The sequence below is a fragment of the Candidatus Terasakiella magnetica genome, from assembly GCF_900093605.1.
Lineage (GTDB): Bacteria > Pseudomonadota > Alphaproteobacteria > Rhodospirillales > Terasakiellaceae > Terasakiella > Terasakiella magnetica.
In genome coordinates this window covers 1-55,895 of sequence record NZ_FLYE01000048.1, presented here as the reverse complement: position 1 = coordinate 55,895, position 55,895 = coordinate 1, and the positions used below count along the sequence as shown (strand labels likewise).

General features: G+C 48.2%; 57 protein-coding genes (1 of these 57 running past the window's edge). 25 read left to right on the top strand and 32 right to left on the bottom strand.

Annotated elements, in window-relative coordinates; translation table 11 throughout:
* The 5 genes from MTBPR1_RS16855 to cobA all read right to left on the bottom strand — a co-directional run.
* A protein-coding gene (locus MTBPR1_RS16855; RefSeq protein ID WP_069190213.1) for a nitrate- and nitrite sensing domain-containing protein crosses the window boundary here: on the bottom strand, positions 1-627 show its 5' portion. The gene continues 1,872 nt to the left of window position 1, outside the view; the window shows 627 of its 2,499 coding nt (coding positions 1-627); the start codon lies at positions 625-627; its stop codon lies off the left edge, out of view.
* A gap of 122 nt (positions 628-749) precedes the next feature.
* Complete coding sequence (locus tag MTBPR1_RS16850) at positions 750-2,090, bottom strand: cobyrinic acid a,c-diamide synthase CobB (RefSeq protein WP_126465330.1); 1,341 nt, start codon at positions 2,088-2,090, stop codon at positions 750-752.
* On the bottom strand, positions 2,087-2,698 hold the full coding sequence (locus MTBPR1_RS16845; protein ID WP_069190211.1) for an SCO family protein: 612 nt from the start codon (positions 2,696-2,698) through the stop codon (positions 2,087-2,089). The genes MTBPR1_RS16850 and MTBPR1_RS16845 overlap by 4 nt, the downstream gene beginning before the upstream one ends.
* Positions 2,699-2,716: 18 nt before the next feature.
* Complete coding sequence (locus tag MTBPR1_RS16840) at positions 2,717-3,502, bottom strand: sulfite exporter TauE/SafE family protein (RefSeq protein WP_069190210.1); 786 nt, start codon at positions 3,500-3,502, stop codon at positions 2,717-2,719.
* 2 nt (positions 3,503-3,504) lie between these two features.
* On the bottom strand, positions 3,505-4,284 hold the full coding sequence (cobA, locus tag MTBPR1_RS16835; RefSeq protein ID WP_165602697.1) for a uroporphyrinogen-III C-methyltransferase: 780 nt from the start codon (positions 4,282-4,284) through the stop codon (positions 3,505-3,507).
* 35 nt (positions 4,285-4,319) lie between these two features.
* Between cobA and MTBPR1_RS16830 the strand changes: the two genes are divergently transcribed.
* The 3 genes from MTBPR1_RS16830 (at position 4,320) to MTBPR1_RS16820 (ending at position 6,508) form a co-directional block, all read left to right on the top strand.
* Complete coding sequence (locus MTBPR1_RS16830) at positions 4,320-5,408, top strand: cobalt-precorrin-5B (C(1))-methyltransferase (protein ID WP_240492945.1); 1,089 nt, start codon at positions 4,320-4,322, stop codon at positions 5,406-5,408.
* Positions 5,398-6,153 (top strand): cobalt-precorrin-6A reductase, encoded by a 756-nt coding sequence (locus MTBPR1_RS16825; protein ID WP_069190208.1) that lies wholly within the window; start codon positions 5,398-5,400, stop codon positions 6,151-6,153. Before MTBPR1_RS16830 ends, MTBPR1_RS16825 begins: the two co-directional genes overlap by 11 nt.
* 112 nt (positions 6,154-6,265) lie before the next feature.
* Positions 6,266-6,508: a YjiS-like domain-containing protein gene (locus MTBPR1_RS16820; RefSeq protein WP_069190207.1), complete on the top strand. Its 243-nt coding sequence runs from the start codon at positions 6,266-6,268 to the stop codon at positions 6,506-6,508.
* Positions 6,509-6,510: 2 nt separating this feature from the next.
* Here MTBPR1_RS16820 and MTBPR1_RS16815 read toward each other — a convergent pair whose 3' ends face one another.
* Genes MTBPR1_RS16815 through MTBPR1_RS16805 form a run of 3 tightly spaced genes read right to left on the bottom strand, consistent with a single transcriptional unit; the run spans position 6,511 to position 9,062 of the window.
* Positions 6,511-7,833, bottom strand: a complete 1,323-nt coding sequence (locus tag MTBPR1_RS16815) for an ATP-binding protein (protein WP_126465328.1) — start codon at positions 7,831-7,833, stop codon at positions 6,511-6,513.
* Complete coding sequence (locus MTBPR1_RS16810; protein ID WP_069190205.1) at positions 7,833-8,522, bottom strand: response regulator; 690 nt, start codon at positions 8,520-8,522, stop codon at positions 7,833-7,835. Before MTBPR1_RS16810 ends, MTBPR1_RS16815 begins: the two co-directional genes overlap by 1 nt.
* Before the next feature lie 45 nt (positions 8,523-8,567).
* A complete protein-coding gene (locus MTBPR1_RS16805; protein ID WP_069190204.1) occupies positions 8,568-9,062 on the bottom strand; it encodes a MarR family winged helix-turn-helix transcriptional regulator in 495 nt (164 codons plus the stop codon).
* 125 nt (positions 9,063-9,187) lie between these two features.
* Here MTBPR1_RS16805 and MTBPR1_RS16800 point away from each other — a divergent pair, with 125 nt between their 5' ends.
* Positions 9,188-10,090: a branched-chain amino acid aminotransferase gene (locus MTBPR1_RS16800; protein WP_069190203.1), complete on the top strand. Its 903-nt coding sequence runs from the start codon at positions 9,188-9,190 to the stop codon at positions 10,088-10,090.
* Between the two features lie 66 nt (positions 10,091-10,156).
* On the opposite strand, the gene gcvA is transcribed toward MTBPR1_RS16800, so the two are convergent.
* A complete protein-coding gene (gcvA, locus tag MTBPR1_RS16795) occupies positions 10,157-11,044 on the bottom strand; it encodes a transcriptional regulator GcvA (RefSeq protein WP_069190202.1) in 888 nt (295 codons plus the stop codon).
* 119 nt (positions 11,045-11,163) lie between these two features.
* Between gcvA and MTBPR1_RS16790 the strand changes: the two genes are divergently transcribed.
* The 3 genes from MTBPR1_RS16790 to MTBPR1_RS16780 are packed head-to-tail and all read left to right on the top strand — an operon-like array spanning position 11,164 to position 14,025.
* A complete protein-coding gene (locus tag MTBPR1_RS16790; RefSeq protein WP_069190201.1) occupies positions 11,164-12,342 on the top strand; it encodes an acyl-CoA dehydrogenase in 1,179 nt (392 codons plus the stop codon).
* Positions 12,342-13,526: a CaiB/BaiF CoA transferase family protein gene (locus tag MTBPR1_RS16785; RefSeq protein ID WP_069190200.1), complete on the top strand. Its 1,185-nt coding sequence runs from the start codon at positions 12,342-12,344 to the stop codon at positions 13,524-13,526. Before MTBPR1_RS16790 ends, MTBPR1_RS16785 begins: the two co-directional genes overlap by 1 nt.
* A gap of 4 nt (positions 13,527-13,530) precedes the next feature.
* A complete protein-coding gene (locus tag MTBPR1_RS16780) occupies positions 13,531-14,025 on the top strand; it encodes a GNAT family N-acetyltransferase (protein ID WP_069190199.1) in 495 nt (164 codons plus the stop codon).
* Here MTBPR1_RS16780 and fdhF read toward each other — a convergent pair.
* Genes fdhF through MTBPR1_RS16765 form a run of 3 tightly spaced genes read right to left on the bottom strand, consistent with a single transcriptional unit; the run spans position 14,022 to position 18,698 of the window.
* Positions 14,022-16,727, bottom strand: coding sequence for a formate dehydrogenase subunit alpha (gene fdhF, locus MTBPR1_RS16775; RefSeq protein WP_069190198.1), 2,706 nt, complete (start codon positions 16,725-16,727; stop codon positions 14,022-14,024). The genes MTBPR1_RS16780 and fdhF overlap by 4 nt on opposite strands.
* Entirely contained in the window at positions 16,724-18,193 is a 1,470-nt protein-coding gene (locus tag MTBPR1_RS16770; protein WP_205631267.1) for an NADH-ubiquinone oxidoreductase-F iron-sulfur binding region domain-containing protein, read from the bottom strand. The genes fdhF and MTBPR1_RS16770 overlap by 4 nt, the downstream gene beginning before the upstream one ends.
* Before the next feature lie 37 nt (positions 18,194-18,230).
* The gene (locus tag MTBPR1_RS16765) at positions 18,231-18,698 is read right to left on the bottom strand and encodes an Lrp/AsnC family transcriptional regulator (protein WP_069190196.1); all 468 of its coding nucleotides are present in this window, start codon (positions 18,696-18,698) and stop codon (positions 18,231-18,233) included.
* Between the two features lie 159 nt (positions 18,699-18,857).
* Here MTBPR1_RS16765 and ald point away from each other — a divergent pair, with 159 nt between their 5' ends.
* A complete protein-coding gene (gene ald, locus MTBPR1_RS16760) occupies positions 18,858-19,970 on the top strand; it encodes an alanine dehydrogenase (RefSeq protein ID WP_069190195.1) in 1,113 nt (370 codons plus the stop codon).
* On the opposite strand, the gene MTBPR1_RS16755 is transcribed toward ald, so the two are convergent.
* A complete protein-coding gene (locus tag MTBPR1_RS16755) occupies positions 19,967-21,151 on the bottom strand; it encodes a BaiN/RdsA family NAD(P)/FAD-dependent oxidoreductase (RefSeq protein WP_069190194.1) in 1,185 nt (394 codons plus the stop codon). The genes ald and MTBPR1_RS16755 overlap by 4 nt on opposite strands.
* 136 nt (positions 21,152-21,287) lie before the next feature.
* Between MTBPR1_RS16755 and MTBPR1_RS16750 the strand changes: the two genes are divergently transcribed.
* Positions 21,288-22,385, top strand: a complete 1,098-nt coding sequence (locus tag MTBPR1_RS16750) for an iron-containing alcohol dehydrogenase (RefSeq protein WP_069190193.1) — start codon at positions 21,288-21,290, stop codon at positions 22,383-22,385.
* Here MTBPR1_RS16750 and MTBPR1_RS16745 read toward each other — a convergent pair.
* The 6 genes from MTBPR1_RS16745 to MTBPR1_RS16720 all read right to left on the bottom strand — a co-directional run bounded on the left by MTBPR1_RS16745 (position 22,362) and on the right by MTBPR1_RS16720 (position 30,598).
* Positions 22,362-23,945 carry a pentapeptide repeat-containing protein gene (locus MTBPR1_RS16745; protein ID WP_069190192.1) on the bottom strand — a complete coding sequence of 528 codons (1,584 nt, stop codon included), beginning with the start codon at positions 23,943-23,945 and terminating at the stop codon, positions 22,362-22,364. The two genes, MTBPR1_RS16750 and MTBPR1_RS16745, sit on opposite strands and share 24 nt — an antisense overlap.
* A 91-nt stretch (positions 23,946-24,036) precedes the next feature.
* Positions 24,037-24,915, bottom strand: coding sequence for a flagellar motor protein MotB (locus MTBPR1_RS16740; protein ID WP_069190191.1), 879 nt, complete (start codon positions 24,913-24,915; stop codon positions 24,037-24,039).
* Positions 24,916-24,925: 10 nt separating this feature from the next.
* Positions 24,926-25,687: a MotA/TolQ/ExbB proton channel family protein gene (locus tag MTBPR1_RS16735; RefSeq protein ID WP_069190190.1), complete on the bottom strand. Its 762-nt coding sequence runs from the start codon at positions 25,685-25,687 to the stop codon at positions 24,926-24,928.
* 217 nt (positions 25,688-25,904) lie between these two features.
* Positions 25,905-28,415, bottom strand: coding sequence for an ATP-dependent helicase HrpB (gene hrpB, locus MTBPR1_RS16730; RefSeq protein WP_069190189.1), 2,511 nt, complete (start codon positions 28,413-28,415; stop codon positions 25,905-25,907).
* Positions 28,412-29,179: a hypothetical protein gene (locus MTBPR1_RS16725; protein ID WP_069190188.1), complete on the bottom strand. Its 768-nt coding sequence runs from the start codon at positions 29,177-29,179 to the stop codon at positions 28,412-28,414. The genes hrpB and MTBPR1_RS16725 overlap by 4 nt, the downstream gene beginning before the upstream one ends.
* 72 nt (positions 29,180-29,251) lie before the next feature.
* On the bottom strand, positions 29,252-30,598 hold the full coding sequence (locus MTBPR1_RS16720; RefSeq protein WP_083223181.1) for an RsmB/NOP family class I SAM-dependent RNA methyltransferase: 1,347 nt from the start codon (positions 30,596-30,598) through the stop codon (positions 29,252-29,254).
* Between the two features lie 177 nt (positions 30,599-30,775).
* On the opposite strand from MTBPR1_RS16720, the gene MTBPR1_RS16715 reads away from it, so the two are divergent.
* Positions 30,776-32,062, top strand: a complete 1,287-nt coding sequence (locus tag MTBPR1_RS16715) for a DUF3422 family protein (RefSeq protein WP_069190187.1) — start codon at positions 30,776-30,778, stop codon at positions 32,060-32,062.
* A 120-nt stretch (positions 32,063-32,182) separates the two neighbouring features.
* Entirely contained in the window at positions 32,183-33,325 is a 1,143-nt protein-coding gene (locus MTBPR1_RS16710) for a glycosyltransferase family protein (RefSeq protein WP_165602696.1), read from the top strand.
* Positions 33,326-33,366: 41 nt separating this feature from the next.
* On the opposite strand, the gene meaB is transcribed toward MTBPR1_RS16710, so the two are convergent.
* The 5 genes from meaB to MTBPR1_RS16685 form a co-directional block, all read right to left on the bottom strand.
* Positions 33,367-34,407: a methylmalonyl Co-A mutase-associated GTPase MeaB gene (gene meaB / locus MTBPR1_RS16705; protein ID WP_069190185.1), complete on the bottom strand. Its 1,041-nt coding sequence runs from the start codon at positions 34,405-34,407 to the stop codon at positions 33,367-33,369.
* A 131-nt stretch (positions 34,408-34,538) separates the two neighbouring features.
* Positions 34,539-36,731 carry a methylmalonyl-CoA mutase gene (gene scpA / locus MTBPR1_RS16700; RefSeq protein WP_069190184.1) on the bottom strand — a complete coding sequence of 731 codons (2,193 nt, stop codon included), beginning with the start codon at positions 36,729-36,731 and terminating at the stop codon, positions 34,539-34,541.
* A 4-nt stretch (positions 36,732-36,735) separates the two neighbouring features.
* Entirely contained in the window at positions 36,736-38,706 is a 1,971-nt protein-coding gene (locus MTBPR1_RS16695) for a methylmalonyl-CoA mutase family protein (RefSeq protein WP_069190183.1), read from the bottom strand.
* A 304-nt stretch (positions 38,707-39,010) separates the two neighbouring features.
* Positions 39,011-39,790: a PhoH family protein gene (locus tag MTBPR1_RS16690; protein ID WP_069190182.1), complete on the bottom strand. Its 780-nt coding sequence runs from the start codon at positions 39,788-39,790 to the stop codon at positions 39,011-39,013.
* Positions 39,783-39,986, bottom strand: coding sequence for a hypothetical protein (locus tag MTBPR1_RS16685; protein ID WP_069190181.1), 204 nt, complete (start codon positions 39,984-39,986; stop codon positions 39,783-39,785). The genes MTBPR1_RS16690 and MTBPR1_RS16685 overlap by 8 nt, the downstream gene beginning before the upstream one ends.
* A 200-nt stretch (positions 39,987-40,186) precedes the next feature.
* On the opposite strand from MTBPR1_RS16685, the gene MTBPR1_RS16680 reads away from it, so the two are divergent.
* The 4 genes from MTBPR1_RS16680 to folD all read left to right on the top strand — a co-directional run bounded on the left by MTBPR1_RS16680 (position 40,187) and on the right by folD (position 42,314).
* Positions 40,187-40,699, top strand: coding sequence for a hypothetical protein (locus MTBPR1_RS16680; RefSeq protein WP_069190180.1), 513 nt, complete (start codon positions 40,187-40,189; stop codon positions 40,697-40,699).
* Between the two features lie 100 nt (positions 40,700-40,799).
* Positions 40,800-41,102 (top strand): YggT family protein, encoded by a 303-nt coding sequence (locus MTBPR1_RS16675; protein ID WP_069190179.1) that lies wholly within the window; start codon positions 40,800-40,802, stop codon positions 41,100-41,102.
* Positions 41,099-41,425, top strand: coding sequence for a DUF167 domain-containing protein (locus MTBPR1_RS16670; RefSeq protein ID WP_069190178.1), 327 nt, complete (start codon positions 41,099-41,101; stop codon positions 41,423-41,425). The genes MTBPR1_RS16675 and MTBPR1_RS16670 overlap by 4 nt, the downstream gene beginning before the upstream one ends.
* Positions 41,418-42,314 carry a bifunctional methylenetetrahydrofolate dehydrogenase/methenyltetrahydrofolate cyclohydrolase FolD gene (gene folD / locus MTBPR1_RS16665; protein WP_069190177.1) on the top strand — a complete coding sequence of 299 codons (897 nt, stop codon included), beginning with the start codon at positions 41,418-41,420 and terminating at the stop codon, positions 42,312-42,314. Before MTBPR1_RS16670 ends, folD begins: the two co-directional genes overlap by 8 nt.
* Before the next feature lie 62 nt (positions 42,315-42,376).
* Here folD and MTBPR1_RS16660 read toward each other — a convergent pair whose 3' ends face one another.
* Entirely contained in the window at positions 42,377-42,538 is a 162-nt protein-coding gene (locus MTBPR1_RS16660; protein WP_069190176.1) for a YqaE/Pmp3 family membrane protein, read from the bottom strand.
* On the opposite strand from MTBPR1_RS16660, the gene MTBPR1_RS16655 reads away from it, so the two are divergent.
* The gene (locus MTBPR1_RS16655) at positions 42,537-43,088 is read left to right on the top strand and encodes an EndoU domain-containing protein (RefSeq protein ID WP_069190175.1); all 552 of its coding nucleotides are present in this window, start codon (positions 42,537-42,539) and stop codon (positions 43,086-43,088) included. The genes MTBPR1_RS16660 and MTBPR1_RS16655 overlap by 2 nt on opposite strands.
* Positions 43,088-43,381, top strand: coding sequence for a hypothetical protein (locus MTBPR1_RS16650; RefSeq protein WP_069190174.1), 294 nt, complete (start codon positions 43,088-43,090; stop codon positions 43,379-43,381). Before MTBPR1_RS16655 ends, MTBPR1_RS16650 begins: the two co-directional genes overlap by 1 nt.
* A gap of 5 nt (positions 43,382-43,386) precedes the next feature.
* On the opposite strand, the gene MTBPR1_RS16645 is transcribed toward MTBPR1_RS16650, so the two are convergent.
* Genes MTBPR1_RS16645 through pabB form a run of 3 tightly spaced genes read right to left on the bottom strand, consistent with a single transcriptional unit; the run spans position 43,387 to position 46,096 of the window.
* Positions 43,387-44,211, bottom strand: coding sequence for an aminotransferase class IV (locus MTBPR1_RS16645; RefSeq protein ID WP_069190173.1), 825 nt, complete (start codon positions 44,209-44,211; stop codon positions 43,387-43,389).
* A complete protein-coding gene (locus MTBPR1_RS16640) occupies positions 44,208-44,777 on the bottom strand; it encodes an anthranilate synthase component II (RefSeq protein WP_069190172.1) in 570 nt (189 codons plus the stop codon). The genes MTBPR1_RS16645 and MTBPR1_RS16640 overlap by 4 nt, the downstream gene beginning before the upstream one ends.
* Positions 44,774-46,096, bottom strand: coding sequence for an aminodeoxychorismate synthase component I (gene pabB / locus MTBPR1_RS16635; protein WP_069190171.1), 1,323 nt, complete (start codon positions 46,094-46,096; stop codon positions 44,774-44,776). Before pabB ends, MTBPR1_RS16640 begins: the two co-directional genes overlap by 4 nt.
* A gap of 88 nt (positions 46,097-46,184) precedes the next feature.
* On the opposite strand from pabB, the gene MTBPR1_RS16630 reads away from it, so the two are divergent.
* On the top strand, positions 46,185-46,499 hold the full coding sequence (locus MTBPR1_RS16630; protein ID WP_069190170.1) for a (2Fe-2S) ferredoxin domain-containing protein: 315 nt from the start codon (positions 46,185-46,187) through the stop codon (positions 46,497-46,499).
* Between the two features lie 87 nt (positions 46,500-46,586).
* Here MTBPR1_RS16630 and MTBPR1_RS18205 read toward each other — a convergent pair whose 3' ends face one another.
* Genes MTBPR1_RS18205 through MTBPR1_RS16620 form a run of 3 tightly spaced genes read right to left on the bottom strand, consistent with a single transcriptional unit; the run spans position 46,587 to position 47,321 of the window.
* A complete protein-coding gene (locus MTBPR1_RS18205; protein WP_165602695.1) occupies positions 46,587-46,748 on the bottom strand; it encodes a hypothetical protein in 162 nt (53 codons plus the stop codon).
* A gap of 1 nt (position 46,749) precedes the next feature.
* A complete protein-coding gene (locus MTBPR1_RS16625; RefSeq protein WP_069190169.1) occupies positions 46,750-47,016 on the bottom strand; it encodes a hypothetical protein in 267 nt (88 codons plus the stop codon).
* The gene (locus MTBPR1_RS16620) at positions 47,013-47,321 is read right to left on the bottom strand and encodes a hypothetical protein (protein ID WP_069190168.1); all 309 of its coding nucleotides are present in this window, start codon (positions 47,319-47,321) and stop codon (positions 47,013-47,015) included. The genes MTBPR1_RS16625 and MTBPR1_RS16620 overlap by 4 nt, the downstream gene beginning before the upstream one ends.
* A gap of 62 nt (positions 47,322-47,383) precedes the next feature.
* Here MTBPR1_RS16620 and queA point away from each other — a divergent pair, with 62 nt between their 5' ends.
* From queA to MTBPR1_RS16600, 4 genes are all read left to right on the top strand, one after another.
* Complete coding sequence (queA, locus tag MTBPR1_RS16615; protein ID WP_069190167.1) at positions 47,384-48,418, top strand: tRNA preQ1(34) S-adenosylmethionine ribosyltransferase-isomerase QueA; 1,035 nt, start codon at positions 47,384-47,386, stop codon at positions 48,416-48,418.
* Complete coding sequence (gene tgt, locus MTBPR1_RS16610) at positions 48,415-49,545, top strand: tRNA guanosine(34) transglycosylase Tgt (protein WP_069190166.1); 1,131 nt, start codon at positions 48,415-48,417, stop codon at positions 49,543-49,545. The genes queA and tgt overlap by 4 nt, the downstream gene beginning before the upstream one ends.
* 81 nt (positions 49,546-49,626) lie before the next feature.
* The gene (queF, locus tag MTBPR1_RS16605; RefSeq protein WP_069190165.1) at positions 49,627-50,094 is read left to right on the top strand and encodes a preQ(1) synthase; all 468 of its coding nucleotides are present in this window, start codon (positions 49,627-49,629) and stop codon (positions 50,092-50,094) included.
* Positions 50,095-50,102: 8 nt separating this feature from the next.
* Positions 50,103-50,729, top strand: a complete 627-nt coding sequence (locus MTBPR1_RS16600) for a glutathione S-transferase family protein (protein WP_069190164.1) — start codon at positions 50,103-50,105, stop codon at positions 50,727-50,729.
* Here MTBPR1_RS16600 and MTBPR1_RS16595 read toward each other — a convergent pair.
* Positions 50,726-51,736, bottom strand: a complete 1,011-nt coding sequence (locus tag MTBPR1_RS16595) for a zinc-dependent alcohol dehydrogenase family protein (RefSeq protein WP_069190163.1) — start codon at positions 51,734-51,736, stop codon at positions 50,726-50,728. The two genes, MTBPR1_RS16600 and MTBPR1_RS16595, sit on opposite strands and share 4 nt — an antisense overlap.
* A 96-nt stretch (positions 51,737-51,832) precedes the next feature.
* Between MTBPR1_RS16595 and MTBPR1_RS16590 the strand changes: the two genes are divergently transcribed.
* The 3 genes from MTBPR1_RS16590 to MTBPR1_RS16580 form a co-directional block, all read left to right on the top strand.
* Positions 51,833-52,183, top strand: a complete 351-nt coding sequence (locus tag MTBPR1_RS16590; RefSeq protein WP_069190162.1) for an ArsC family reductase — start codon at positions 51,833-51,835, stop codon at positions 52,181-52,183.
* Between the two features lie 9 nt (positions 52,184-52,192).
* Complete coding sequence (locus tag MTBPR1_RS16585) at positions 52,193-53,836, top strand: thiamine pyrophosphate-binding protein (protein WP_069190161.1); 1,644 nt, start codon at positions 52,193-52,195, stop codon at positions 53,834-53,836.
* Positions 53,837-54,014: 178 nt separating this feature from the next.
* Positions 54,015-55,895: cadherin-like domain-containing protein (locus tag MTBPR1_RS16580; RefSeq protein ID WP_069190160.1), on the top strand; the 1,881-nt coding region annotated here is incomplete at its 3' end.

Here is a 55,895-nt window from a genome sequence, read left to right as displayed (position 1 = left end):
TGTTGAGAAGGTTCCCGCCATGGTGGAAAGCTGTTCAATCTTTTCCATTTCAGCAACGGTTGCACGTTTTTCCAAAACCGCATCACCGGCAAAAAATAGCAGGGCAATGAGCGGGAAAAGAGCAAGGGCTGCGATACGTGAGCGCAAACGGAAATTATCAAGAAAGCGTGCGATGGCTGATTCTTCAGCAAGGTCAGATTGGATGATGCCTTTGCGTTCCAGATCATCACGCATTTTATGATCTTGATTGATGATATGGTCAATAATCCAGCCATGGAGATAATTCAGCAGGTCTTTTGCAGAGATAGATTCAGGGTCTTCTCGAAACTGCAAAATAATTTTTGCCAAATACTCTAACGTGACGTCATGGAATTTTAAGTGGTTTTCAGCTTCTTTGCCGCTTTGAGCTTTGCGGATATATTCATTTTCATGGGTGAAATGCGTAATAAGATCGCGCTCGGTTTGTTCAAGGAGCTGCAAAATGTCTGAATGAGGCGCATTGGTTTTAACCAATTGATCAAGCTGATTAATCAGCTCGACTAAATTTTGGTGGTCTTGGTCAAGTTGTTCAACGCCTAAATCAAAGGCATGGTTCCAATGGATGAGGACTTCACTATTGTTGGACATTTTCGGCTGGCTCCCACGTATTTTTTATTTCGAATTAATATATTTTTCGAATTAATATATTTTTTCGAATTATATCGGAAGTTGAAGAAAACCTAAATGTAAAAAATAGTACTTAAGATTTATTAAATGGCTGTTTTATCAATCAAATGGATGAAAGAAGCAAAGCATGATCCACTATTGATACCTACGCGCCCGAGTTGCATATTAGATGCATTATGACTTTCAAAGAGTGAAGGCCCTTTTTCTTCGATAATTGTGGCGTAATGAAACTCATGCCCGCGCAGCTTTTGGCCTTTTTTTGCAAAAGGTGTATCCACCAGGCAGGTGACATCGCGATAGCCCAAATGGAGCTTTCTTTTGGCAAAAGATGTTTCTAAATTCAAGACGCCTGCCATCTCGTGTTTCTTACCTTCTTTATCCGTGATGGCTCTACCCAGAGTCATATAACCACCACATTCGCCGAAAATCGTGGTGTTCTTCTCATAGTGGGCTCTCAAGGCGTTTAAGAAGGTGTGATTTTGGGCAAGCTGGTCACAATGTAACTCAGGATAACCACCGGGCAGATAAATCGCATCACAACTCTCTGTTGGGGACTCGTTGCGCAACGGCGAGAAAAAGCTCAACTCTGCACCACATTCTTGCCAATGGCGCAATAAGGCGGGATAGGCAAAGGCAAAGGCTTTATCTTTGGCAATGCTAATGCGCTGGCCTATGGGTGGGAAGAAGGCATTGTTTTCAGTTGTCTGGATAAAAGGGTTGGCTTGTGCCAGTTGGACGAGTTTTTCCAGATCAATATGTTCTTCCAAGAAATCAGCTGATGTGTTGAGGAACTCTTCCAGTTCAGGGTGTTCTTCAGCCAAGACAAGGCCGAGGTGGCGCTCTGGCAAGGCAAGGTCATTTTGGCGAGGCACAAAGCCGAGAATTTCAATATGGGGGATATGGGTCTCACAGGCATTTTTCAAAAGCTGGATATGGCCCGGTCCACCCACTTTATTAAAGATCACCCCTTTAACATGGACATCTTTATCAAAGGTCGCAAACCCGTGGATAAGAGCAGCAGCAGAAGCCGCTTGGGCATTGGCATCAATCACCAAAACCACAGGCCATCCGGTTCTGCGCGCAATGTCAGCAGGCGAGCCATCCTTGGTGGAGGGCGCATTGGCAGGCAGGGTTGCACCATCAAAGAGCCCCATGACCCCTTCACAGACCACCAGCTCTGAGCTGTCAGATAAGGCATTCAGGGTATGAAAAAGCGTTTCATCGCGCATGGCCCACCCATCAAGGTTGGGACACAGTCGCTTGGTTGCAGCGCCATGAAAGGCCGGATCAATATAATCTGGTCCAACCTTGGCAGAACTAACCGAAATGCCCTTTCGTTGTAGGGCGCGCAAGCTACCAAGGGTGATGAAGGTTTTACCGCTGTTTGAATTGGGCGCAGCGATAATCAGTCCGGCAGTACTCAACGGATATAGGCTTTCAATTTTTCAGCCATGTCTTCGGGGCTGATACCATGGGGGAAATGGGTGACATATTTGCCATCGGGTCCCATCAGATATTGAAAGGCAGAATGGTCCATCAAATATTCATCGGCGGGTTTGCCCTCTTCAACAACTTTTTTGAAATAGATTTTATAGGCTTTGGCGGTTTGGGTGACTTGTTCAACCGTGCCTGTCAGCCCGACAAGGCTTTTATGGAAGTGTTTAACATATTCTCCCATGACTTCGGGTGTGTCGCGCTCAGGATCAACCGTGATGAAAAGGGAAACCACCTTGTTTGATTTGCGCATAGGCAGGAGGTCAAGCGCGCTGGCGGCTGTTTGCAAACCTGTTGGGCACACATCCGGGCAGAAGGTATAGCCAAAATACATCAGCGTATAGCTGCCAAGAAGGTCCTTATTTGTAACAGTGTTGCCTTTAGGGTCAACCAAAGTAAAATCACCCCCAATGGCGACTTCACCAGTGGATTTACTCACGGGTTCTTCTAAAAGTTGGGGCAGGCGAATAGTGATGCCGACAACCAGAAAAACAGCAGCAATCATAAAGTACAAAAGAATACGTGAGCGCGATCCCATGGGAAGGTTACCTTTGATTTATTTCACAAGTGTCCATGCCAGATAGGCAAGGACGCCAGCATTAATGATTAATAACATTGGTGCAAGGTCTGTGATGGCTTTTTGCCATTTTTGTCCCGCCATATGTCCGGCAAAACCGACGACCATTAGGCTGGGAACCGTTCCCAAGGCAAAAGCCGCCATCCCAAATGCGCCAGCAAGAAAATCCCCTGTCGCACCCGCTGCAGCCAATGCACCATATAGGAGGCCACAGGGCAAAAAGCCAAGCCCTATTCCTAAAAAATATCCGTTTAGGCCGGTTGGGCGGGCAAAAAACGGTTTGAGGATGCGCCCCAAACCTTGGGAAAGGGAACTTTCCTGTTTTTGCGATGTGCCAAAAAAGGGCATATTGGGAAAGCTCACCCCAAGGCGTTTAAGCGCATAGCCCAAGAAAAACAGGGCTGCCAAAATAAGCAGGGCTGCGGAGAGCCATTTCATGCCACTAAAGCGAATGGCGCCTTGGGCGAGAAGCCCAACGCCAAACCCTAAGAAAACATAAGTCGTCATACGCCCAAAATGATAAGGCAGCAGGGCTGCTCCCGTCAGGCGTTTAAATTCAGACATTTCTGAAAGCTTGATGGTTTCAAGGCGCGCGGTGACTTGGGATAGCACAAAAGGTGCGCACATGCTCATACAATGGGTCGCACTGCCAAGTAGCCCTGCCATAAACAGGGTTGCCAACAGGCCGCCATTATCTTCTACAACAACGGTGCAATGGGCGAGGCCCGCTTGGACCATACTCATAAGGAGAAGTTCTGATTCCATGATTAGCTAAAACACCCCGCAAGCTGTTGGCGAAACTCAACCGTTGGCCCGATGATCAACAGGGCGGGGGCTTTAATGTTGGCTTTATTTAAATCTTCAACGCAGTTTGCCAAAGTGGTTTCACACACAAGTTGATGAGGCGTTGTGGCGCGTGAAACGGCACAGACAGGTTCTGATGGTACACGCCCGGCTTTTAAGAGTTCACTTTGGATTTTAGCGATATGTTTCATGGGCATGTAAAAAACAATAACGGGCGAACTTTGTGCCAAGGCCTGCCAGTTAACAGCAGGCACATCACCTGAGGTATCATGGCCTGTCACAAAGCTAATCACTTGATTGGATTGTCCATCACTAACAGGCACGCCCGCATAGGCACTACCTGCAATGCCTGCACTAATGCCCGGCACAATGCGCACATTGATGTTTTTATCAAGGATGGGCAGGGCTTCTTCAGCACCACGACCAAAAACAAACGGATCGCCGCCTTTAAGGCGCAGGACTTTTAAGCCTTGTTGGGCCAGCTCAATTAAACGTTGGGTGATGTCACCTTGTTTGGCAGATGCTTTGCCACCACGTTTGCCCATGGGCTCTAAAGTAGCTGTTTTTGCAGCCAGAGAAAGAATGGCAGAGTCCACCAACGCATCATGCACAATCACATCTGCATGTTGAAGTGCATGATAGGCATAAAGGGTCAAAAGCTTGGGATCACCGGGGCCAGCCCCGACCATCCAGACACTTGCTTTTTCAAACTTTGGAAAGCTGATATGTGACAAAAAATCCATGGTCCCTGTGATAACATAAAAGCAATCCATGACAAATGTCTCAAAATCATTATTTTGTGATTATGGAAAAGAAAGAACTCAGAAAAGGCTGGACGACAGGCGCCTGTGCAACAGCCGCAGCCAAAGCCGCCTTCATCGCGCTCCTTACAGGTGATTTTCCCGATCCGGTTGAAATCAGGTTGCCTAAGGGCCAGACACCGTCTTTTGCGCTAAACCGCCAAGGGCTGGGCGAAGGTTTGGCTTGGGCGGCGGTAATTAAAGATGCAGGCGATGATCCTGATATCACCCATGGCGCTGAAATTGTTGTCAGTGTGCAAAAAGGTGAAAAAGGCAGCGGCATTTGTTTTAAAAACGGCGCTGGTGTTGGCGTTGTCACAAAAGCAGGCCTGCCTCTTGAGGTGGGGGAGCCTGCTATTAACCCCATGCCGCGCCAGATGATCACAGATAACCTTAATGATGTTGAAGCCAATCCAGATGTGATTGTGACGGTATCAATTACCAATGGGGAAGAACTGGCGCAAAAAACCATGAACCCGCGCCTTGGTATTATCGGTGGGCTTTCAGTGTTGGGGACAACGGGGATTGTGGTGCCTTATTCCTGTTCTGCTTGGATACATTCCATTCACCGCGGTATTGATGTGGCTAAAGCTTCCGGCCTCACCCATGTGGCGGCAACCACAGGCTCGACCTCAGAAAAAGCGGTCTGTGGGGTTTATGAGTTTGAGGAAAGTGCGTTGATTGATATGGGTGATTTTGCGGGTGGGGTGTTAAAATATATTCGCAAAAACCCAATTGAAAAGCTCACACTCTGTGGTGGGTTTGCCAAATTTTGCAAGCTGGCCCAGGGTGAAATGGATTTACATTCCTCGCGCTCACGCGTTGATTTTGACCAGCTTTCTAAATGGATGGGTGAAGCAGGCGCAGGTGAGGACTTATGTGAGAAAACCCGTGAGGCCAATACGGCGCTGGAGGTTTTAGAGCTGGCCCAAGCCCATGATATTGCGCTGGCTGATCTGGTGGTGAAACGTACAAAAGAAGTTGCACAGGCCATTGTCTCAGGCCATTGTCATATTGAAGTTATCGCGGTTAATCGCAGAGGGGAGATTGTTGGGCATGTCAGTTAAGAAGCTATTGATTTTAGGCGGTACGGGCGATGCGGCCCTTTTGGCAAAACGCGCGGTGGATTTTTGGGGACCTGATCTTGATATTATCGTTTCTTATGCAGGCGTGACAGGCCATCAGCCGGACTTGCCGTGCCAGCTGCGCGTTGGTGGTTTTGGCGGGGTTGAAGGGCTGGTTTCTTACCTTGAAGAAGAAGGTATCACCCATATGGTGGATGCCACTCACCCCTTTGCTGAAAAAATGTCTCAACATGCCTTTATTGCGGCAAATAAATTGAAACTTCCCCTTGTGGTGCTGTGGCGCGAGCCGTGGATGCCTGCGCCCAAAGATAAATGGCTGGAAGTTGGCAATATGAAAGAGGCGGTGGAACAGGTTGAGCGTTTGGGCTCAAAAACCTTCCTGACTATCGGCATTAAAGAGCTTTCAGCCTTTGCTGAATTAGACGAGGTTGATTTTGTGATCCGCCTTGTGAGCGAACCCAAAGAAGAGCTGGCCTTTAAAAAATATGAAACCGTCATTGGGCGCCCACCCTTTAGTGTGGAAGAGGAGCGCCAGTTAATCCGTGATAAAAATATTCGCCTGTTGGTGACAAAAAACAGTGGCGGCACGGCGACAAAAGCCAAGATCGAAGCCGCACGTGAAGAGAATGTTGCGGTGATTATGATTAATCGCCCCCCACAAGAACCCTTGGAATATCTCTCCTCTCCTGCTCAGGTTTTGGAGTGGTTGAGAACCCATGGTTTGTAGAGCTATGCATCCCTAGCAATGCTGCGTTGCACAAAATTTGGTTGCGAAATAATATTACTATGACTACATCACGCTTAAAGCTTCTTCACAAAGAATTTGAGCGAGATAAAGAATGTTACTGAGATACCCAATTACATCCTACGGCAGCCATCATGTTGAACTGACAGGCGGCCTGCTGACCCGTTTTGAAGATTTTATCATCCAGAAATTTTCTGATTTGAAAAAGAGGCGACGCATGAACTATGAGTTGGACATTATGTCTGATCGTGAGCTGGCAGACTTGGGCCTGCAACGCACAGATATTGCCCTCATCGTTGATGGCAAATATAACGCGACACAAGATAAGCGCCGTTAATTTTAAACAGGAAAGCGCAGACGTGCGCGCAGACCACCTTGGGGGGATGTTGAAAGCTGGATATCCCCACCATGGGTGCGCACCACATCGCGCACGATGGAAAGGCCAAGCCCGACACCACCTGTTTGGATATTGCGTGATTTATCCAGTCTGAAAAACGGCTTGAAGACTTCTTCATATTTTTCAGCAGGAATGCCGGGGCCATCATCATCAACGGTGACCTCGATCATCTCGTGACGTTGACCAAGGCGCACAGAAAGATGCTCGCCATAGCGCGCAGCATTTTCCACAAGGTTGGTCACACACCGTCTAAAGGCATTGGGGCGCACCTGTAAAAAGATTTTGCCTTCACAGTGATAATCAACCGCAACGCCTTTTCTCTTAAGGCCGGAGACAATGCTTTCGATCAGCTCTGAGAGGTTGGTCTCACTCGTGGCTTCACCGCCTTCCCCGCGGGCAAAAGCGAGGTAGCCTTCCAGCATATGTTCCATTTCATGGATATCTTCGCTTAAGTCTTTCACATCTTCATCATCGCCCATCATGGCAAGCTGTAGCTTCATGCGGGTAAGTGGTGTGCGCAAATCGTGTGAGACACCTGCAAGCATGTGCGTGCGTTGTTCAATCTGGCGCTCAATACGGCCTTTCATAAGCAAAAAGGCCATGGCTGCTTGGCGAACTTCACGCGCGCCTTCTGGCTTAAAACGCTCCACATCTTGGCGCTTACCAAAAGCATCTGCGGCAACAGCAAGGCGGCGAATGGGGCGCACCTGATTGCGCATAAAGACAATGGCGACACCAAATAATAAAAGCGAGCTGCCTAACATCCACAACACAAACACATAAGTTGTCGAACTAAAAAGACGTTTTCTAAGGGCTGTAACAGCTAAGATGCCATCGCTTAGCTGAACTTCGATGGTGAGGTGCTTTTCCCCTTCTGGGGCGATAATATGATAGGGCAAACCAACGCGCTCTTTAAGGGCCAAGAGCAAGAAGGGGTCTGGAATACTGCCTTGAACAATTTCTTTTGAGTTGGACAGGATTTCATCAATGCGCAGGTTAGAGTCCATATTAAAACGGTTGCGCGAAATCTCAAATGCGCGCGCGCGCCCTTGTGGGGTGGGGTTATCGCGCACAAGATCAACCATGGCCCCCACATCACCTGCAAGCCCGCGTGCAAGATATTTTGATACTTTATCCCAGTGGGCTTCATAAAAGATAAAGGCGGAGATCACCTGTAACAACACCATGGGCACAACCAAGATCAATAAGGATCGGCCCAACAGGCTGCGCGGTAAGGTGCGCTTAATGAGGGTTTCTATCTTCATCACTCAGGCCTGAGCACATAACCTTGCCCGCGCACAGTTTGTAAAAAGCGCGGAAGTTTCGGGTCATCTTCGATTTTGCGGCGCAAGCGCGTGACCTGTACATCAATAGTGCGATCATTACCTTCAATACCAGAAAGCTCCGCCAGTTTTTCCCGGCTTAAAATGGTGCCGGATTGTTCTGCCAGTATCACCAGCAGGCTGGCTTCTGAAGCGGTCAGATGGATCATTTCATCACCGCGCGTTAAGGTATGGCGCTCAGCATCAAATTTAAGTGCACCCAGTTTAATCACCTCGGTTTCTTCTTGGGGGGCTTTACGCACCACACGTTTGAGAATGTTATTGATGCGCAGCACAAGCTCGCGTGGCTCAAACGGTTTGGTGAGATAATCTTCAGCCCCGCATTCAAGGCCTGTGATACGGTCTTCACTTTCACCCATGGCAGTGAGCATAAGGATGGGGGTGTCATTGCTTTGCTTAAAGTCTTTGGCAAAATCCAGACCGCTTTCCCCGGGCATCATCAAATCAAGCACGATGAGGTCAAATTCCAGCAGGCTTAATTTTTTGCGTGCATCTTGGGCATCTTCGGCGATGGAGACGTTAAAGCCTTTTTCGCTTAAAAACTTTTTAAGCAAACGGCGCAGTCGTTCATCATCATCAACGACGAGAATATGGATTTGTTCCTCACTCATGTGCGACAGTATGCCATTGCTGAAGATCAGCGCAAATGAAAAAGCTTATTCTTGCGGTGTATCATTAATATGGGCAAAACGTTCTTTTTCATCGGTGATCCCCATCAGGACTTTGCGAAAGCCCTCAACCGCATCGGCACCAGCAAGGCGATAGGCCTCAGCAATGCGTCGGCTTTGGCTTTTGGAAAGCTCATGCTCTAACTGTTGGCCTTTGGTGGTGAGGAATAAGAGACGCTGGCGACGATCTGTTACGCCTGTGCGCTGTTCAATAAATTCTTCATCCACAAGCTGGCTGAGAACGCGCGATAAGCTTTGTTTGGTGATGGAGAGGATATGGAGGAGGTCTTTAACCGACATGCCTGGTTCGCGCCCCACAAAATAGATTACGCGGTGATGGGCGCGGCCAAAATTGTACGATTCGAGAATTTCATCGGCTTCACCGGTGAAGTCGCGATACGCGAAAAATAAAAGCTCCATTGCTTGGCGAAGTTCTTCTTCGCGTAAAAACAAAGGGTTGGCACGTCTTTTAATATCGGACATTTTTCAAATCGTTACAAACTACGTCAGCAATGTTGACATATATGACAGAAACCAGTACAAGAGGCAACATCATTTACAATAAATGCTTCGCATAAGTAATATTATTTCAAAAGAAGAGAAAAACCATGTCCAACCTTTCGTTTGATGACCGCGACGGTACGATCTGGCATGACGGGGAAATGATTCAGTGGCGTGATTCTAAAGTTCACGTTCTTTCCCATGCCCTCCATTATGGCTCCTCTGTTTTTGAAGGTATCCGCGTTTATGGCGGGAATATCTTTAAGCTAACAGAACATAGTGAACGTCTCGTTGAATCTGCAAAAATCCTCGGTTTCAAAATTCCCTATACTGTGGAAGAAATTGATGCAGCGACACAGAAAGTCGTGGACGAAAACAACATCGTGGATGGCTATATCCGCCCTGTTGCTTGGCGTGGTTCTGAAATGATGGGTGTATCTGCCCAGCAAAATACCATTCACTTGGCAATTGCTGCGTGGGAATGGCCCTCTTACTTTGACCCAGAAGCCCGCATGAAAGGCATCCGTCTGGACCGTGCTGAATATCGCCGTCCAGACCCGCGCACTGCGCCAAGCAAATCAAAAGCAGCTGGCCTTTATATGATCTGCACTTTGTCAAAACATGCTGCAGAAGCCAAAGGCTATCATGATGCCTTGATGCTGGATTGGGAAGGCCGTGTGGCAGAAGCAACGGGTGCGAACGTTTTCTTCATCAATAAAGATGGTGAAATTCACACACCACTTGCCGACTGTTTCCTTGATGGGATCACACGTCGCACGGTGATTGATTTGGCAAAAGCACGTGGCTATCAGATTATTGAGCGCCGCATCATGCCAGAAGAAATGGGTGACTTTGAAGAATGTTTCCTCACCGGTACAGCCGCTGAAGTGACACCTGTTGCAGAAATCGGTGAATTCACTTTCACACCGGGTGAGATGTCTCGCCAGCTTGTGGAAGATTATGACCGCACAGTGCGCGGCCAAGCTCTTGAAGCCACAAGCGCTGCTTAAGTAAGCTTTTAAAAAACAGTTTTGTTTTCAAAGCCTCTGTCCTTTTTATTAGGGCAGGGGCTTTTTTTATGTAGAGGGGATCGTCTTGATCCAATCCATAAAGGCCCTGACCTTTTTCATCTCTTTTTTCTGAGTTGTAGTGACCAGATAATAGCCCCTTTGGCTTTTTACAGGGGGGCCAAAGGGAGAGATGAGTTTCCCACTTTCAAGCTCCTCCTTAATATACATATCCGGAATGATGGCGATGCCGAGCCCGGAAAGGGCCGCCCTGATCATCATGGAAAAGGTTTCAAAGCTCGGCCCGTTTAGGCTGGATTTGACCTTAACACCTTGGGCTTTTAACCATTCAGGCCAAGCATATTGGCGGGTTTGTAAGGTGAGTAAGGTATGATCCAGAACAGATTGTGGCGTGAGGGGCACGATCTGTTTGATCAATGAAGGCGCACAGACAGCCACAAGGGTTTCTGCAACCAGCTTTTCACATTCTACATCCGCCCAGTTGCCATCGCCATGTTGGATCGCCACATCTATATCATGATGTTTAAAATCAAAGGGCTCTAACCCTGTGGTGAGGTTGAACTGAATTTCAGGGTTTTGTTGGGTGAACTCATGAAGGTGTGGGATGAGCCAACGTGAGCCAAAGGTGGGAAAGGTCGCAATATTAAGACGGGTATCATTCTGGTCTTTACTCAGGAGCTTCATTGTTTCTTGCTCAAGCCCGTTGAGATGCTCGCTTACAGCTTGGGCATATTTGCTACCTTCCTCGGTTAGAACAAGGCGTTTTTTGATACGCAAAAACAAATCGGTCTGGACATGGTCTTCCAGATTGCGCACCTGACGGCTCACCGCACTTTGGGTGAGGTTGAGTTCTTCAGAGGCGCGGGTGAAATTTAAATGGCGTGCTGAGGCTTCAAAACATAAGAGGGAGGTGAAGCTGGGAAGATGACGTCTCATAAAAGAAAACCTATATCATTCATAAAATGAATGGATTAATGAAAATATATCGCTTTAAAGCGAGGTTACCATCCTATAAATGAATGATTAAGCGGTAATTTTGATAAAAGGATAAAACAATGGCTGGCAAAGTAACATTTCAATGGGATGATCCGTTTCTGTTTGATCAACAATTAAGCGAAGATGAGCGCCTGATCCGTGATACGGCCCATGAGTTTTGCGAAGACAAGCTGATGCCACGTATCCTTGAAGCTAACCGTCATGAAAAATTTGATCCTGAGATCATGCGTGAGTTTGGCGCACTTGGCCTGCTTGGTTCCACCATTCCAGAAGAGTACGGCTGTGCAGGTGTGAACCATGTCTGTTACGGGCTTGTCGCGCGTGAGGTCGAACGGGTTGATTCAGGCTATCGTTCTGCCATGTCGGTGCAGTCATCCTTGGTCATGCATCCTATTTATGCCTATGGCAGTGAAGAGCAACGCCAAAAATATCTGCCTAAACTGGCAACAGGGGAAATGATTGGTTGCTTTGGCCTAACGGAACCGGACCATGGCTCAGACCCCGCCAGTATGAAAACGCGTGCAGTGAAAGTTGATGGCGGGTTTGAACTTACGGGGAATAAAATGTGGATTACCAATTCCCCCATTGCCGATATTGCCATTGTCTGGGGGAAGCTTGAGGGGGTGATCCGTGGCTTTATTGTGGAGCGCGGCGCAGAAGGGTTTTCCACGCCAAAGATTGAAGGCAAGATGTCTTTGCGTGCTTCTATTACAGGTGAGATTGTTCTGGATAAGGTGTTTGTACCTGATGAAAACCTTTTGCCTAATGCGAAAGGTTTAGCTGGCCCGTTTGGCTGTTTGAATAAAGCGCGCTTTGGTATCGCATGGGGGGCCTTGGGGGCGGCGGAATTTTGCTGGCATGCCGCACGTCAATATGGGCTGGACCGCACACAGTTTGATCGCCCGCTGGCCCAGACACAACTTTTCCAGCGAAAACTCGCAGATATGATGACTGACATAACATTGGGACTGCAAGCGGCATTGCGTGTGGGGCGTTTGATGGATGAAGGCAATTGTGCCATTGAAAATATCTCGATTATCAAACGCAATAATGTGGGTAAATCCCTTGATATTGCAAGGCTTTCCCGCGATATGCATGGGGGTAACGGTATTTCTGATGAATTTCATGTTATCCGTCATATGGTGAATTTGGAAACAGTCAATACCTATGAGGGAACCCATGATATTCACTCCTTAATCCTGGGTCGTGCACAAACTGACTTACAGGCCTTTTTCTAATGGCTGGTGTTCTTTCCCATATTAAGGTTCTTGATCTCTCGCGGGTTTTAGCAGGTCCTTGGGCCTCGCAAAATCTTGGCGATATGGGCGCAGAAGTGCTTAAAATCGAGCGCCCTGATGTGGGGGATGATACCCGTCATTGGGGGCCTCCCTTTGTGGGGGAAACAGCGGCCTATTTCATGTCATGTAATCGCAACAAGAAATCACTGGCAATTGATTTCACCCAAATTGAGGGCCAAGAAATCATTCGCGAGCTGGTTAAACACTGTGATGTGGTGATTGAGAATTTTAAGGTCGGTGGCCTTAAAAAATATGGCCTTGATTATGATAGTCTTAAGGCTGTGAAAGACGATATTATCTATTGTTCTATCACAGGATTTGGGCAAACCGGGCCTTATGCCCAGCGTGCAGGCTATGATTTTCTCATCCAAGGGATGGCGGGTTTGATGTCGGTGACAGGTTCCCCTGAAAGTGGGCCGATGAAGGCCGGTGTGGCTTTGGCAGATATCATGACAGGGCTTTACGCCACCATTGCGGTGCAAGGGGCCTTGATCCATCGTGATCAAAGTGGGCAAGGTCAGTATATTGACTTGGCCTTGATGGATGTACAGGTTGCCACCATGGCAAATCAAGCGCTTAATTACCTTGCCAGTGGCACAGCGCCGGGCCTATTGGGCAATGCCCATCCCAACATCGTGCCTTATCAGGCTTTTGCCACATATGATGGTCATCTTATTTTAAGTGTGGGCAATGACGGTCAGTTTAAAAACTTTTGCAAAACAGCGGGTTTGGAGGATATTGCCACAGATGAGCGTTTTGCCACAAATGAGGCACGGGTGAGAAATCGTGAAACGCTCATTCCTCTTATTGAGCAGGCCATGAAAGCCCATGATCTTGATTGGTGGATTGAAAAACTTGAGATTGCGGGTGTGCCTTGTGGCCCCATTAATACGCTTGATCGGGTTTTTGCCGATGAACAGGTTAAACACCGTGGACTTGAACTTTCCCTAGAGGGCGAAACACCCAGTGTGGCAAACCCGATTAACTATAGCGAAACCCCGTTGCAATATGACAAGGCTCCCCCCAATTTGGGTCAACATAGCGCTGAAACCTTGCAAGAAATGCTAAAATTAAGCCCAGATGAGTTAAAAGACTTGGCGGATAAGGGCGTTATTGGTATGTGACTTTATGCAATGGACCATAAAAACAGAAGCGGAATGCCCTTTACCTGAAGATTTGATCTTGGGGTTGGTGGCGCGTGCCTTGGGAGAGAACTGGACAACCAAGTCTTCGCATCAGCTTCGCTTGGGTCGTGAGCATTATCAAGACCTCTCCCTTGTTGCTTTTTTAGAAGATAAACTGGTTGGCACCGTGCGGCTTTGGCCCATTCAGGCGGGTGAAGCAGGTCCAGCCCTTTTACTGGGGCCTTTAGCTGTTGATCCAACGCTGCATGGTTTGGGCTTAGGCAAGGCCATGCTGCATTGTGTGATTGATTTAGCCAGAGCAGCAGGCCATGGCGGGATCATCTTGGTTGGCGATGCGCCTTATTATGAGCGTGTCGGTTTTAACGCCAAACCCACATGGCATATGCGCATGCCCGGTCGTTATGACCAAAACCGCCTTTTAGGGATTGAGCTGATCAAGGGCTACCTTGAAGGCCATGAAGGTGTGGTTACCCGCTAAGGCTTGCTTGGCGTTATCTTTGCTGCGCAGGTTTTAACTTCGGGTATTTTGCCATAGGGATCAAGCTGCGGGTTGGTCAATAAGTTTGCAGCCGCCTCTTTAAAACAAAAGGGGATAAACACCATGCCCGTCGGCACATCGCGATCAGGGCGTGCATGGATATCAACCGTGCCGCGCCGTGTGGAAACCGTGATCATATCACCTGCTTCAAGGCCCATTTTATTAAGCTCTTTCGGGTTCAGGCTGGCAACCGGATGGGCTTCGATCTGGTTGAGCACAGCGGCCCTGCGCGTCATGGCACCTGTATGCCAATGTTCCAACATGCGCCCTGTGGTCAAGACAAACGGATAGTCGGTATCTGGCACTTCATCAGGTGGGATGAGGTCGGTTGGTACAATGCGCCCTTTTGAATTTGCTGTGGGGAACCCCTCCCCAAATAAAACGGCTTGCCCGTTGGGATAGGTCAGGCAATCTTCAGCCTCTAATCGATCCCATGTAATGCCGTTGAGAGACCCCATGATCTGTTCCATCTCAAGATGGACGTCTTTGGCACTTTCATAAGACCAGTCCAGCCCCATGCGTTTGGCAATCTCGCAAATGATCCATAAATCCTGCTTGGCTTGCCCCGGTGGGTTAAGGGCTTGGCGCGCCATCTGGATTTGTCGATTTGTGTTGGTAAAGGTGCCTGTTTTTTCAGGAAAGGCACTGGCGGGTAAAATGATATCTGCATACATGGCGGTTTCTGTGAGGAAAATATCCTGCACCACCAGATGGTCTAGCATGGACAGGGACTTGCGGCTGTTATTGGCATCCGGGTCCGACATGGCAGGGTTTTCGCCCATGATATACATGGATTTTAGCTTACCTGCCTGAATTTCATGCATGATCTCAACCACGGTCAGGCCGGGCTCAGGGTCGAGTTTTACCTGCCAAAACTCTTCAAACTTGTCATGAACTTCTTTTGAGGCAACAGGCTGGTAGTTGGGATAGACCATGGGGATTAAGCCACTATCAGAAGCGCCTTGCACGTTATTTTGTCCGCGTAGCGGGTGAAGGCCCGTGCCATCGCGCCCCATATGGCCTGTGATCAGCGCAAGGGCCATGAGGCTGCGCACATTATCAGTACCATGGACATGTTGGGTCACCCCCATCCCCCAAAAGATAAGGGAGCGTTCAGCCTTGGCATAGGTGCGCGCAATGGTGCGGATTTCATCTGCTTTAATGCCGCAAATCTCTTGCATGGCGTCAGGGGAGAAGTCTTTAATCTTGTCAGCCAGCTTATCAAAATCTTCGGTATATTTTTCAATATAGTCCTGATTGACTAGCCCTTCCTCAATGATGGTGTGGATCATGGCATTCAGCAGAGCCACGTCTGAGCCGGATTTAAATTGCACCATATGATCGGCAAAGCGGGTCAGGCCTTGGCGGCGCGGGTCCATGACGATAAGTTTAGCACCCTTTTTGACTGCTTCTTTAATGTAAGTGGCGGCAACGGGGTGGTTTTGCGCCGGACGTGAACCAATCACGATGATCACATCGGCTTTAAGTGCATCCATGAACGGGGCGGTCACTGCTGCAGAACCGATGCCTTCCATGAGGGCTGAGACAGAAGAGGCATGACACAGGCGCGTGCAGTGGTCCACATTGTTGGTGCCAAATCCGGCGCGCACAATTTTTTGGAAAAGGTAGGCCTCTTCGTTTGAACCTTTGGCTGAGCCAAATCCAGCCAGCTCGCTTGGTTGATAGCGCTTAAAACCTTGGGCGGTTTTGTCTAAAGCTTCTTCCCAGCTTGCTTCCCTAAAATGACTTAAGGGGTTGGCCGGATCAATCGGTTCTTTAGCTGCACCCTCTTTGCGGATCAGTGGCTTGGTTAAGCGATGAGGGTGATGGATATAATCAAAGCCAAAGCGCCCTTTAACACAAAGCTTTTCTTCATTCGCCGGACCTTTTCGTCCCTCAACCTTAATCAGTTGATCATCCTTGATATGATAGGTGAGCTGACAGCCTACACCACAAAATGGGCAAAGCGAGTTAACCGTTCGCTCGGCTGTGTCACTAAGGACAGTCTCGCCTGTTTTGGGATCGCGCGGTAATAAAGCGCCTGTTGGGCAGGATTGCACACATTCCCCGCAGGCCACACAGGTGCTTTCATTCAAAAGATCATTCTGGTCAAAAGAAATATGGGATTTCCCCCCACGCGCTGCCATGCCCAGCACATCATTGCTTTGTAAATCTTGGCATGCACGCACACAGTTGGTGCAATGAATGCAGGCGTTGAGATCAACCGCAATGGCGGGGTGGGTGATATCGGCTTTAACAGGCTCTTTTGCCTCAAAGCGCGACGTTTCAATGCCGACCTCATCGGCCATTTTCCAAAAATGAGATTTTGGGTCAGGGCAAGTTTCACGTGTTGGCTGATCAGCCATGAGGAGTTCCATCACCATTTTGCGTGATTTTTCCACCCGTGCAGAATGGGTGTTTACCACCATGCCATCGCTGGCCTTGCGCATGCAGGAGGCGCTGAGCGTGCGTTCGCCTTCTACCTCCACCACACACAGGCGGCAGTTGCCATCGGCCTTGTTAAATTGGTGATAGCCTGAACAGAGGTGCGGCAAGGTCTTGCCTTCGCGCTTGGCAATGTCAAAGAGGGTTTCATCCTCAGTTGCTTGGACGGTTTGACCGTTAAGGGTGAAGGAAATCATGTGAAGTCCTCCGCAAAATGGTTAAGGGCGCATAAAAGCGGATTAGGGGCAGCTTGACCAAGCCCGCAGATGGAACTGTCCTGCATGACCTCGCAGAGCTCCGTTGCAAGCTCTTGATCCAGTGTGGTTTGCAACATATGGGACAGTTTTTCACAGCCCACCCGGCACGGCGTACATTGCCCACAGCTTTCATGATCAAAAAAGGCCATGAGGTTTTGCACAACATTTTTCATATTATCTTGATCAGAAAGCACGATAACAGCGGCTGAGCCAATAAAACAGCCATGGTCTTCTAAACTGCCAAAACTTAAAGGCAGGTCGGCTTTACTGGCAGGTAAAATACCACCAGAAGCCCCGCCGGGTAGATAGGCTTTAAAACGATGGCCCTTGATCATGCCACCGCCATAACTGTTGATGAGCTCATCAGCGGTAATATCAACAGGGGCTTCATAAACACCGGGTGTGTTGATACGCCCAGATAGGGAATAAAACCGTCTTGATCCGGCTTCAGGCCCGTTTTGTAAGATATCTTGCACACGCCAGAGCGTTTCCACGTTATTAACCAAGGTAGGGCGACCAAAAAGGCCGCTTTGGGCAGGGTAGGGTGGTTTGATACGCGGTAGGCCACGTTTGCCTTCAAGGCTTTCTAAAAGCGCAGTCTCTTCCCCACAGATATAAGCCCCAGCCCCACGACGCAAATGAATGGTGCACCCGTGTGTATCAATTTTTGGCAGCTCAATCTCAAGGATTTTGCGCACAGCTGCATATTCATCGCGCAGATAAATATAGATATCGCGCGCCTCAATCACATCAGCGGCAATAAGCGCGCCTTCAATCACTTTATGGGGATTGCTTTCTAAACAGTAACGGTCTTTAAAAGTGCCGGGCTCGCCTTCATCGGCATTGATGACTAACACTTTCTCACCATTGGCTTGAAGGAGAAAACGCCATTTATCCGCCACTTTAAATCCGGCCCCACCAAGGCCGCGCAAATTGGCTTTATCAAGTTCAGCCAAAATCTCATCACGCTTGCCTTGATATTGCATCAATGTGGCATAGCAGTATTTTTCATGGGGGATATAGGAGGGCAGCTTAACCGGATCATCTTTAGAAAAAGAGACAGGGGCTTCATCACAACGCCCCACGCAGGCAACAGCTTGGCCCACACCTTTGCCAAAGAGGGAACAGGTCAGGCTGGTACAGTGCTTTTCTTTGGGCTGAGTGCCGTCTAAATCAAAATGGGCATAGAAACTGGCAACCTCATAGACTTGGGCTTGGGACAGCTTCATTACATCAGCAAGCGCTGCGATATGGTCTTTGGAAAGATGCCCGAAATGGTCTTGGACGCGATGGAGGTTTTCAATCAGCAGATCGCGTTTTTTGACATCCGCACCAAGTAGTTCTTTCATACTTTGGTAAAGTGAAAGATCGACCTGACGCCCCTTAGGAAAGAAATGCTTTTTCATCTGTCCAACCCCCATGGATTTTGAAATAATTATACCACTAAATGTCTAATTTTACGCCTGTTTTTTTACAAATCGTGCGCAAAGCAAAGCTGGACCTTATGCGCGCCACACCGGGCAGACGCGAAAGATAATGGCGGTGGATATGTTCATAGCCCTCAGGGCCGGAACAAGCGATTCGAATAAGATAATCCGCATCCCCAGACATGAGATAACAGCCGCGCACATCGGGGCAGTCAATGATAGCGCGCTCAAACGCATCAACCGTTTCTTCGCTTAGGCTTGCCAGTGTGATTTCTGCAAAGACATTGCTCGGCTTACCCACGGCTGCCTGATTGACCAACATGGCATAGCCTTCGATATAACCGTCATCTTCAAGGCGCTTTACCCGGCGCAGGCAGGCAGAGGGTGACAGGTTTACAGCTTCGGCTAAATCTGCATTGCTCATGCGACCATCGCGTTGCAGGAAGGTTAGAATCTTACGATCTGTTGTATCAAGCTGCTCCATAGCAATAAAATTCTCTTAAATTGAATAATTTATAAATATTATTCGAATAATGGTCGTTTTACCAGTTGAAATAGGCAGCAAATTCTCCAAGGCTTGATATAGGCTTAACGATAACAAATATATCAATAGCGAGCCCTTTATCAGGCAAGGAGAACAGTTATGCTTATCGGTGTCCCAAAAGAAATCAAAAACCATGAATATCGTGTGGGTTTGACGCCCAGTTCGGTGCGCGAAATGGTCCATCATGGTCATGAGGTTTTGGTGGAAACAAACGCCGGTGGCGGTATTGGCTGCTCCAATGAAGATTATGAAAAGGCGGGTGCCAAGATTGTCGGCACAGCAGCTGAGATTTTTGATCGTGCTGAAATGATCATTAAGGTGAAAGAGCCGCAAAAAGTTGAATATGAACAACTAAGTAAAGACCAGTTGCTCTTTACCTATCTTCACCTCGCGCCTGATCCTGCACAAACAGAAGGTCTGGTCAAATCTGGGGCAACCTGCATTGCATATGAAACCATTACTGATGCGCAAGGTGGCTTGCCTTTACTGGCCCCTATGTCAGAAGTTGCTGGTCGTATGTCCATTCAGGTTGGTGCCGCTGCCTTGCAAAAAGCAAATGGCGGGCGCGGTGTTTTACTTGGCGGTGTGCCGGGCGTTCAACCGGGTAAAGTTGTTGTTATTGGTGGTGGTGTTGTGGGCACCAACGCTGCGCGCATGGCGATGGGCTTAGGGGCAGATGTGACAGTACTGGATCGCTCCCTTAAACGTTTGGCTTATCTGGATGATGTCTATGGTCCACGCCTTAAGACACAATATGCCAGTGTAGATGCCACTGAAGAGCTGGTTTATGAGGCTGACCTCGTGGTTGGGGCGGTTCTTGTACCCGGTGCGGCGGCGCCAAAACTGATTAGCAAAGATCAACTTTCTTCCATGAAGCGGGGCTCTGTCATTGTGGATGTAGCGATTGATCAAGGCGGGTGTTTTGAAACATCCAAAGCAACAACCCACCAAGACCCGACCTATATTGTTGATGATGTGGTGCATTATTGTGTGGCTAACATGCCCGGTGCTGTGGCGCGCACATCAACCTTTGCCCTAAACCACGCCACCTTGCCTTTTGCTTTGGCTTTGGCAAATAAAGGTTGGCAAAAAGCCTGCGCGGATGATGCGCATTTGCTCAATGGTCTTAATGTTCATAATGGTCGCGTGACTTATAAGGCCGTGGCGGATGATCTGGGCTATGATTATCTTGATCCAACAAGCCTTGTTTAAACGAATTGTCCGGCACACCAGCCAGATGACCATGCCCATTGGAAGTTAAATCCACCTAAATGCCCGGTCACATCGACGACTTCACCGATGAAATAAAGGCCGGGCACTTTTTTGGCTTCAAATGTTTTGGATGAAAGCTCATTTGTATCCACACCGCCGCTCATGACTTCAGCTGTTTTATAGCCTTCTGTCCCACTGGGCAGGAGTTGCCAGTTGTTAATGGACTCAGCCAAGGTTTGGAGCTTTTTATCAGAAAGTTCCGCCATTTTGCCATGGCATTGAGCCTGTTCAACAAGACGCACAGCCAAACGTTTGGGCAAGATTTGTGAAATGACCGTTTGGGCTTCTTGTTTGGGTTGATCGTTTTTGGCTTTTTTCAAAACAGCCATAACGTCCGTGTCTGGGGCAAGGTTAACCTGCACGGTTTCACCCGGTGTCCAATAAGACGAAATTTGCAAAATTGAGGGGCCGCTTAGTCCCTTATGGGTAAAGAGTAAGGCTTCGCGAAATTCGGCCTTTTTGTAGGTGATGACACTATCAAGGGCGATGCCTTGAAAGCCTGATAGCTTATCGCGTGTTTCTTGGTCAAAGGTAAAGGGCACAAGGGCAGGGCGGGGATGAATAACGTTAAGCCCCATCTTTTCTGCAAGCTTTAGCCCGAAATTACTCGCCCCGATTTTGGGAATGGAAAGCCCGCCTGAGGCAACAACAAGATGTTCACATTCAATCTCATCCTCATCACTCATGACTAAAAAGCCGCCGTCATTTTTACTCACACCTTCTACTTTGGTGTTGAGGCGGATTTTTGCTCCGGCTTTGCGACATTCTTTTTCCAGCATATCAATGATCTGCTGGGCGCTGTCATCACAGAAAAGTTGACCGTGGTCGCGTTCATGATAGGCGATTTCATATTCGCTCATTAGGCCGATGAAGTCCCAGTTTGTATAGCGATTTAAGGCCGACTTGCAGAAATGGGGATTTTCAGACAGGTAATTTTTAGGCGTGATGTCCATATTGGTGAAGTTACATCGCCCGCCACCGGAAATGCGGATTTTTTCCGCCAGTTTCTTGGCATGGTCAATGACTAATGTTTTGCGCCCACGTTTTGCGGCTTCTATGGCGCACATCATTCCTGCGGCACCTGCACCGATGATAAGCACATCTACATTGTGAAGAGCCATGAAACCTGTCTTTCAATTGATAAGGACGCTCAGAGTTCTGCCATAAAGGGGGCTGTGGGTAAACTGATAAATTTCTGATTTGGATTTTACCCAAAGGTGTGAGAAATTGGCTGCATCTGAAATGGAGATATAGGCGATGAGCACTCTTTTTAGCGCAAGCGGCGTACCGGAACTGGTCTTTGGGCGTGGTGTCTTTGAAAAACTGGCAAGACAGGTGCTGCCTTTTGGTACGCGGGTTCTGCTGATTGGCGATGCTTACCTTAAAGATCATCCTAGCCTGTTAAAAGAAGTCAGCGACATGTTGCAGGTGCAAGGCATAGCCGTGAGCCATATCTCCGCCTTAGGTAAAAAAACAAGCCAAGCCAGCCAAGCTATTATGGACGAAGTTGATCTTAGCCAAATTGATTGCGTTATTTCCCTTGGTGGGGGGCGCGCCATTGATACGGGCAAATTGGTTGCCAGGGATTGCCCTCATATTGCTGTGCCCACAACCGCAGGCACGGGTGCGCCCATGAATGGCGTTGTTTTTGGTGGCGACGGGGCCATTGAAGAAACGAGCCGCACAAGCCTTTTGCCTACAATCGTTTGTGCGGACCCAAGTTTTTTAGATGAGATGGACCGTGATGATTTTGCAGCACGCTCCTTGGCTGTTTTGATGTTGTTGGTTGAGGCTTATGTCTCACCAAAAGCATCTGTGCTATCTGATGCCTTGGTGTGGTCTGGTCTTGAATCGTTTGTGCGCGGTTTTGTTAAAGGGATTGAGGGCGATCAAAAGGGCAGAGATGAAGTTTTTTATGCCTCATTAATGGCAGGTGTGGGCTCAGGTCAGGCAGGCTTTGGTTTGAGCCATCGTCTGGGCGTGAGTGTTGAGCAGGAAACCGAGCTGACCTATGCGCAATCATGTGCAACGATCTGTGCAGAAATCAGTCATGCACAAATTGAAATGTTGGCTGAATTTTTACCAGATCATTCCGCCATGGATAAATATGCGCTTGTGGGGGAATTGCTGGCTGAGCGCCCTTTTGAAGACCGCGAAGAAGCCTATGCATCACTGGTGGGCACATTAAGAAGATGGGTTGCACGCCTTGAACTCCCCAAACTCCCTTTAAGTGAAAAGAAGATCGAAGAGATCACTCAGCTTATCATAGCCGATTGGGATGAAGAGGTTCTGCCTGTTCGTCTCAGTCATGATGTGATGATTGATGCGTTGTTAAGGCGCCATATTCAAGTTTGAAGGCAGGCGCGTTGTGCTATCGGTAATGGCGCGTTTGACTTGTTCAGCAATTAAGCCTTGAACGCTTGTGAGATTTACACCGCATAAATTGGTCTGATGCAGGTTTGCACCACTAAGGTTGACACGGCGTAGGCTCGCCCCGGCAAGGTCAGCTTCAGATAGGTCAGCCCCAAGCATGTCAGAGCGGTCTAATTTGGCATTGCGCATGTCAACTTTGCTCAGACGCGCAACGCGCAGATCAGAACTTGAAAGTAGAGCTTCTTTGAAGGTCGAGCCGCTTAAGTCAGCTTTTCGAAAGACCGTACTGGTACAGTTTAAACCTTCAAAACAGGATTGAGGTAAGATTGCCCCTGTAAAATCAACTTCCGCAATTTCTTGACCGCGAAAATCAGAATGGGGGCGTTTGGCTCGTTTGCCGTTTTTTCCACCGCTGTTGATCCATTCTTTATGTTGTTCCAAGCATTCTTCTAGATCAACGATCTCTTCAAAATCTTCATCTGCAGGGCCTGCTTCAGTTTCTTTTTTCTTTTTCTTGGCCTTTTTCTCAGCTTCTTCAAGAGCTACTTTGGCTTGTGCTTTCTTTTTAGAGGCTGCTTCTTCTTCGATGAGATTTTCTTGCTTACTCTTGGCCTTTTTCTTTTCTTCTTCAGCTAAGCCAAAGTCAAAATCTTCTTTGCTTTGTTTTGCTGGGGCATCATCAGTTAAAGCAAAGTCGTTTGAGGTTTTTTTACCTTGTGCTGTATCTTCTCCAGCAAAGATGGAACCACTAGATTTTTGTGAAGAGGGTGCCTGTAATGTTGCACCAGCCGCACCACGGCTGTGTGAGGAGGCTTCATGCTGAACAACACGTTCTGCTTTTCTAGCTGATGAGGGGGCTTCTTGGGTCAGGTTTGATACTTCTGCTGCCTCTACATCACTGGCTTTCGCCTGTTTGGGAGGCGTTGGTTTTGTCGCTGCAGGTGCGGGGGCATCATTCCCAAATAGCTCAATAGAACTGCCTTTAAAGCCCCCACTCATAACAGGCGAGCTGTCAAGCGAGCTTCTGCCCGGCTGGACCGGGGCCTGAATGCCATCTTTGCGCCGACATAACTCTTTAGAACGCTCTATATCTTCAAGCGTGCGTCGCTCAGGGCCAAAGTAATGGTTTACACAGACAAAGCGACGTGGCTTTAAGATGACCGAGCGGCTGAAACGAAGGATCTTTTCCGCCTCAAGGGGTTTTCTTAAGGCCCCTTCAATACCCGCTTTGCAGGCTTCACGCAGTGTGTTGGGGGCAACTTTATCTAAGAGAATAAGAATCGGTGTTTTGAAAAAGGCGCCATCCATTAGGCCACGGATTTGGCGCACAACTTCGATACCTGAAATTTCAGGGAATTTAAGCCCGATGAGCATAAGGTCGGGCTTCATCATAGGGATATGGTCAAGGGCTTCTTCTGGTGACGGTGTTGCCACGAAATCGCCAATGCCATTATCTAAATATGTGGTGCGCGCCGCATCAATGCTTGCAGGATCATTATCGCAAAGCATCACTTTATAGGCGCTGAAATCAAAGTCCGACATGCACGTAGTTCAGTTGTTTGTCTATTTTTTTACAAGACTATCATAACCTGATCTGAGATCAGTTCAACCCGAAGCTTATACAAAAGGGGTATTATTTTGGATTTCCATCCGGTCTTGGGCCAAACACGCTTTCAAGCTGGTCTTGAACAGAATTGACCTGTTCTTGCTCACCCTCACCAAGAACGAGGGTAATTTCAACGCGGCGGTTGCGTGAACGGTTTTCAGGACTGTCATTTGGGACCAGTGGGCGGCTATCACCAAAGCCTTGAACCGCCATTTTTTGAGGGGCAATATCAGAATGATTGAGGAAATGGTGCACAACTGAGGTCGCACGTGCGGCAGAAAGGTCCCAGTTGGAACGGTATTGTCCACCACCACCTAAAGGAATGTTATCTGTATGTCCGCCGACCTGTACTTGACCCTGTGATTTCTTGATCACATCGGTAAGCTTGTCCAAAAGGTCAGCAAAGTCAGCGCCGATATTGGAGGAGCCGGAACCAAAGGCAATTTCACTTGGGAAGCGAATTTTAACTTCATTGCCTTCTCTTTCCACATCAACACCTTGATCAGCGGCTTCTTCAGCAATGATTTTTGCAACTTCATTCTCAACGTCACTTGCTTGCTCTTCAGGCGATTCCTGAGGATCAATATCAAATTCTTCTTCGTCGGTGGTATCGGGGATATCCATCGAAACGGTCGGGATTTGAATGTCTGTTGGCGAAACGTTACGCGCGACTTTGCGCTGTAATTGCCCATCAACCTCAATCACACCAGCAAGGCGATCTTCTTTTGAGATACCAAAGGCATTGCGCATGGCACCCGCCATTTGCTTGTATTTAATAACGTTCATTTCCGAAAACGTCAGAAGAAGCACGAAAAGAACCAACAGCAGGGACATCAGGTCGGCGAAAGTCGCCATCCAAGCTGGGGAGCCCTGCGGGGGGCATTTCTTTTCTTCTTGTTCAGCCATGGGCTAAAGCTTACTCTTCCTCTTCTGCAGGCTTGCCACCTGGCAGATATACGCCAAGCAGTTCTTGCAGAACCATAGGGTTTTGTGAGGCATGGATTTGCATCACACTTTCGACAATCAAGGCACGTGTATTTTTTGTATTGTCGATTTTAATTTCCAGTTTATCCGCCAGTGGAATACAGATGAGGTTGGCTAAAACCGCACCATAAAATGTGGTCAACATCGCAACCGCCATCGCCGGGCCAATCGCAGCCGGGTCAGACAAGTTGGCAAGCATTTGTACCAGACCGATCAAAGTTCCGATCATACCAAAAGCCGGGGCCATATCGCCCATGCCGCGCCAGAAGCTCTCCCCCTGCATTTCAGCCTTTAGGGTCATGTCGACTTCTTTACTGATACTTTCTTTAATGACTTCAGCAGCCATGCCATCCACACACATGCGGATACCACGCGCCATCAATTCATTTTCAACCTGAACACTTTCAAGGCCGAGAAGACCTTTTTGACGAACGATACCAGCCAGCTCAATGGCAATGTCATAAACGCTGCGAGGGTCGTCAGCTGTGTTTTTAAAGGCGATCTTGCCGCCGATTTTGAGTGCGGCGATACAGTCAGAAAGCGGGAATTTTACAAGAGTTGCAGCTGTCGTACCACCAAACACAACCACGATAGATGGAATGTTGATAAAGGCACCGAGGTCTCCACCGATCATGATTGATGCCACGATGAGGTCCATGCCCAATACGATACCAATTAGCGTTGCGAGATCCATACAATTGTGCCGTTCTTGTTATTCAGCTTGCCGTAAAACTCATATTAACGCGAAAGTCCTTACCAACGTTTTAACGTTAAAAAAGATTATGCTCACGTTTCCTCAGACAGTTTTACATTACGTTTGTCGGATGGGGCAACAGTCAACTCGCTAAAAATGCACCATTTTTTGTGTGTATACATATATATAGGTAGATATACCTACGATTTATCATACTTTAGTGCATTTTTCGTTTGGTTTTACCTGTTGCAATTGCCGCAATAGGATTATCGGGCCATGGGTGTTTGGGATAACGCCCTTTCATTTCTTTTTTTACCGAATCGTATCCATTTTGCCAAAAACTCTCTAAATCTTCAGTCACTTGCAAAGGGCGTCCGGCAGGCGAGAGGAGATGGATTTGTAAATTACATTGTCCATTATTGATGGTGGGGGATTGGGGCTCACCAAACATTTCTTGTAATTTGACCGATAAAACAGGTTTTTTAGAATTACTATAATCAAGTCGGATGTTAGACCCACTGGGCACGCGGTAATGTGTAGGGGCCTGCTGATTGAGCTTTTGTTGGTCTTCCCAGCTCATCTTTGACAAGAGAGCCGCTTGGAGATCTACCTTTTTCAAATGATCAATCCGACAGCATCCGTTTAAAAAAGGTGATAACCAGTCTTCTAAACTGTCTAACAGGCCTGTCTCACTCATATCAGGCCACGATGTATCGTTATAACGTAAAAACTCAACCCGTTGGCACAGGTTTTGGCTGTCTTTATCCCAAGATAGAACATGTATGCCCAATTGGCGGATGCCTGCGCACAGGGCTTCGCTCAAACGCTCAGGAGCAATGTTTTTAATCGGGGTTGTTTTAAGTTTAAGGGCACCGATGCGCCGCACTCTTTGTGCCGTGGCAGCCTGAGTGCGTTTATCCCAACCGATTTCTTCCTCTTCAATGATCTGATGGGCAAAGTCTGTTTCAATATCCTGTAAAGTAATGGGGGCGGCTGTAAAAATGCGCCCTTGTGCCTGTGTGCCCCCCATATGGGCAACAACCAGATAGTCTTCTCCAAAAAGCGGGTCATCTTCAGAAAGGTTCGCACCGATGCCGGCACTTAAGTGATAATCCCCTTTGCCTTTTGCACGCAGTTTTGCAAGGCGATCAGGATAGGCAAGGGCCAAAATTCGTCCAGCTTCCAAGATCGAAGCAGGTTTTGCATCTTTCAGCTTTAGGCGTTTTTTTAAGATCTTTACGGTTTCTTTGGCGCGATAAAAAGCACCTTTTGCAAGGTTGCGATCTTGTTTTTTAGACTGAAACAGGCTGAGTGCGTTACGAATATCACATTCACGCCTGCCTTTAAAAAGGGGCCCGTCATGTAGCGTTGCGGCAATCTCACAGGCCAGTGCCGCCTCACCTTGGCCTTCCTCTCTTGCCTTTAACACCATATGGGCGATGCGGGGATGCAAAGAAAGTTTCTGCATCTCTTTACCATGCTCACTCAAGATCAGGTTTTTATCTAAGGCCCCAAGGGTGATGAGGAGCTCTTGAGCTTTTTCAAGCTGGCTCTGGTTGGGAAGGTCTAAGAGTTTCAGCTCATCAGGCCTTTTTACCCCCCACGAGGCTAGGTCCAAGGCAAAAGGGGTGAGGTCACATTCCAGAATTTCAGGAATATCACGTTCCTGTAAGGCTTGGGTTTCGGCCTTGGGCCAAAGCTGATAGCACACACCGGCTTCCATGCGCCCTGCACGTCCCTTTCGCTGAGTGGCTGAGGCTTTTGAAACCCGTACGGTTTCAAGTTTCGACATGGCCTTGGCAGCATCAAAACGAGAGACCCGCTTTAAACCACAATCAATGACTACCCGAATGCCTTCAATGGTCAGGCTGGTTTCCGCAATGGTGGTGGCAAGAACGATTTTGCTTTTGCCTTGCACGGTTGGTGAGATGGCCAAATCCTGTTGGGCTTGGCTTAATGCCCCATAAAGCGGGGCAATAAGGATGCTGGGGTCAGAGCCATATTGATCTTTTAAGAGCTGTTCGGTTTTGCGGATCTCACCTTCACCGGGGAGAAAGACAAGAATATTGCCGCTTTCTTCGCGCACTGCCTTATTCACAGCTTTAGCCACATCTTGGGCAAGGCTGAATTTATCAGGGCGGGGCAGGTTTTTTGTCTCGACCTCAAAGCTTTTGCCCTGACTGGTGATGCAAGGTGCGTCATCTAAAAAGCTTGAAAGAGAAGCTCCATCTAATGTAGCAGACATGACAAGCAGGCGAAGGTCATCGCGCAAGGCGGCCATGGTCTCAAGGCAGAAGGCGAGCCCAAGATCACCTTGAAGGTTGCGCTCATGAAACTCATCAAAAATCACAAGGCCAATGCCATCAAGTTCGGGGTCGTCTTGGATTTGGCGGGTTAAAATACCTTCTGTCACCACTTCGATGCGGGTCTTGGCGCTGATCTTCTTATCTTGGCGAATACGATAGCCAACGCTTTGACCAACCTCTTCACCCAACAGGCTTGCCATGCGGGTTGCCGCCATACGTGCGGCAAGGCGGCGTGGCTCAAGCATGATGATTTTTTGATTACCAAGCCATGGCTCATTGAGCAAGGCAAGGGGCACGAGCGTTGTCTTACCTGCGCCCGGTGGGGCTTCTAAAATAGCGCAGTTATTTTGGCTGAGCGCGTTTTTTAACTCAGGGAATGTTTCTTCAACCGGATAGCCAAGTTTTAAGGGAGATGTTGTCATACCTCATCATCAATAGCCGCAACATTTGCCAAAAACTTGGAAAGGTCATTGCGTTGTTTTTCGCTATAGCGTTTTTCAAAGACCTTGCGTTCATCATCAGACAGATTGGTGAATTCTTTAAAGATACACATCATCTGTTGTTTGAACTGGAAGTCAGAAAAAGGATATTGACCAACGCCTTGACCTGGTGTGTGCGGATCACTTTGCATCACGCGTATATACCAGTCTTTGCGGATGTTGAATTTTGAGAAAAAGCCCGCCAGTGCCATAAAGCTGTCCCAGCGGATATTCCAGCATTCTTTATCAACATAGAGATCGTAATAAGTAAACTTGTTGCCTTTTTCCTGAGAAATCCGTTCCATCAGGCGCAGGGAGGTTTCCATCAGCGTTTCATATTGCGCGCGCCCTAAAAGCGCTTCAATGGCATGAAAGAAATTGGTTAGCTGCGGTGTTGCCAGAACAACAGGGTCGCGATTAAGCAATGTTTCAAACGGTTGAGAGACAATGCGGCCATAAACATTAATGCGCGGTGTCTTTTGCATGGACTGACGCACCTGTTGAGAGCAGCGCTCAAACTGTTTGTCACAATATTTTTCACGCACAGCCGGATCGGTTTGAATGGCTTGGGCGACAAAATCAAGGGCATCCAGACTGACTTGTCCTTCATGGGCCTGTTGTTTAGCAAGCAATAGAAAAAGGTCTACAGCCGAATTAAACGTCTGTTGGCACGGAATGTCCGTTTGTTCTTGTTTTTTATCTGCCATGGTGAATGTCCTTACCCTAAGAGAATTACAGACTAAAGTTCTCTTGTGAAAATATCAAGTCAGAGCGCAGTGCTATTTCTTTTCCAACACACAGGCAAAGAAACCATCACAGCCATTTGTGTGCGGACTTAGGCGTAAATAGTCTTCATTGGCACAAGGATAGGGCGTCTCGAAATTTTCTTCCCAGACGGTCTTGGCCTTAACCAGCGTAAATTTGTCATTTTCTTTAAGGAAGTTCTCAATCTGCTCTTCATTTTCTTCTGGCAGCAGCGAGCAGGTGGCATAAATCATACGCCCACCGCTTTTGACCAGACGGTTTGCGCTTTTGATAATGTCAGCTTGCAGGGCAACCAGTTCACTGAGGTCTGTTTCATCTTTGGACCATTTGGAATCTGGATTGCGTCGCCATGTGCCTGTTCCACTGCACGGCGCATCAATCAGCACGCGGTCAAACTTACCACGGCTTTTCTTGACCCATTTATCATAGGTGTTTTCCAGCAAGACCCGTTGTGTATTGACAATACCGGCGCGTTTTAGGCGGACTTTGGCGCGGCTTAAGCGTTTGCTATGGACATCACAGGCGACCAGATGACCGGAGTTTTGCATTTGGGCGGCAATGGCAAGGGTTTTACCACCAGCACCAGCACAAAAATCCACAACCTGCATGCCTTTTTTAGCCCCTGCAAAAAGTGCAACAAGCTGGGAGCCTTCATCTTGGACTTCGATCCAGCCCTGACGAAAAGCGTCTGTTTCCGATAAAATGGGTCCACCCGCATCACTTTGGCGCAAGCCGATGGGGGACATGGGACAAGGCTCTGTCTTGAAGCCTTGTGAAGCTAAACTTTGCTGGGCTTCTTCAGGGGTGGTGTGAAGGGTGTTAACGCGATAATCACTTGTGGATTTTGTCGCAAGCGCTGCCAGTTCTTCTGTAAACGTCTCACCAAATGCTTTTTTAAGCCCGGCTTGTGCCCAATCAGGACATTCTGATTGAACCGCATCGCTCATATCAGGGTGGTTAATCTCTTTACCCAGCAATCTTTTAAGTGCAGCGATTTCTTCTTTGCGCAACATATCCATGCGATTGCGCGCACCGTTACAAAGTTTTTCAAGCTGGGGAATATCAGCGTTTTCACTGAGGATCATATCAGCCAATAACATGGCACGCATGGTGGGTTCCAGCTTGATTTTTTTAAGCCACCATAACAAACGACGATAATGTAAAAGCACAGAGCGCACACGGTTTTCAAGATCGCGGCGATCACGTCTTTCAAGCGCATCTTGGAGATGGCGAAAATAACTGGAAAGGACCGCGTCCATGGGGCGGCCTGTATTGGCCATCTCATTGAGCATTTCAAGCGACAGGTTCAGCCGTGCCGCACGCCCGAGGCCATAGGCCGACTTTTGTTCTTTGTCGCTCATGATTTTCAATCCTTCAATGTCATCTGATGGGGCGCTTCATATCATGAATCCATCTAAAAGCCACGCAAAAGCGGTGAAAGACAGGCAAATGAAAGAATTTTTTGTTTACATCTTGTCTTACGGTATATCTTAATGGTAATACCACTTTTTCGCTATCTAGTTAAAGGCTTAATAACCATGCATTATTTGGGGCAAGAACATCCGCTTCGCGACACTTTGGATAAGGAGATCAATGCACGACCTTATATTCCACTGAGTATGCCTGAGCGCGTGTCCCATATTGCGCTTAAGACAGGCGAAACAGGTGGTGTGGAAGAACGCGACCATCTTGGGGCTTTATGTGAGAAATACGATGTGCCACCTCCACCCGACGGGGCAACTCATTTCATTGCCGATATGGGGCCGTTTCGCCTGCGTTGGGAACGTCATACGGAATTTTCAACATATACATTTTTTCGCTCTGAAGTCTGTGAAGAGCCGTTTTTGCACCCTGTGATCGAGTTGGTATCCAAAGACTGGTTGGCAGAAATGCCCGGCGAAGTGATCAATGCGGTCCATCTTGAGCTGGAACATAAAGATACACCACGGCGCAAGCCTTCAGAGATTTCCCGTTTATTTGGCGGACAAACCTATATTGGTTGTTCCATTGGGGGTGGGGCAGCTGAAATGTGTACGGATTTGCGTATCCAAGAAGACCGTTTTGGGCGGATTCTCATGCGTGATGTGTCTATGACCGCGCGCCAAGCCGGGCGAACAATCCAGCGGGTGTTAGAGATAGAAACATATCGCTTTATGGCCTTGCTTGGCCTGCCGTTTGCGCGCGAGGCGAGTCCAGACATTCGCCGCATTGATGACAGTCTGGCAGAAATCGCCGGTAAGATGTCTGATAAAAGCGATGAGTTTAAAGATGGGGAATTGCTTGAAGACCTTTCCACACTGGCGGCAGAAATTGAAAGTATTTCTGCTCATAACAGTTATCGTTTTGGCGCAACGCGGGCTTATTACGCCATTGTGCAACAACGCTTAAACGAGCTGCGTGAAGATCGCATGAAGGGCCTGCCGACTTTATCTGAAACCATTGAGAGACGCATGGCACCTGCCATGAAGACATGTGAATATACCGCAACCCGTCAGGATTTTTTGTCGCGTCGGGTCACCCGCGTGGCAGGTTTGTTGCGCGCGCGTGTTGAGGTGGAGCTGGAAAAGCAAAACCAAGAAGTGCTTGAAACCATGAATAAACGCGCGGGCCTTCAGCTGCGTTTGCAAGAAACCGTGGAAGGCCTTTCTGTTGTCGCCATTAGCTATTATCTAATCGGTTTGTTGGGTTATGGCTTTAAAGCGGCAAAGGCTGCGGGCCTTCCTATTAACCCTGATATTGCCGTTGGGGTCGCCGTACCTGTTGTAGCCTTTTTGATTTGGTCAGGCTTGCGAAAAGCCAAGAAGATTTTACTGAGTGGTGGGTAAGGGGATAGGCTTTTGATTTTTAAAGAAGGTTTTGCAATATCTGTGTGAATATTTATGCTAGCCTTATAAGCAATGAGGGTGGAGAAAGCACAAGTGAATCCATATGTGATTACGTGGGGCGTGAGCGATAAGCATGGCTGGGGCCTAATCGGTGTTCATCTTTCTTTGCATCTGATGAAATTAGGGCGCAATCCGTTGCTGGTAACCCCTGCTGTTGATATCTCGCGTCCTGAATATGCGGAAAAAATAATGCCACTGAACAGTAGTGTGCAGATGTTTCAAGATGCTTTTGCCAGCGCGCCAAATCAAAAAGTCATGTCCGATCAAATGGATGTGTTACATGGCACGGGCAATGATTTTATGGAAACAGAAGAAGGTCGGCGCACATGGGGCAAGCGCAACATCTGCATGACTTTTTTTGAAGAACAGCTCATGGATGAAGCCAATATGGCGCGCGCTAATCGCTTTGACGGGATTGTTACAGGTTCGACCTATAATTATGAGCTTCTAAAAAATGCAGGGCTGGACCATGTGTACTTGAGCTTTCAGGGTATTGACCCTTATGAGCTGGTCCCTAAAAAAGCCAGCGGGCGATTTGGGGATAAGTTTGTGGTGTTTAGTGGCGGCAAGCTGGAATATCGCAAAGGCCAAGACTTGGTGGTTAAGGCTTTCAAGATTTTCCATGAACGCCACCCTGATAGTTTGCTGCTGACAAACTGGGTGAACTTTTGGCCTGAGGTTGCGCGCGGGGTAAATGAAAGTTGCACGCTTGAGGTTGATCTCAATCCTGATCTTGGGCCAGATTATATGACCCAATGGGCCGTGGCAAACGGCATCCCCAGCGAGGCTTTCGTTGATTTAGGTGTGATGAAACGCGCAAGTCTGAGCCAGCTTTTTGCCGATGTGGATGTGGCGCTCTTCCCCAATCGTTGTGAAGGCGGGACAAACCTTGTGTGTAATGAAACCATGTTTTGCCGTGTGCCGACAATCTTATCAGCCAACACGGGCCATCTTGATATGATGCCTGAAGATAAGGATGTGTGTATCGCGTTGAAAAAACAAACGGCGCTGGATGAGCAAGGCGGCAAACGCATGGGCTGGATGGAAAGCGATATCGAGGAGATGGTTGAGGCGTTGGAATATGCCTATCAAAACCGTGAGGAAACCCAAAAGATGGCGCGCCGCGCAGCGAGCTTCGTTGGGCGTGAGCGCACATGGCAAGGGTTTGCTAAAGATTGTGTCGCGATTTTTGATAAGATTTGAAGGCCCTGTCATGCTGGCGCAGGCCAGTAACTAGGTATGCTCTAGAGCGTATCAGTTAAGCCAAAAGCATCCAGAATGCGCTGGGCGCCAACGGTGGCGGTTAGTTTATCTTCTGTAATGGCGTCATGAATGCCATCTAGCTGGCCCATCACTTCAGGATGGGTTTTTAAGGCTTCCATCAGGCGGTCTTCAACCATGGCCCACATCCAGCGAAACTGCTGTTCTGTGCGCTTTTCTTTAAGCTCACCTGTTGTTGATAGCTTTTCACGGTGTTCAGCCACTTTTTCCCACATCTCATCCAAATTCATGTTGGAAAGACCGGAGATGCAGACAACGGGCGGGCTCCAGTTCGGGCTTTGCGGCTTCATGATGTGAAGGGCATTTTTATATTCACGCGCGGCCATTTTAGCGCGTTTTTCATTGGGGGCATCAGACTTGTTCACCGCAATCATATCGGCAAGTTCAAGCACACCTTTTTTAATGCCTTGCAACTCATCCCCGGCACCGGGCAGCATGAGCACAAGGAAGAAGTCCACCATATCGGCAACCACGGTTTCACTTTGGCCTACGCCAACGGTTTCCACTAAAACCACGTCATAGCCTGCGGCTTCACATACAATCATGGTTTCACGCGTCATTTTGGTCACCCCGCCAAGGGTGCATGAACTGGGACTTGGGCGGATAAAGGCATTTTCTTGAATGGCAAGGTTATTCATGCGGGTTTTATCACCCAAAATAGACCCACCAGAAACCGAACTTGTCGGGTCTACCGCCAAAACAGCCACGCGCAGGCCTGCATCACACAGGTTACAGCCCAAAGCCTCAATAGTTGTAGATTTACCCACACCCGGCACGCCCGTAATGCCCACACGATGGGCCTTGCCGCTATGGGGCAGAAGCTTTAGCAAAACTTCTTGTGCCATTTTGCGATATTTAGGCGAGGTACTTTCCACCAAGGAAATGGTGCGTCCGATCATTGTGCGATCACCAGCCAAAACACCTTCAACATATTCATCCACGCTCAATTGTTTGCGGCGACGAACAGGTCCTTTTTTGACGGAGTGATTTACAATGTCGTTCATTTCTAATTCTCTTTTTTAATAACCTAAAAAAACGTCATCCCGGATAAGCGCAAGCGCCGATCCGGGATCCATGGTGAATTCTATTTGAGATGGATCCCGGATCAAGTCCGGGATGACGTGGTTTTGTTTATTTAGTCTTCGATACCGACAACTTCATTCAGCTTTTTCATCAAATCGATGGCCGCCTCAGAAATAACAGTTCCCGGTGGGAAGATGGCTTCTGCGCCGCCTTCATACAAAGCATCGAAATCTTGTGGAGGAATAACACCGCCACATACGATCAAGATGTCTTCGCGCTCAAGCTTTGCAAGCTCCCCTTTAAGCTGAGGCACCAAGGTAAGGTGACCCGCTGCCAGTGAAGAGGCACCAACGATATCAACATCGTTTTCAACGGCTTGGCGCGCTGTTTCTTCCGGTGTTTGGAAGAGAGGACCGATATCCACATCAAAACCCAAATCAGCAAAGGCTGTTGCGATGACTTTTTGACCACGGTCGTGACCATCTTGGCCCATTTTCGCAATCAAGATACGTGGACGACGACCTTCTGAGGCTTCAAATTTCTTAACGAGTTTTGTGACATCTTCGACTTTCTCGTTCATTTCACCAACCTCGTTTTTATAAACACCAGAAATCGCACGGATGGTTGCCTGATGGCGACCATATACTTTTTCAAGTGAGTCAGAAATTTCACCAACAGTGGCCTTGGCACGACCGGCTTTAATTGCCAGATCAAGCAAGTTGCCATTTTCTTCTTTGGCACATGTTGTCAGTGCTGCCAGACAGGCTTGTGTCTCGTCTTCATTACGCTCAGCGCGCAGACGGTTAAGCTTATCAATCTGTGATTTGCGCACTTCTGTGTTTTCCACTTTAAGAACGTCAATCGCTTCTTCATTTTCAAGCTGGTATTTATTCACACCCACCAAAGTTTGGCGACCGCTATCAATGCGCGCTTGTGTACGTGCTGCTGCTTCTTCAATGCGCATTTTTGGAATGCCAGCTTCAATGGCTTTTGCCATGCCGCCTTGTTCTTCAACTTCCTGAATATGCGCCCATGCTTTTTCAGCGAGGTCTTGGGTCAGTTTCTCAACATAGTAAGACCCACCCCAAGGATCGATCACATCACAAGTGCCGGATTCTTGTTGCAAGAAGATTTGCGTGTTACGTGCAATGCGGGCTGAGAAATCAGTTGGCAGGGCTAAAGCTTCATCCAATGCGTTGGTATGCAGCGATTGTGTGTGACCTTGGCTTGAGGCCATGGCTTCAATACAGGTCCGTGTCACGTTGTTAAACACGTCTTGGGCCGTTAAGGACCAACCAGATGTCTGGCTGTGTGTACGCAATGCCAAAGACTTGGTGTTTTTCGGATCAAACTGGTTGACTAGACGCGACCACAACATACGGGCTGCGCGCATTTTGGCAACTTCCATAAAGAAGTTTGTGCCGATCGCCCAGAAGAAGGACAAGCGCGGTGCAAATGCATCCACATCCAGACCTGCTTCAATACCAGAGCGGATATATTCCACACCATCAGCCAATGTGTAGGCCAGTTCCAGATCAGCCGTCGCGCCAGCTTCTTGCATGTGATAGCCGGAAATGGAGATGGAGTTATATTTCGGCATTTCACGTGATGTGAAGCCAAAGATATCGGAAATGATCTTCATAGAAGGGGTTGGTGGGTAAATATAAGTGTTACGCACCATGAATTCTTTAAGAATATCATTTTGGATGGTACCAGACAGTTTATCCGGGCTCACACCCTGTTCTTCCGCGGCTAGAACGTAAAGAGCTAGTACTGGAAGTACCGCACCGTTCATGGTCATGGAAACAGACATTTGATCAAGCGGAATGCCATCAAACAATGTGCGTGTATCATAGATGCTGTCAATGGCAACACCAGCCATGCCCACATCACCTGTTACACGCGGGTGATCTGAATCATAACCACGGTGTGTTGCCAAATCGAACGCCACAGACAGGCCTTTTTGACCCGCTGCCAAGTTGCGACGATAAAAAGCGTTGGATTCTTCAGCCGTTGAAAAACCCGCATATTGGCGGATTGTCCAAGGGCGTGTTGTATACATGGAGTTATAAGGACCACGTTTAAACGGGGCAAAACCCGGCACAGAGTCCATATGGTCCAGTGAAGAGATATCTTCAGCGCTATAAAGCGGCTTAACGTTGATGCCTTCTGGTGTTTTCCAGTTCAGGTCTTCAAGTTTATTACCTGTTTGACCTTCAATACGGCTTTTCCAGTCGGCAACGTCTTTTTCGTTGAGGCCAGCTGTGTCTAGCGCAACATTTGCAAAGTTAGGAATATTGCTCATCTACTTACACTCCCAATACTGTATGGAGGTCTTGCAATGTACCTAGTACATCGCTGCCCATGCCGACCGCTTGATCAACACCGTCAAATTCACCACGGCCTGCGAGGAAGACTTTCTTCGCACCCGCTGCTTTTAATGCGCCTGCAAAACCAGCAGCCAGTTCTTCATACTGAGCGTCTGATCCACAGATGACTGCAACTTCGCACGTTGTTTCCTTAAAGGCTGCTACAGCTTCATCAGCCGTTGCAAAACCATTGTTTTGCGTGGCTTGCACGCCGCCTGCTTCAAAGAAGTTTTTCGCAAATGAGGCACGGCCTGTATGTTTGGCAATGGCACCAATATTGGCAGAGAAGATCGTTGGCAGGTTGCCTTTAGAAGCTGCATATGAATCAGCGGCATCGCGCAGTTTCTCAAAGCCTTCAGCCAGACGGTGCGCCGGTAGCGCCTCAGCTGTTGCACTTACACCTGAAACAGCGTTTGAGCCGATCATCGCATCGCTTTTGGCGATTTTACCAATGAGGGCTGCATAGTCAGGCTCAGCACGTTCGACCGTTTCTTCCAAAATGTTCGGGAATTCAGAAACACCTGTGATCGGGTCTTTACGCTTGGCGATATTTTTAAGACGCGCATCCCATGTTTCAGCGATGGTTGCCTGGATGGAACCGTCTGTGATGACAGCCGTCATACCGCCCTTGCCTTCAATACCTTGGAAAATCTCCCAAGCTTTTGCGGCATATTGTTCAGTAAGGTTTTCAATAAACCAAGAACCACCTGCAGGATCGATCACTTTGTTCAGCGAGCTTTCTTCTTGCAAGACGATTTGGGTGTTGCGTGCAATGCGTCGGGCAAAGTCATCTGCCACACCGCAGTGATGGTCAAATGGCAAAACCGTGATGGCATCTGCACCACCAACAGCCCCTGCAAAACAGGTCGCTGTCACACGTAGCATGTTCACCCATGGGTCACGCTTGGACATAGCGCGTGCTGATGTTGCAGCGTGCAGGTTCATGGCTGCGGCATCATCTGTGCCACCAGAAGCTTTCACCACTTGCGCCCATAAGAAACGTGCAGCGCGTAGCTTGGCAATACCTGTGAAAATGTCAGAACTGTTGGCAAAGCTAAAGACGATCTGTTTTGCTGCTTCATCAACGCTTAGGCCCGCATCAGTCATGGCGCGCAGATAAGCAACACCCGTTGCCAGTGCAATCGCCAAATCCTGTGTTTCTGTAGCACCTGCACCATAATAGGCAGAGGTATCAACTTTTACAGTCGTAACATGGGGATAGGTTTTTGCTGTTTCTTTTGCCAAAGAGGCCAGATCAGAAAGGGCTTCTTCCAGTGATTGTGGTAGTGAGCCGTTTGCAGCCAAGGTGCCAAGCGGGTCAGCGTTAAACGCGCCCATGGCTTGTTCAGGCGCAATACCTTTATCAGCCCACAGGCCTTTGAGCATGTCTGCAGCGACCTTGGCTTGTCCTCCTGCTTCAAGAGAAACACCAGCCAGATCAAGAAGAACACCTTCAAGCACATCGGCGAGGTCTTCTTTAGAATAGATCATCATGCCGCCACGACCAGCAAGCTCAGGGGCGTCTGCGCCATTTTTGCCAGCGCGTGCAGCTTCATCAAATTGCAGGATCAGCGATGTGACACCGCGTTCCAAATCTTCAAGGATTTGATCATTGGCTGCAGACTTATCTGCATTGGCCTGCACTTGACGGATATCCCATCCATCAACTGCGCGACCTGCCGCCGTGTTACCACGTGTGAAAGGGGCACTGCCGGGGAAACCGGACGGGTTGCCTTCAGCATTCCAGTCGTCTTTTGTATAAAGAGGCTGAATGTCAATTCCATCATAGGTCTTAACAACCATCTTCTTTTCAAAAGGGGCACCTTTGAGAACTTTCTCCAAAGACTCTTTCCAAGCTTCTACAGAAGTCGCTGGAAATTCAGCCGCGAGGGCTAACCGTTCTTCGCTCATGATCATCCTTTGCGAGACACATCAAAAAATAAATACGCATTACAATACCGTTTTACCAAATTAATTCCCCGATGGCTATAGGGGAATATCCCGAATGCGGCATTTTTCATATAAAACTTATAAAAAGCCTCGGGAAATTACGCAAGGAGAGAATGGTTTGTAATTTTGTTACCTTATTCCTGTCGCCCTCGGGAACGCGGGGAGCTCACTTAAGGGAAATGGATTCTGGATCAGGTCCAGAATGACGATGGGGCTGGGGAGGGAGGTGAGAAAAGGCCCCTGCCTGAGCAGGGGCGCAGTTGGTTTACACAACGGTGAGGATGCTGGCGACCAGCGGGTGGCGCACGATGTCGCGGTCTTTGAGGCGCACGGTGGCGACGTCTTCTAGGGTTTCCAGTTTATCTGCGATATCTTTTAGGCCAGAAATACCGGGCAGCAGGTCGCTTTGATCGGGATCGCCTGTGAGCACCATGGTGGAATTCCATCCCAAGCGGGTGATGAGCATTTTGATCTGGGTATAGGTGCAGTTTTGCGCTTCATCAATGACCACAAAGGCATTGTTAAGGGTACGTCCGCGCATATAGCCCACTGGCGCAAGCTCAATAGTGCCATTGTTCATGAGCTGTTTGAGGCGGCGATTGCCAAGGCGGTCGGTGAGCGCATCATAAAGCGGGCGCAGGTAAGGGGCGAGTTTTTCTTCCATATCACCGGGCAGATAGCCAATGCTTTCGCCTGCCTCAACAGCAGGGCGCGATAAAACAATGCGCTCGATCTTGCCGCTATCTAAGGCCTCAACAGCTTTGGCGACGGCGAGGTAGGTTTTGCCTGTGCCAGCTGGGCCAAGGGCAACCACCATATGGCGCTCATCAATAGCTTTCATCAGTTCGGCCTGATTGTCGCTTCTGGGGCGTACATTTTTGACGTATTTCTGTTCACGCGGGGTTTCTTGATGTTGCTGGTTATGATGCCCTTTTATAGGGTCCCAAGCTTTTTTACTCATTTCCTGTTCACGTTGGTGTTCATCAAAAAACAATGCTCTGACATCTGCATCGGCTTTTGTAGATTTACGTGCGCGCTTACCCATAGACCTCTCCTATTTTAGGGGATGTGCCATAAAAAATGCCCCCACAGGGCAGTGGAGGCAGACACATCATCAAAATATTGATCAAAATATTGGTTTGAATGAAACGAAGGGTTAGAGACGAAGGCGTGAAACACATGCGCCCATCAGGCGGTGCGGTTTCAGCATTTGCAGTACCATGCAGACCGAGAAGGTGCATGTGCATCTCCTTAAATTCATGCTCTAATCTGGAAATTCTAGCTTGCGACTCGGCAATTTCCTAGTCTTTTTTTAACCTGTCAAAAAACAATAACAAATAGAGTCACTTATTCTTTCGTAGTAGAGCTCATTTAGCTGGATAAGTAAGAAAAATTGATTAAAATGAGAGCTAATGACGTTAAACACTGAAGGATCACGCTCATGAAGAAACTATTGGCTGGCTTGGCATCATTGGTGGGGGTGGCTGCTTGCGGTCAGGACGCACCTTATGGTCATGTGGAAATGTTTTCCGCCCGCGAAAGCACTCAAAGCTATTTCTTCAGTGCCACATCGCGTGGGCCTTTGTTGGTGGATGTGCGCGGTTCCTACCCCGGATTTGAAGCTGATGCGGTTAGTGGGGTGATTACAGCCGGGATGGAACGTGGCATGCAAAGCCGCCCGTTTAAAACGACCATGGATATTAGTGAGGCTGAGTCGCCTTCTTATCGGGTCTTTTGGCTGATCGCACCACCTAAGAACTTTAACACCAATCGCCTTTGTAAAGGGGAAATCCCCGAATCAGTGCCGAGCGAGAAGCCAACATTCTCAGCTGTTTTTTGTGTAGGTGATGATGTGTATCGTGATATTTCTGGCTGGGTCCATAAAGACGTCACGGCAGATTCTGAAGCATTTACCAAGTTTGTCGGTGTTGTGACACGCGCGCTCTTTAAGTAAAGCTGGGGCTCTTAACACACCGCTTGCACTCATCTGCGCCACAGTATAGGTTTGCGCCCAAATTTAATCAACATCGTGACATGGTGAAAAAGGATTTCCAATGGACGTAGTTATCGTGCCTTTATTTCAGGTGCTTTTGGCAATCTTGAATATTTACGAATTGATCGTGGTGGTCGCTGTTGTGATGACATGGTTGTTCCATTTCAACGTGATCAATTACAGCAATCAGTTTGTCCGCATTATTTGGGACCTTTGTTCAAAGCTGACTGAACCGCTGCTTTCAAGAATTCGTAATTTCTTGCCGAGCATGGGTGGAATTGATATTTCACCGATTGTTTTGCTCTTGTTGGTTTTTTTCTTACAAAATGTCGTTCATCAAATGATGTTTAAATTTGTGGGATGAGTGAAGCGCTTTTTACGCTTGTGGGGACGGATGTTCGCCTACAGATCCGCTTAACACCCAAGTCTAAAAAGAATGCAATAAATACAATAATAAACGATGCACAAGGCCAGATGGCCCTGAAAGTATCGGTCACGGCCGTACCGGAAAAAGGGAAAGCCAATGCTGCGTTGATCAAGCTTTTGTCAAAAGAGTGGAAGTTGGCGAAGTCGGATATCGAGATTAGCGCCGGAGAATTAAACCGGCATAAAACCCTGTTGCTTAAAGGGGGCGGAGTTTCCTTACAGCAACGCTTAATAGAATGGATGAAGCAGAACAATGTCTGATGCTAAAATCATTGATGGTAAGGCTTTTGCACAAAATGTGCGCGCACGTGTTGCCAAGCAGGTTCAGGACCTTAAAGATTACAACAATGTCACACCGGGGCTAGCCGTTGTGTTGGTGGGGGAAGACCCTGCCAGTCAGGTTTATGTGCGCAATAAGGTCAAGCAGACTGAAGAATGTGGCATGAAGTCGCTGGAATATCGCCGCGACCCTGATATTTCTGAACAGGAATTGCTCACACTGGTCTATGGGCTTAATGAAAACCCTGAAGTCAATGGTATTCTGGTTCAGCTCCCACTGCCTGATCATATTTCAGAAGATAAAGTGATTGCTGCCATTGCACCTGAAAAAGACGTTGATGGTTTCCATGTGATCAATACGGGCCTTTTGGCAACCGGATCAGAAGATGCCATGGTGCCTTGTACGCCGCTTGGCTGTTTGATGATGCTAAAAGATTTTTATGGCGGGGACCTTACGGGGAAACGCGCTGTTGTTGTGGGGCGTTCTAACATTGTGGGCAAACCCATGGGTGCTTTGTTGCTCAATGAAAGCTGCACGGTGACAACGGTTCATTCGCGCACACAAGATATTGAAGAAGAATGCCGCCGCGCTGATATTTTAGTGGCAGCTGTTGGTCGCCCTGAAATGATCAAGAAGGAATGGATCAAACCGGGCGCAGCTGTCATTGATGTGGGTATTAACCGCATTGAAAAAGAAGATGGCAAAACCAAGCTGGTTGGCGATGTGGCCTTTGATGAAGTCAAAGAAGTTTGTGGTGCCATCACCCCTGTACCGGGTGGCGTTGGCCCCATGACGATTGCGTGTTTGCTTGCCAATACGGTGACCGCAGCGTGTCGCCAGCATAAGATTGAAGAGCCTAAAGTCGATTAAGATTTGGCCATATCGGTTTAATAAAAAAGCGGCCTTTCTGAAAAGGGGCCGCTTTTTTTATGCTATTTCTTTTTGACCACAAGCCACAAAGCGTGGATCATACCCGGGAAGAAGAAGAACAGTGTCAGGAGCAGGTTGAGCCAGAAGTGCAAGCCAATCCCGACGGTCAAAAATGCCGCTAGTGGGGGAATGAAAATCGCAATGATGATACGGATGATGTCCATGAGAACGCCTTTTAATATTATCTTTTTCGATAAAAAGACCATACGCGCAGTCGTCTTCTCATTGCAAGTCGCTTTTGTTCTTTCATGTTGGTCTTTTGGTGTTTTCGCTGCGGAATGGAGCGAGACAACCCCGCCGATTAACCTGACGCATATTTTTAAAGGCGAGATTAACAAGCAATCACGCGCGGTTGGCTTTCATGCGCGCCCCTTTGGTAAAGACCCAGAAGGGGCGGAATTATCCGAGATTAGATCAGGGCCAAATCAATATGGGGTCTATACCGGATCGGCAGAAATTTTTGACCCTGAGGGTGAAGAATGGAAGCCGAAGAATTTTTCCTCGTTTTTTCCAGACCTCATGACGCAAAATAAGGTGGTCGAAGCCATCTTGGCAGCTTATAAAAAGGCCAAAGTGAATAAGCGTGGCAAATGGCGCGGCAGAAGTAGCTATGGCTTTTCAATTGAAGGCTGGCTTTGCCCCAAAGGCGGCACGTCCACTTGCCCAGATGGCGCTATTAACACGGCCTATCCGATCTATAAGAAAGATAAATAATGAAACTGTACCACGATGAAAATGGCGATCCCCGCGCAAGTGCGGATGGGGAATTGGCAATTTTGGCAGACTTTCTTGAAAGTGATGTTCAAGACGATAAAGAAGCCGCCATTGAGCTGCTGCAATTTTTGGAGCGCAAACGCGGTGAGCGTACCGCCAATGCCTATACGGTTGTGTTTGACGAAAAATTCGTAACCATCACCGCTCTTGAAGGTGAAGCCCAAAGCCAGCAGATCAGCCGCAATATATTTTTCCAAGCCGTTGAAGCCTGGATTGTGTTTGTCGGGGATTGAGAGAACTACTCACTTTCCACTAGGGCTTTTAGCAATTTTTCACACCAGTGTTGCGCAGGCATGGTGCGACCATCAAGTTCATGAATGGGGCGCACGCGAAACAGGCTGTTGGTAAGGAAAGCCTCATCACAATGCTGGATGATCTCTGGTGTCAGGCTTTCTTCAAAGACCGCCATGCCGATTGTTTCAGCCATGTCTAAAACCGCACTGCGCATGGTGCCGGGCAGGCAGCCATCTTCAAGCCTTGGGGTGAATAAATTATCGCCTTTGATGAAGAAGATATTACTGATGGTGCCTTCTGCAATGTGACCACTGGTATTGAGCATGAGCGCTTCATCCGCACCTTGGGCGTGGGCTTCTTCAAAAGCAAAGATATGATCGAGATAACAGAGTGATTTGATCTGTGTGCTCGGGCTAAATTCGTTTTTACGCACAGAAACGGTTTTGACCTTGGCAGCACTATAATGCTCTTGGGCTTGGCTGGCTGAAATCATCACCTCAGGTTTGACTTCCAAGGGCGGCATTAGTCCGCGCGGGCCAGACCCACGGGTAACGGTCAGGCGAACAGCCCCGCGCGCGTTAAGTAATTGCGACCCCATCAAGACTTCATGGATTGCCTCGCGGATTTCTTTATCGCTATAGGGGATTTTTAGGCCGAGATTGTTCCCGGTTTTGCGAAGCCGTGCCATATGGTCATCAAAACGCACCACATGGTCACTTTGCGCTGCCATGGTTTCAAAAAAACCATCTCCTAAGAGAAAGCCACGGTCCGTTGCGGGGATTTTTACCCCACCAAGGGGGAGGAGTTCACCATTAAACCAAGCAATCATGTGAGGACACCTGCGAGTTTGAGGAAATTTTTCAAAATATCATGGCCCTGATGGGTCAAGATGGATTCAGGATGGAACTGAACGCCCCAGATGGGCAAGTCTTTATGTTTTATCGCCATAATTTCCCCATCGGGGCTGGTGGCATTGACTTCAAGCTCACTTGAGGCTTCAATGCTCAGGGAATGATAGCGCCCGACTTGTAAAGGTGAGGCTAAGCCTTCAAACAACCCTGTTGCATCATGCTGAATGAGCGATGATTTCCCATGCATGGGGATTTTTGAGCGTCGAACAGTCCCCTTAAAGCTTTGGGCAATAACCTGATGGCCTAAACAAACTCCAAGGATGGGGGTTTTGCCGCCCAAATGCTCAACAAGTTCAAGGCAAATACCTGCTTTATCCGGCCCGCAAGGACCGGGTGAGAGGATGATGGCTTGGGGGTTAAGGGTGATGATTTCCTCAAGGGTGATCTCATCATTGCGCACGACCTTGGTATCGTAATAAAGCTCTTCAAGGTAGCGCGCGAGATTATAGACAAAACTGTCATAGTTATCGATGAGCAGGATCACGCGGTCATGTCCTTTTCAAAGGCATCAAACAGGGCTTGGGCCTTATCCAATGTTTCTTGATATTCAGCATTGGGTTGGGAGTCTGAAACAATGCCGCCGCCCACTTGGGCGCAGACCTGACCCCCTTTAAAGACAAGGGTGCGAATAACGATATTGGTATCCATAGTGCCATCCCCGCCAATATAGCCAATGGCCCCACAATAAGGCCCGCGCGCACAAGGCTCCAGCTCTGAAATAATTTCCATGGCGCGCACTTTTGGGGCACCCGTGATGGACCCACCAGGAAAAGAAGCCTTTAAAAGGTCAATACTGTCAAAACCCTCTTGAAGCTCGCCCGTCACGGTGGAGACAAGATGGTGGACCGAGGCAAAGGAATGAACCTCGCACAGTTCTGGCACATCCACGCTATGGGGTTTGCACACTTTAGAAATATCATTTCTGAGCAGGTCCACAATCATGGTGTTTTCTGCACGGTCTTTCTCGCTATTGCGCAGCTCATGGGCGTTGGCTTGGTCTGCCTTTGCCTCAAGGCTGCGTGGGCGCGTGCCTTTGATCGGGCAGGTTTCCACATGGCTGCCGTTTGTTTGTAAAAAACGCTCCGGCGAGCTGGAGGCAAGGCTAAAACCCTCAAAATTAAGATAAGCCGCAAAAGGGGCGGGGTTAATAGCGCGCAGTTTTTGATAAAGCGCATAAGGCGCAAAACCCTCAGGTAAATCGGCTGAAAAACGCTGGGTCAAATTGGCCTGAAAAATATCACCCGCGTGGATATAGTCGATGACCTTTTGAACCGAGGCCACATAGCTTTCCTTGGTGAAATCAGATGACCAGTTAAGGCAGACGCCTTTGAGGGGGGGCTCAAGTTGTGGCTGAGTTAAACGCTCAACCAGCTCTTGGGCGCGCTTAAGCCCGCTTAAAGAAAAGACCCATGCTTTGCCCTCATGGTGATCAAAAGCTGCGACACAATCATAAAGCCCAAGGGCCACATCTGGGGTGGCAAAATGGTCCTTATCTTTGCGCGGTAAGTCTTCAATCTGATGCAGCAACTCATAGCCGAAATAACCCATCAAGCCGCCTTGAAACGGGGCTAAGCCTTCATGGCTTTCAAAGGTGAAATCGCTCAGGGCTTTTTTAAGCTGGCTAAAGATGTTTTTAGAGGAGGTAAAAGTCTTGATCGGGTCAAGGCCAATATAGCTGTAGCGCCCTTGCTCACTGTCATTGCGCGAGGAATCTAAAAACACGGCAAAGGGCGTGTTTGCATGGGGCGCAAACAGCTTTGCAGGGTCTTGGTAGGCAATTTCTATGAACACAGGCTTCTTCATAAAACTTACTTACACGAATGTCACTTGGCTTGTCGAGAAGAGTCGGCTATGTAAAAGGAAAGTGTGAATACTATTTAAGGATAAACCAATGCCAAAGACTTTTCGTTGCCACCTGTTTTGGTGCGGACATGATCGCGAAGATCAGGAAAAACCATCATGTGCGCGTCGCGGCTCGCCCGATATTGGCAAGCAGCTCAAACAGGAAATGCGCGATCGCGGCCTGCGCAATGAAGTTGCGGTGACGAAATCAGGCTGTCTTGGTCAATGTAGTGTCGGGCCTGCCATGATCGTTTATCCAGAAGGCACCTGGTATAAGGTCGAAAATATGGAAGATGCACGCGAAATCCTTGATTGCCACCTTGAAAATGGCAATGTCGTGGACCGTCTGGTTATTCGCGATTAAGCAAGAATGTTGTCATGCTGGCGCAGGCCAGCATCCAGCGGCTTTTGTGGGCATTAGCTTTTACCAGAGTGACGCAAGTTTGGTGTTTTAAGCTGTCACCACCAGATCAGTTTCCATGATCTGGTCAATCACCTCATCCCATTGCGCGTCATCAAGGGGTTCGCGCAGGTCAATGACGGGGGCGTTTGCGGCTTTGATGATGATGTCGCCATCCTCAAACAGGCCGGTATGAAGAACGAGTTTTTTCATGTTAGAAGCTCACCACTCTGTCGGCTTTATTAATCAGCTCGTCTAAATTCTCACACATTACCGTATCGGGAATGCCGCTTACTGTGGCGCGTGGGATGATTTCAGCGAGTTCCAACATCTCATGGTTATCGACTTTGCCGTTGGCTGCCAGTGGGGCTTGTTTCATAAAGACGAAATCCACTGAATTATTGCGAATAGTCAGGCCAGCGGCAACGCGCATGGCCTCTTTTACATCGCGCCTAGCCAGAACAAGGATGTGTTTATTCATAGGCTGACCACCTTATCGGCTTTGGCCACAAGGCCGGAGTGATGAAACTGGCTGCCCAGATCAACCGGGCAGTCTTGGCCTGCCATATGGTCTTTCCACGCTTCTGCGCAGACCACAGCTTCCTCACAGTTTGACGCCACCAGATCACTAAAATCTTCATCGGCTAATGTCTTGACGCCATCGCCCGTGAAGAAGCAGCCCCAATCCACATCATTGCGGGCACAAGCCTCACCGAGCGGGGCGGCAATCTTGGTGGCATCGGCACTGGAAATTACAAGCAGGAGGTCCATTGTCTTTTGAATCATTTTCGGTTAGTGTGCGCCCGCCTTGATAGCATACCCCGAGCCAAAACCTAAGAGGATAAGTTATGAAAGTCGATGATTTCGACTTTGATCTGCCGCGCGAGTTGATTGCACAGCGCCCCGTCAGTCCGCGCGATGCATCCAAGTTGTTGCGCATTGATGCAGATTTAAGTGACCATATTTTTGCAGAGCTGCCTGATCACCTTAAGGAAGGTGACCTCTTGGTGTTTAACAATACCCGTGTGATCCCCGCGCGCCTTAAGGGCAAGCGCGGTGAGGCCAATGTGGAAGTGACCCTTCATAAACATGAAGGTGCAGGCACGTGGATTGCGTTTGCCAAAGGGGCTAAAAAGCTCAAACCCGGTCAAACCATTATATTTGATGCTGATTTTTCAGCCGATGTTCTGGATAAAGACGGCGGGGAAGTGACCCTTAAATTTAATCGCGCGGGCGCAGCCCTCATGGAAGCCCTAGAAGCCCATGGCGGTATGCCGCTGCCCCCTTATATCAAGCGCGAAGGCTTGGCAGATGAGCGCGATAAATCTGATTACCAAACGGTTTTTGCCAAAGAAGAAGGCGCGGTTGCCGCCCCCACCGCAGGCTTGCATTTTACCCCTGATCTTTTGCAAAAACTCAAAGATAAAGGCGTGAAATTTGCCTATGTCACCTTACATGTGGGGGCGGGGACGTTCTTGCCTGTGAAAGTCGATGATGTGGCAGATCATAAAATGCATGCAGAATTTGGCGTGGTTGATCAGGCCACATCAGATATGATTAATGACACTCACGCAGCAGGTCACCGTGTGGTGGCCGTCGGGACAACATCCCTGCGTTTGTTAGAAAGTGCGGCTCCTGAAAAAGGCCGCATGGCTGCCTTTGAAGGTGATACGGATATTTTCATCACGCCGGGTTATGAGTTTAAAATTGTGGATATGCTCACCACCAATTTCCACCTGCCGCGCTCAACCCTCTTTATGCTGGTGAGTGCTTTTGCTGGTTTTGAGCGCATGAAAAAAGCTTATTCTTACGCCATTGAACATGGCTATCGTTTTTATTCTTATGGGGACGGCTCATTGTTGAGCCGCCATGATCAGATATGACAACTGACTTTAATTTTGAACTTCTTGGCACGGATGGCACAGCGCGCCGTGGTCGTGTCCATACCGCCCATGGTGCGATTAACACACCTGCCTTTATGCCCGTTGGAACCGCAGCAACGGTGAAAGCCATGATGCCGGAGTCTGTTGCAGAGACAGGCGCTGAAATTTTGCTTGGCAACACCTATCACTTGATGTTGCGCCCGGGGGCAGAGCGTATTGAAAAGCTCGGCGGTTTGCATAAGTTTATGAATTGGGATAAGCCGATCTTGACAGATAGCGGCGGCTTTCAGGTCATGAGCTTGGCTCAGCTTCGCAAAATCACTGAAGAAGGTGTTCGCTTTCGCTCCCACATTGATGGGGCTTATTATGATCTGACACCGGAAAGCTCAACGGAAATTCAGCGCCAGCTTGATGCCGATATCACCATGTGTTTTGATGAATGTCCGGCCTTGCCTGCGTCAAAAGAACGGGTGAATGAAGCCATGCAACTGTCCATGCGCTGGGCCAAACGCTCACGCGATGCGTTTGTTGAGCGCCAAGGCTATGGTCAGTTTGGTATTGTTCAAGGCGGTACAGAAGAAGACCTTCGAAAAGAATCCGTTGAAAAGCTGGTCGATATCGGTTTTGAAGGTTACGCCATTGGCGGTTTGGCTGTGGGTGAAGGCCAAGAGTTGATGTTTCAAACATTGGATTACACAACGCCTGTTATGCCTGTTGATAAACCGCGCTACCTCATGGGCGTGGGCAAACCTGATGATTTGGTCGGCGCAGTTGCGCGTGGTGTGGATATGTTTGATTGTGTACTGCCCAGCCGTTCTGGTCGCACAGCCGAAGCATGGACGAGACGGGGCTCAGTTAATTTGCGCAATGCGCGCCATAAAGATGATCCACGCCCGCTTGATGAGCATTGCACATGCCCATGTTGTAAGAGTTATTCACGCGCCTATCTCTATCACCTGACCAAGACCAAAGAAATCTTGGGCCTCATGCTTTTGACATGGCATAATCTGCATTATTATCAAGAGCTGATGGCAGGTATGCGCACCGCTATTGAGGAAGGGACTTTTGAAAAGTTCGTTGTCGATTTCCATGCTTTGCGCGAACAAGGCGATATTGAACGGGTTTAACTGGATTCTGGATCACGTCCAGAATGACAAGTACGTACGTCATGCTGGTGAAGGCCAGCATCCAGCCAAAGGAAAGAAAAAATGTCTGATCAAACAATTTATGCAAATCTGGAACAGCTTGGTTCCACAACGCACTCCCCCACACATCCAGATGAAGCTAATCTGGAAGCGGTGAAAAACCCACATCCTGGGACTGATTATTTGGTGCGTTTTACCTGCCCTGAATTCACCTCGCTTTGCCCGGTGACAGGCCAGCCTGATTTTGCCCATATCGTGATTGATTATGTGCCAGAAGATTTACTGGTGGAAAGTAAATCCCTGAAAGTGTTCTTAACCTCTTTTAGAAATCATGGTGATTTTCATGAGGCGTGCACGGTCGGGATTGCCAAGCGTTTGGTTGAGTTGTTAAAGCCAAAATGGTTGCGCATTGGGGGCTATTGGTACCCACGTGGTGGTATTCCCATTGATGTGTTCTGGCAAACGGGCGAGGCACCAAAAGCTGTGTGGATACCGGATCAAGACGTGCCGGGTTATCGCGGTCGTGGATAAGATCAGCTATGCTTAAACTTTTTTATCTTCCCGATACGGCCTCACTCGCCCCGCATATTATCTTAAATCGTTTAGGCCAGCCGTTTGAGCTGGTGAAAATGAGCAAAGATGACGGCTCGCTCCATGAACAAGTTTATATGGAGCTCAATCCCAATCGCCGTGTTCCCATGCTGGTGGATGCGGATTTGGTGTTATTTGAATCCGCAGCGATTTGTCTGCATCTGGCGGATCAAGACCCAGATAGTGGCCTGATGGCGCCATTGGGCAGTAAGAAACGTGCACTGGCCTATAAATGGCTGGTCTTTATGACCAATTCCATTCAGGCCGATATGATGCTCTATTTCTATAAAGAGCGTTTTTCAAACAGTGCAGAGGGTGCTGAAGAAATCCGCACCATCGCCATTGAACGGGTCAGCACATTTATGAGCCGCCTTGATGATGCACTTGGGGATGGTCGCCCGTATCTTTCAGGTGGGCAGAAAACCATCGTTGAAGATTATCTTTTGATGCTGGGGCAGGAAGAAACGCTTAAATCCATGGCTCATCTTTATGCTTTGCTGTGCGTGTTAGAAGATGACCCGCATGTGAAAGCAACCTATGAGGCCGAGGGTTTACAGGCGTTGTTTAGCGCCTAAAACTCAATACAGACTTTGCCGAAATGCTGACCGCTTTCAAGATATTTAAAGGCGCTTGGCACTTCGTCAAAATTAAAGCTGCGATCAATGATCGGTTGGAGCTTATGTTCGGTAATGAAATCATTCATACGCTCAAACGCACTGCGTGAACCAACGGTGACACCTTGAATACGGATGTTGCGCATGAGAATCAGCGGTAAGGGAATGCTTGAGGTATTGGTGCCCGTTAACACGCCGATCAGGCTGATATGTCCGCCAATGCGAACGGCACGAATGGATTGTTCAAGGGTTTGCGCACCCCCAAGCTCGACAATATGATCCGCCCCTTCAGGCCAGATTTTTTTCACTTCGCTAAGCCAACTTGGGCTGTCGTAATAATTGACCGCATAATCGGCCCCCATTTCTTTGGCACGTTTGAGCTTTTTATCACTTGAAGAAGTGATCAGCACTTGTGCGCCAACCGCTTTGGCAAAAAGCAGGGCATAAAGGGCAACCCCGCCTGTGCCTTGGATCACTACACAGTCAGAGGAATTAAGTGCGGCTTGTTCAAATAAAGCACTCCATGCGGTTAGTGCGGCACAGGGCAGGCTGGCGGCTTCAATGTCACTAAGGTGATCGGGCGCCATCACACAGTTTTTTTCATCCACCACCATATATTGCGCCAAGGTCCCGTCATAAGCCCCGCCCAATGCATTAGGCAGTACATAAGGGGTTGCAGGGCCTGTGATCCAGTCTGGAAAAAAGATTGGGCAAACACGCGTGCCCACAGAAAAACGGCTTGCATCACTGGCAGCTTCAACCACATAACCCACCCCATCTGAGCATGGGATCAAAGGGGTTTTAACCGTTTTGCCATAGGCCCCGGCAACAGTAACCAAATCACGATAGTTAAGCGAAGCTGCTGCCATCTTGATCAAGACTTGTCCGCTTTGCAGTTTTGGTGTGGGAATATCCACTTGATGGAGGTTCTCTAAACCAAAGGATTTTTCGATCTGCCAGACTTTCATGAGGGCGCATTTCCAAATGTGATTAAAATCTGCCTTGATTAAAACATGTTTTACCCTAAGTTTTGAAGGATTGGTTTTTAAAATAATGTGATTGAAATGATTAAACTTGTTGGTTTGAAAAATTGTGATACATGCCGAAAAGCAAAAAAATGGCTGGAGGCAGAAGGCTTTACCTACGCATTCCATGATGTGCGCGGGGATGGTTTGAGCGCAGAGGATGTCTCAGGCTGGGCTGCAAAATTGGGCTGGGAAGCTTTGCTTAATCACCGTGGCACCACATGGCGTGGCTTATCAGAGGAACAAAAAGCAGATGTGGATGAAGCCAAGGCCATTGCCTTGATTGTGGAAAGTCCTGCCCTCATGAAGCGTCCGGTTTTTGTCTCTGGCAATGAGGTTATTCTTGGTTTTAAGCAAGATCAAATGGATGCACTTCATGCATTAAAATAGGGTGATGAAATGAGCAATATGACAGGGGCGAAATTACTGGTCGACCAGCTTGTTCTGCATGGCTCTCAAAAGATTTTTGGCGTGCCGGGTGAAAGTTATTTGAGCGTTCTGGACGCCCTTGTTGATGTTGATGCGCTTGATTTTATTACATGTCGCCAAGAAGGTGGCGCTGCCATGATGGCTGAGGCCCATGGCAAGCTTACGGGCAAGCCGGGGATTTGTATAGTAACGCGCGGTCCCGGTGCGACCAATGCCTCAGCCGGCGTGTATGTGGCCTTTCAGGATTCCACGCCCATGATCCTGTTTATCGGGCAAGTCGCGCGCCCCATGCAAGACCGTGAAGCTTTTCAGGAAATTGATTATCGGCGCATGTTTGGTCAAATGGCAAAATGGGTCGCCCAAATTGATGAGGCCGATCGCATTCCTGAATATATTGCGCGCGCTTATCAAACCGCCACATCTGGGCGGCCCGGTCCTGTGGTTTTGGCTCTCCCTGAAGATATCCTCAGTGGTCGGGCACAAAAAACCGTATCCTTAAAATCTTTTGAGCCTGCGCGCTCCGCTCCCCCAAAAGAGCATATGGCACGTTTTTCTAAAATGCTGTTTGAGGCTGAAAAGCCGCTCATGATCGTTGGCGGTGGTGGCTGGTCTAAAACGGTGCAAGGGGGTTTAAAGGCTTATTGTGAACAAGCAAACTTGCCTGTGGCAGCCTCCTTTCGCTGTCAAGATTATATAGATAATCGATCTTCTTGTTATGTGGGTCATGTGGGCATCGGTATTGATGTAAATTTAGCAAAAGCGGTTGAGGAGAGTGATCTATTGATTGTACTTGGGGCCAGATTAGGAGAGATGACAACAAGTGGTTATGACTTGTTAAAGCCACCAAAAACCCAACAAAAACTGGTCCATATTTACCCCCAAGGCGAAGAGATTGGTCGTGTCTATCAAGCTGATTTAGGTATTGTTTCAACCTCACATGATTTTGTTTTAGCCTTAGAAGAAAAGCCTCAAAGAAGATGGGCTAAGTGGTGTGAAACTTTGCGCAAAAGCTATCTCGAATTTTCAAAGCCACCGCTCAAAGAGGGAGACGACCCGCTGTGTGAGATGGTTAAATATATGCGCGCGAGATTGGATGATGAGGCGGTTTTAACAAACGGGGCAGGCAATTATTCCATTTGGGGCCATCGTTTTTTCACCTATTACCAATATGGTACACAACTCGCGCCCACAAGCGGCTCCATGGGCTATGGTTTGCCTGCAGCCCTTGCCGCCAAGTTGGAAAGCCCTGAAAGACAGGTGGTCTGTATGGCAGGTGATGGTTGTTTTATGATGACCTGTCAGGAGTTCGCAACAGCCGTACAGCATGGTGCGAATGTCATTGTTCTTGTGGTGAATAATTCCATGTTTGGCACCATTCGCATGCATCAGGAAAAACGTTTTCCCTATCGCATAAGTGGAACGAATCTACAAAATCCGGATTTTTCTGTCCTGGCAACCGCTTTTGGCGGGCTTGGACAACGTGTTGAAACAATAACTGAATTTGAGACAGCTTTTGAACGGGCCTTAGAATATTCAGGTCCGTCGTTGATTGAAAATATCGTTGATAATCAAGTGATTACACCTGCCATGCGGATTGATGATCTTCAGGGTTAGGTAAAATTACTTAAAGGGGCGTTTGATGGATTTTTAATTAAGCTCAAACGAATGCCTCTGCTGTCCTTAAGCTATTGATTTTCGTAATATCTCCCCTAATTCTATCGTATCTTTAAAGATAGGCAATTATGTCGTCTGGAGGGTGCGATCTCCATGACGAAACACATGGAGACTTACGATGGCAGAAGACGAAGGCAACAAACCTGAATCAGAAGAAGGTTCTGACAAGGGGCCAAAGGTTGAAACCGGCAATGAAGAAGATGCGGTCATTCTTGATGAGATGACCTCCCTGCAAGATACTGAGGAAACAAACCTCGGTGGTCAGATGCAGGGTAAGGAAAATGCCGATGGCGGGGCTCAATATCAAGAAGATATGAGCTATATGGCCTCTGTCCACCAAGGTGGTTTTTCTACTGAACAGGACATTATCGACGGTATTGTTCCTGAAGAAGATATTTCTTTTGATAATGAAGAAGAAATTCGCGCTGAGGATGAAGAAAGCGAGCGTGACCAAGGTCGTGTCGAATTTGATAGCCGTGAGCGTGAAGGCAGTGTCGAAGACGAAGAATCCTTGCTCGATATCGACCCCGATGAAGTTATCGACGAAGAAGTTGTAGAAATTGAAGAAGATGAAGCAGCCGCACCTGCTTTGGCTGATGCTGATCCAAATGCCATCGATGGATCCGTTGACACCCTCGACATAATTCCAAGAGAAGAAGAAGCTGAAGAAGAGGAAGAAGAAGAAGAGGAAGAAGAGGAAGAAGAAGAGGAAGAAGAAGAGGAAGAAGTTATCGTTGAAACCGATGATGATGACCCCATCATTGATAAGAGTTTCTTCCCGGATAGCGATAAGGATTATGACCCGGAAACGGGTGAGGTTCTCATTTCTGAACAGTCCATCATCAATAACGTGACGGAAGAAAGTGGTTTCTCCATTTCCATTGATGCCTCTTACCTCAAAGCCCGTCCGGCAACGGATGAGGAAGGTAATTTCCTTTATGATGATGAAACTGGGGCGCAGATTTATCTGGAACCGGTTTTAGAATTGGTTGACCCCAATGCGGTTTCCCCTAATCGGGAATGGCGTATTAAAACAGGGATCAGCGAAGAAGATAGTAATGTGGAAGTGACCATTACGGTCACCGATAGTGAGGGGAATTCCGCCTCTGTCTCCCAATCTTACGGTTTTGATGCGGACAACACGTTGGTCAATGACCAGGCGCTCACCGACCATAATACCAATGTTACCATCGATATTTTTGATAATGATGATATTCGCGATACGGTTTGGACAGATGATGTGGAAAGCCAAATTTCCCTCTCTGAGCCCAATAATGGTAGCGTTGAGTTGGTCTATGATGACCAAGGCAATCTTGTCTTTGATGATAATGGCAATCCAAAAGTCATTTATAATCCAGATGATGATTTCTCCGGCACAGATACCTTCACCTATACGGTCACAGAAAATGTCCATAATGAGTTAAATACACCTCAACCAGCCTTGATCAACCTTGATGAATTGGTTAATGGCGGCGTTGAGTCCAATATCACACTGGGTGCTTCTGAAGATGGCTCTTTTGAGATGGTGGATGGGCAGATTGTCTTTACCAAAAATGATAATTTCGATGGTAAAGAGACCGAGCTGACCTATACAGTCACCGATAGTGACGGTGTCACAACCACTTATACCGAAACCGTTAATGTGGATGATGAGCCAGAAAGCTATACAGCCACCGTAACGGTCATTGTGGACCCAGATGGTATCCCTGTTGTGGGTGATGTTACGCTTGATCCGGGTGTGGAATATCAGAGCTATACACTAAGCAAAGAAGACTTGCTTGCCAACACAACTGATGTTGATACGGCGCTCGCTGACCTAGATGTAAGTGCTGTTTCTGGTGGTGAGAATCTTGATATTACAGATAATGGCGATGGCACATGGACCATTGTGTCCTCAGAAGAAGGCATAGAAGAAATTTCCTTCACCGTTACGGATGGTGAACATGAAGTCTCTCATACGGCTGAGATTAACTTTGCGGATGTGGATAACACACTTAGT

Excerpts from the sequence above, each read along its gene's own strand:
- meaB (WP_069190185.1), bottom strand. The coding sequence starts at position 34,407 with ATGAACGACATTGTAAATCACTCCGTCAAAAAAGGACCTGTTCGTCGC.
- MTBPR1_RS16840 (WP_069190210.1), bottom strand. The coding sequence starts at position 3,502 with ATGGAATCAGAACTTCTCCTTATGAGTATGGTCCAAGCGGGCCTCGCC.
- MTBPR1_RS16600 (WP_069190164.1), top strand. The coding sequence starts at position 50,103 with ATGCTTAAACTTTTTTATCTTCCCGATACGGCCTCACTCGCCCCGCAT.
- MTBPR1_RS16770 (WP_205631267.1), bottom strand. The coding sequence starts at position 18,193 with ATGAAAAAGCATTTCTTTCCTAAGGGGCGTCAGGTCGATCTTTCACTT.
- queA (WP_069190167.1), top strand. The coding sequence starts at position 47,384 with ATGAAAGTCGATGATTTCGACTTTGATCTGCCGCGCGAGTTGATTGCA.
- MTBPR1_RS16765 (WP_069190196.1), bottom strand. The coding sequence starts at position 18,698 with ATGGAGCAGCTTGATACAACAGATCGTAAGATTCTAACCTTCCTGCAA.
- MTBPR1_RS16655 (WP_069190175.1), top strand. The coding sequence starts at position 42,537 with ATGAGAACGCCTTTTAATATTATCTTTTTCGATAAAAAGACCATACGC.
- MTBPR1_RS16735 (WP_069190190.1), bottom strand. The coding sequence starts at position 25,687 with ATGGATCTCGCAACGCTAATTGGTATCGTATTGGGCATGGACCTCATC.
- MTBPR1_RS16685 (WP_069190181.1), bottom strand. The coding sequence starts at position 39,986 with ATGCACCTTCTCGGTCTGCATGGTACTGCAAATGCTGAAACCGCACCG.
- MTBPR1_RS16720 (WP_083223181.1), bottom strand. The coding sequence starts at position 30,598 with ATGAGCGACAAAGAACAAAAGTCGGCCTATGGCCTCGGGCGTGCGGCA.
- MTBPR1_RS16660 (WP_069190176.1), bottom strand. The coding sequence starts at position 42,538 with ATGGACATCATCCGTATCATCATTGCGATTTTCATTCCCCCACTAGCG.
- MTBPR1_RS16715 (WP_069190187.1), top strand. The coding sequence starts at position 30,776 with ATGCATTATTTGGGGCAAGAACATCCGCTTCGCGACACTTTGGATAAG.
- MTBPR1_RS16675 (WP_069190179.1), top strand. The coding sequence starts at position 40,800 with ATGGACGTAGTTATCGTGCCTTTATTTCAGGTGCTTTTGGCAATCTTG.
- MTBPR1_RS18205 (WP_165602695.1), bottom strand. The coding sequence starts at position 46,748 with ATGAAAAAACTCGTTCTTCATACCGGCCTGTTTGAGGATGGCGACATC.
- MTBPR1_RS16815 (WP_126465328.1), bottom strand. The coding sequence starts at position 7,833 with ATGAAGATAGAAACCCTCATTAAGCGCACCTTACCGCGCAGCCTGTTG.
- MTBPR1_RS16755 (WP_069190194.1), bottom strand. The coding sequence starts at position 21,151 with ATGGCTCTTCACAATGTAGATGTGCTTATCATCGGTGCAGGTGCCGCA.
- MTBPR1_RS16645 (WP_069190173.1), bottom strand. The coding sequence starts at position 44,211 with ATGATTGCTTGGTTTAATGGTGAACTCCTCCCCCTTGGTGGGGTAAAA.
- MTBPR1_RS16725 (WP_069190188.1), bottom strand. The coding sequence starts at position 29,179 with ATGGCAGATAAAAAACAAGAACAAACGGACATTCCGTGCCAACAGACG.
- MTBPR1_RS16845 (WP_069190211.1), bottom strand. The coding sequence starts at position 2,698 with ATGGGATCGCGCTCACGTATTCTTTTGTACTTTATGATTGCTGCTGTT.
- MTBPR1_RS16825 (WP_069190208.1), top strand. The coding sequence starts at position 5,398 with ATGTCAGTTAAGAAGCTATTGATTTTAGGCGGTACGGGCGATGCGGCC.
- MTBPR1_RS16650 (WP_069190174.1), top strand. The coding sequence starts at position 43,088 with ATGAAACTGTACCACGATGAAAATGGCGATCCCCGCGCAAGTGCGGAT.
- MTBPR1_RS16780 (WP_069190199.1), top strand. The coding sequence starts at position 13,531 with ATGCAATGGACCATAAAAACAGAAGCGGAATGCCCTTTACCTGAAGAT.
- MTBPR1_RS16810 (WP_069190205.1), bottom strand. The coding sequence starts at position 8,522 with ATGAGTGAGGAACAAATCCATATTCTCGTCGTTGATGATGATGAACGA.
- MTBPR1_RS16595 (WP_069190163.1), bottom strand. The coding sequence starts at position 51,736 with ATGAAAGTCTGGCAGATCGAAAAATCCTTTGGTTTAGAGAACCTCCAT.
- tgt (WP_069190166.1), top strand. The coding sequence starts at position 48,415 with ATGACAACTGACTTTAATTTTGAACTTCTTGGCACGGATGGCACAGCG.
- MTBPR1_RS16620 (WP_069190168.1), bottom strand. The coding sequence starts at position 47,321 with ATGATTCAAAAGACAATGGACCTCCTGCTTGTAATTTCCAGTGCCGAT.
- pabB (WP_069190171.1), bottom strand. The coding sequence starts at position 46,096 with ATGAAGAAGCCTGTGTTCATAGAAATTGCCTACCAAGACCCTGCAAAG.
- MTBPR1_RS16695 (WP_069190183.1), bottom strand. The coding sequence starts at position 38,706 with ATGAGCGAAGAACGGTTAGCCCTCGCGGCTGAATTTCCAGCGACTTCT.
- MTBPR1_RS16830 (WP_240492945.1), top strand. The coding sequence starts at position 4,320 with ATGTCTCAAAATCATTATTTTGTGATTATGGAAAAGAAAGAACTCAGA.
- cobA (WP_165602697.1), bottom strand. The coding sequence starts at position 4,284 with ATGGATTTTTTGTCACATATCAGCTTTCCAAAGTTTGAAAAAGCAAGT.
- MTBPR1_RS16590 (WP_069190162.1), top strand. The coding sequence starts at position 51,833 with ATGATTAAACTTGTTGGTTTGAAAAATTGTGATACATGCCGAAAAGCA.
- MTBPR1_RS16630 (WP_069190170.1), top strand. The coding sequence starts at position 46,185 with ATGCCAAAGACTTTTCGTTGCCACCTGTTTTGGTGCGGACATGATCGC.
- MTBPR1_RS16690 (WP_069190182.1), bottom strand. The coding sequence starts at position 39,790 with ATGGGTAAGCGCGCACGTAAATCTACAAAAGCCGATGCAGATGTCAGA.
- MTBPR1_RS16745 (WP_069190192.1), bottom strand. The coding sequence starts at position 23,945 with ATGTCGGACTTTGATTTCAGCGCCTATAAAGTGATGCTTTGCGATAAT.
- ald (WP_069190195.1), top strand. The coding sequence starts at position 18,858 with ATGCTTATCGGTGTCCCAAAAGAAATCAAAAACCATGAATATCGTGTG.
- MTBPR1_RS16680 (WP_069190180.1), top strand. The coding sequence starts at position 40,187 with ATGAAGAAACTATTGGCTGGCTTGGCATCATTGGTGGGGGTGGCTGCT.
- queF (WP_069190165.1), top strand. The coding sequence starts at position 49,627 with ATGTCTGATCAAACAATTTATGCAAATCTGGAACAGCTTGGTTCCACA.
- hrpB (WP_069190189.1), bottom strand. The coding sequence starts at position 28,415 with ATGACAACATCTCCCTTAAAACTTGGCTATCCGGTTGAAGAAACATTC.
- gcvA (WP_069190202.1), bottom strand. The coding sequence starts at position 11,044 with ATGAGACGTCATCTTCCCAGCTTCACCTCCCTCTTATGTTTTGAAGCC.
- MTBPR1_RS16750 (WP_069190193.1), top strand. The coding sequence starts at position 21,288 with ATGAGCACTCTTTTTAGCGCAAGCGGCGTACCGGAACTGGTCTTTGGG.
- MTBPR1_RS16585 (WP_069190161.1), top strand. The coding sequence starts at position 52,193 with ATGAGCAATATGACAGGGGCGAAATTACTGGTCGACCAGCTTGTTCTG.
- MTBPR1_RS16670 (WP_069190178.1), top strand. The coding sequence starts at position 41,099 with ATGAGTGAAGCGCTTTTTACGCTTGTGGGGACGGATGTTCGCCTACAG.
- MTBPR1_RS16785 (WP_069190200.1), top strand. The coding sequence starts at position 12,342 with ATGGCTGGTGTTCTTTCCCATATTAAGGTTCTTGATCTCTCGCGGGTT.
- MTBPR1_RS16805 (WP_069190204.1), bottom strand. The coding sequence starts at position 9,062 with ATGTCCGATATTAAAAGACGTGCCAACCCTTTGTTTTTACGCGAAGAA.
- MTBPR1_RS16740 (WP_069190191.1), bottom strand. The coding sequence starts at position 24,915 with ATGGCTGAACAAGAAGAAAAGAAATGCCCCCCGCAGGGCTCCCCAGCT.
- folD (WP_069190177.1), top strand. The coding sequence starts at position 41,418 with ATGTCTGATGCTAAAATCATTGATGGTAAGGCTTTTGCACAAAATGTG.
- MTBPR1_RS16800 (WP_069190203.1), top strand. The coding sequence starts at position 9,188 with ATGTCCAACCTTTCGTTTGATGACCGCGACGGTACGATCTGGCATGAC.
- MTBPR1_RS16820 (WP_069190207.1), top strand. The coding sequence starts at position 6,266 with ATGTTACTGAGATACCCAATTACATCCTACGGCAGCCATCATGTTGAA.
- fdhF (WP_069190198.1), bottom strand. The coding sequence starts at position 16,727 with ATGATTTCCTTCACCCTTAACGGTCAAACCGTCCAAGCAACTGAGGAT.
- MTBPR1_RS16625 (WP_069190169.1), bottom strand. The coding sequence starts at position 47,016 with ATGAATAAACACATCCTTGTTCTGGCTAGGCGCGATGTAAAAGAGGCC.
- scpA (WP_069190184.1), bottom strand. The coding sequence starts at position 36,731 with ATGAGCAATATTCCTAACTTTGCAAATGTTGCGCTAGACACAGCTGGC.
- MTBPR1_RS16790 (WP_069190201.1), top strand. The coding sequence starts at position 11,164 with ATGGCTGGCAAAGTAACATTTCAATGGGATGATCCGTTTCTGTTTGAT.